At 63.0% G+C, this 56772-nt stretch carries 58 protein-coding genes and 1 pseudogene (1 of these 59 only partly in view); 27 read left to right on the plus strand and 32 right to left on the minus strand.

Annotated elements, in window-relative coordinates; all coding sequences use genetic code 11:
* The 5 genes and pseudogenes from CH42_RS14355 to CH42_RS14375 form a co-directional block, all read right to left on the minus strand.
* A pseudogene (locus tag CH42_RS14355) lies at positions 1-279 on the minus strand (M23 family metallopeptidase); the annotation flags it as partial.
* Positions 280-1149, minus strand: coding sequence for a hypothetical protein (locus CH42_RS14360; RefSeq protein WP_053353894.1), 870 nt, complete (start codon positions 1147-1149; stop codon positions 280-282).
* Positions 1146-1625 carry a hypothetical protein gene (locus CH42_RS14365; protein ID WP_239684071.1) on the minus strand — a complete coding sequence of 160 codons (480 nt, stop codon included), beginning with the start codon at positions 1623-1625 and terminating at the stop codon, positions 1146-1148. The genes CH42_RS14360 and CH42_RS14365 overlap by 4 nt, the downstream gene beginning before the upstream one ends.
* Positions 1626-1683: 58 nt before the next feature.
* Entirely contained in the window at positions 1684-2262 is a 579-nt protein-coding gene (locus CH42_RS14370) for a hypothetical protein (RefSeq protein WP_053353896.1), read from the minus strand.
* Positions 2259-2612, minus strand: coding sequence for a hypothetical protein (locus tag CH42_RS14375; RefSeq protein ID WP_156322593.1), 354 nt, complete (start codon positions 2610-2612; stop codon positions 2259-2261). Before CH42_RS14375 ends, CH42_RS14370 begins: the two co-directional genes overlap by 4 nt.
* A gap of 114 nt (positions 2613-2726) precedes the next feature.
* On the opposite strand from CH42_RS14375, the gene CH42_RS14380 reads away from it, so the two are divergent.
* The 3 genes from CH42_RS14380 (at position 2727) to CH42_RS14390 (ending at position 4013) form a co-directional block, all read left to right on the plus strand.
* Positions 2727-2975, plus strand: coding sequence for a hypothetical protein (locus tag CH42_RS14380; protein WP_053353898.1), 249 nt, complete (start codon positions 2727-2729; stop codon positions 2973-2975).
* A gap of 280 nt (positions 2976-3255) precedes the next feature.
* On the plus strand, positions 3256-3657 hold the full coding sequence (locus CH42_RS14385; protein ID WP_053353899.1) for a hypothetical protein: 402 nt from the start codon (positions 3256-3258) through the stop codon (positions 3655-3657).
* A 164-nt stretch (positions 3658-3821) separates the two neighbouring features.
* On the plus strand, positions 3822-4013 hold the full coding sequence (locus tag CH42_RS14390; protein WP_053353900.1) for a hypothetical protein: 192 nt from the start codon (positions 3822-3824) through the stop codon (positions 4011-4013).
* A 72-nt stretch (positions 4014-4085) separates the two neighbouring features.
* Here CH42_RS14390 and CH42_RS14395 read toward each other — a convergent pair whose 3' ends face one another.
* The 7 genes from CH42_RS14395 to CH42_RS14425 all read right to left on the minus strand — a co-directional run bounded on the left by CH42_RS14395 (position 4086) and on the right by CH42_RS14425 (position 13265).
* Positions 4086-7412 carry a hypothetical protein gene (locus tag CH42_RS14395; RefSeq protein ID WP_053353901.1) on the minus strand — a complete coding sequence of 1109 codons (3327 nt, stop codon included), beginning with the start codon at positions 7410-7412 and terminating at the stop codon, positions 4086-4088.
* A 130-nt stretch (positions 7413-7542) separates the two neighbouring features.
* Positions 7543-8925, minus strand: coding sequence for a hypothetical protein (locus CH42_RS14400; protein WP_053353902.1), 1383 nt, complete (start codon positions 8923-8925; stop codon positions 7543-7545).
* A gap of 77 nt (positions 8926-9002) precedes the next feature.
* Entirely contained in the window at positions 9003-9833 is an 831-nt protein-coding gene (locus tag CH42_RS14405; RefSeq protein WP_053353903.1) for a DUF2637 domain-containing protein, read from the minus strand.
* Positions 9833-10042, minus strand: coding sequence for a hypothetical protein (locus CH42_RS14410; RefSeq protein ID WP_053353904.1), 210 nt, complete (start codon positions 10040-10042; stop codon positions 9833-9835). Before CH42_RS14410 ends, CH42_RS14405 begins: the two co-directional genes overlap by 1 nt.
* Positions 10042-10815: a hypothetical protein gene (locus CH42_RS14415; RefSeq protein WP_053353905.1), complete on the minus strand. Its 774-nt coding sequence runs from the start codon at positions 10813-10815 to the stop codon at positions 10042-10044. Before CH42_RS14415 ends, CH42_RS14410 begins: the two co-directional genes overlap by 1 nt.
* Positions 10808-11845 (minus strand): hypothetical protein, encoded by a 1038-nt coding sequence (locus CH42_RS14420; RefSeq protein ID WP_053353906.1) that lies wholly within the window; start codon positions 11843-11845, stop codon positions 10808-10810. The genes CH42_RS14415 and CH42_RS14420 overlap by 8 nt, the downstream gene beginning before the upstream one ends.
* Positions 11846-12182: 337 nt before the next feature.
* Positions 12183-13265, minus strand: coding sequence for a hypothetical protein (locus CH42_RS14425; protein ID WP_156322594.1), 1083 nt, complete (start codon positions 13263-13265; stop codon positions 12183-12185).
* Positions 13266-13647: 382 nt separating this feature from the next.
* Here CH42_RS14425 and CH42_RS16100 point away from each other — a divergent pair, with 382 nt between their 5' ends.
* Entirely contained in the window at positions 13648-14772 is a 1125-nt protein-coding gene (locus tag CH42_RS16100) for an alpha/beta hydrolase family protein (protein ID WP_239684074.1), read from the plus strand.
* On the opposite strand, the gene CH42_RS14430 is transcribed toward CH42_RS16100, so the two are convergent.
* Genes CH42_RS14430 through CH42_RS14435 form a run of 3 tightly spaced genes read right to left on the minus strand, consistent with a single transcriptional unit; the run spans position 14747 to position 16750 of the window.
* Positions 14747-15838 carry a hypothetical protein gene (locus CH42_RS14430; protein ID WP_156322595.1) on the minus strand — a complete coding sequence of 364 codons (1092 nt, stop codon included), beginning with the start codon at positions 15836-15838 and terminating at the stop codon, positions 14747-14749. The two genes, CH42_RS16100 and CH42_RS14430, sit on opposite strands and share 26 nt — an antisense overlap.
* Positions 15838-16293 (minus strand): hypothetical protein, encoded by a 456-nt coding sequence (locus CH42_RS16430; RefSeq protein ID WP_156322596.1) that lies wholly within the window; start codon positions 16291-16293, stop codon positions 15838-15840. Before CH42_RS16430 ends, CH42_RS14430 begins: the two co-directional genes overlap by 1 nt.
* On the minus strand, positions 16271-16750 hold the full coding sequence (locus CH42_RS14435; RefSeq protein WP_053353909.1) for a hypothetical protein: 480 nt from the start codon (positions 16748-16750) through the stop codon (positions 16271-16273). Before CH42_RS14435 ends, CH42_RS16430 begins: the two co-directional genes overlap by 23 nt.
* A 391-nt stretch (positions 16751-17141) precedes the next feature.
* Between CH42_RS14435 and CH42_RS14440 the strand changes: the two genes are divergently transcribed.
* The 4 genes from CH42_RS14440 (at position 17142) to CH42_RS16440 (ending at position 21209) form a co-directional block, all read left to right on the plus strand.
* Positions 17142-17375, plus strand: coding sequence for a hypothetical protein (locus CH42_RS14440; protein WP_053353910.1), 234 nt, complete (start codon positions 17142-17144; stop codon positions 17373-17375).
* Positions 17376-17434: 59 nt separating this feature from the next.
* Positions 17435-19654, plus strand: a complete 2220-nt coding sequence (locus CH42_RS16435; protein ID WP_156322597.1) for a hypothetical protein — start codon at positions 17435-17437, stop codon at positions 19652-19654.
* 191 nt (positions 19655-19845) lie between these two features.
* Entirely contained in the window at positions 19846-20760 is a 915-nt protein-coding gene (locus tag CH42_RS14460; protein ID WP_162231098.1) for a ParA family protein, read from the plus strand.
* 2 nt (positions 20761-20762) lie between these two features.
* A complete protein-coding gene (locus tag CH42_RS16440) occupies positions 20763-21209 on the plus strand; it encodes a hypothetical protein (protein ID WP_156322598.1) in 447 nt (148 codons plus the stop codon).
* 1 nt (position 21210) lies between these two features.
* Here the strand turns inward: CH42_RS16440 and CH42_RS14470 are convergent, their stop codons facing one another.
* Together CH42_RS14470 and CH42_RS14475 are read right to left on the minus strand one after the other, a co-directional pair.
* A complete protein-coding gene (locus CH42_RS14470; RefSeq protein ID WP_239684072.1) occupies positions 21211-22497 on the minus strand; it encodes a Y-family DNA polymerase in 1287 nt (428 codons plus the stop codon).
* The gene (locus CH42_RS14475) at positions 22478-22858 is read right to left on the minus strand and encodes a LexA family protein (protein WP_239684073.1); all 381 of its coding nucleotides are present in this window, start codon (positions 22856-22858) and stop codon (positions 22478-22480) included. Before CH42_RS14475 ends, CH42_RS14470 begins: the two co-directional genes overlap by 20 nt.
* A 488-nt stretch (positions 22859-23346) precedes the next feature.
* Here CH42_RS14475 and nrdH point away from each other — a divergent pair, with 488 nt between their 5' ends.
* The 9 genes from nrdH (at position 23347) to CH42_RS14535 (ending at position 27944) form a co-directional block, all read left to right on the plus strand.
* Positions 23347-23577, plus strand: coding sequence for a glutaredoxin-like protein NrdH (nrdH, locus tag CH42_RS14480; protein WP_053353956.1), 231 nt, complete (start codon positions 23347-23349; stop codon positions 23575-23577).
* Positions 23578-23586: 9 nt separating this feature from the next.
* Positions 23587-23895: a hypothetical protein gene (locus tag CH42_RS16445; protein ID WP_053353917.1), complete on the plus strand. Its 309-nt coding sequence runs from the start codon at positions 23587-23589 to the stop codon at positions 23893-23895.
* Positions 23892-24407: a thermonuclease family protein gene (locus CH42_RS14490; RefSeq protein WP_053353918.1), complete on the plus strand. Its 516-nt coding sequence runs from the start codon at positions 23892-23894 to the stop codon at positions 24405-24407. Before CH42_RS16445 ends, CH42_RS14490 begins: the two co-directional genes overlap by 4 nt.
* Before the next feature lie 602 nt (positions 24408-25009).
* Positions 25010-25435 (plus strand): hypothetical protein, encoded by a 426-nt coding sequence (locus CH42_RS14505; protein WP_053353921.1) that lies wholly within the window; start codon positions 25010-25012, stop codon positions 25433-25435.
* 44 nt (positions 25436-25479) lie between these two features.
* A complete protein-coding gene (locus tag CH42_RS14510) occupies positions 25480-25743 on the plus strand; it encodes a type II toxin-antitoxin system Phd/YefM family antitoxin (RefSeq protein ID WP_053353922.1) in 264 nt (87 codons plus the stop codon).
* Positions 25740-26000, plus strand: a complete 261-nt coding sequence (locus CH42_RS14515; RefSeq protein ID WP_053353923.1) for a type II toxin-antitoxin system RelE family toxin — start codon at positions 25740-25742, stop codon at positions 25998-26000. The genes CH42_RS14510 and CH42_RS14515 overlap by 4 nt, the downstream gene beginning before the upstream one ends.
* Before the next feature lie 27 nt (positions 26001-26027).
* Complete coding sequence (locus CH42_RS14520; protein ID WP_053353924.1) at positions 26028-26408, plus strand: hypothetical protein; 381 nt, start codon at positions 26028-26030, stop codon at positions 26406-26408.
* Positions 26409-26786: 378 nt separating this feature from the next.
* Positions 26787-27179: a hypothetical protein gene (locus CH42_RS16730; protein ID WP_053353925.1), complete on the plus strand. Its 393-nt coding sequence runs from the start codon at positions 26787-26789 to the stop codon at positions 27177-27179.
* A gap of 534 nt (positions 27180-27713) precedes the next feature.
* On the plus strand, positions 27714-27944 hold the full coding sequence (locus CH42_RS14535) for an antitoxin VbhA family protein (protein ID WP_204374556.1): 231 nt from the start codon (positions 27714-27716) through the stop codon (positions 27942-27944).
* A gap of 10 nt (positions 27945-27954) precedes the next feature.
* Here the strand turns inward: CH42_RS14535 and CH42_RS14540 are convergent, their stop codons facing one another.
* Positions 27955-28527, minus strand: coding sequence for a recombinase family protein (locus tag CH42_RS14540; protein ID WP_053353928.1), 573 nt, complete (start codon positions 28525-28527; stop codon positions 27955-27957).
* A gap of 213 nt (positions 28528-28740) precedes the next feature.
* Between CH42_RS14540 and CH42_RS14545 the strand changes: the two genes are divergently transcribed.
* The 5 genes from CH42_RS14545 to CH42_RS14565 all read left to right on the plus strand — a co-directional run bounded on the left by CH42_RS14545 (position 28741) and on the right by CH42_RS14565 (position 32878).
* The gene (locus CH42_RS14545; protein ID WP_156322599.1) at positions 28741-29409 is read left to right on the plus strand and encodes a hypothetical protein; all 669 of its coding nucleotides are present in this window, start codon (positions 28741-28743) and stop codon (positions 29407-29409) included.
* 392 nt (positions 29410-29801) lie between these two features.
* Positions 29802-30452: a hypothetical protein gene (locus CH42_RS14550; protein WP_075205416.1), complete on the plus strand. Its 651-nt coding sequence runs from the start codon at positions 29802-29804 to the stop codon at positions 30450-30452.
* A 118-nt stretch (positions 30453-30570) separates the two neighbouring features.
* Positions 30571-30927: a hypothetical protein gene (locus CH42_RS14555; RefSeq protein ID WP_053353931.1), complete on the plus strand. Its 357-nt coding sequence runs from the start codon at positions 30571-30573 to the stop codon at positions 30925-30927.
* 72 nt (positions 30928-30999) lie between these two features.
* Positions 31000-31188: a hypothetical protein gene (locus CH42_RS14560; protein ID WP_075205417.1), complete on the plus strand. Its 189-nt coding sequence runs from the start codon at positions 31000-31002 to the stop codon at positions 31186-31188.
* 343 nt (positions 31189-31531) lie between these two features.
* Positions 31532-32878, plus strand: coding sequence for a ParB/RepB/Spo0J family partition protein (locus CH42_RS14565; RefSeq protein WP_053353933.1), 1347 nt, complete (start codon positions 31532-31534; stop codon positions 32876-32878).
* A gap of 148 nt (positions 32879-33026) precedes the next feature.
* Here CH42_RS14565 and CH42_RS14570 read toward each other — a convergent pair whose 3' ends face one another.
* The 4 genes from CH42_RS14570 to CH42_RS14585 form a co-directional block, all read right to left on the minus strand.
* Entirely contained in the window at positions 33027-33707 is a 681-nt protein-coding gene (locus CH42_RS14570; RefSeq protein WP_053353934.1) for an SOS response-associated peptidase, read from the minus strand.
* 154 nt (positions 33708-33861) lie between these two features.
* Positions 33862-34359, minus strand: a complete 498-nt coding sequence (locus tag CH42_RS14575; protein WP_053353935.1) for a hypothetical protein — start codon at positions 34357-34359, stop codon at positions 33862-33864.
* A complete protein-coding gene (locus tag CH42_RS16735; RefSeq protein ID WP_053353936.1) occupies positions 34356-35081 on the minus strand; it encodes a hypothetical protein in 726 nt (241 codons plus the stop codon). The genes CH42_RS14575 and CH42_RS16735 overlap by 4 nt, the downstream gene beginning before the upstream one ends.
* Before the next feature lie 86 nt (positions 35082-35167).
* The gene (locus tag CH42_RS14585; RefSeq protein ID WP_156322600.1) at positions 35168-36841 is read right to left on the minus strand and encodes a hypothetical protein; all 1674 of its coding nucleotides are present in this window, start codon (positions 36839-36841) and stop codon (positions 35168-35170) included.
* Positions 36842-37160: 319 nt separating this feature from the next.
* Here CH42_RS14585 and CH42_RS14590 point away from each other — a divergent pair, with 319 nt between their 5' ends.
* The 4 genes from CH42_RS14590 (at position 37161) to CH42_RS14600 (ending at position 42983) form a co-directional block, all read left to right on the plus strand.
* Positions 37161-37793 carry a hypothetical protein gene (locus CH42_RS14590; RefSeq protein ID WP_053353938.1) on the plus strand — a complete coding sequence of 211 codons (633 nt, stop codon included), beginning with the start codon at positions 37161-37163 and terminating at the stop codon, positions 37791-37793.
* Positions 37794-37954: 161 nt separating this feature from the next.
* On the plus strand, positions 37955-38323 hold the full coding sequence (locus tag CH42_RS17190) for a CGNR zinc finger domain-containing protein (protein WP_075205409.1): 369 nt from the start codon (positions 37955-37957) through the stop codon (positions 38321-38323).
* A complete protein-coding gene (gene mobF, locus CH42_RS14595) occupies positions 38320-42312 on the plus strand; it encodes a MobF family relaxase (RefSeq protein WP_053353939.1) in 3993 nt (1330 codons plus the stop codon). The genes CH42_RS17190 and mobF overlap by 4 nt, the downstream gene beginning before the upstream one ends.
* Positions 42313-42329: 17 nt before the next feature.
* Positions 42330-42983 carry a GntR family transcriptional regulator gene (locus tag CH42_RS14600; RefSeq protein ID WP_053353940.1) on the plus strand — a complete coding sequence of 218 codons (654 nt, stop codon included), beginning with the start codon at positions 42330-42332 and terminating at the stop codon, positions 42981-42983.
* Between the two features lie 71 nt (positions 42984-43054).
* Here the strand turns inward: CH42_RS14600 and CH42_RS14605 are convergent, their stop codons facing one another.
* Positions 43055-43891 (minus strand): hypothetical protein, encoded by an 837-nt coding sequence (locus CH42_RS14605; protein ID WP_156322601.1) that lies wholly within the window; start codon positions 43889-43891, stop codon positions 43055-43057.
* A 92-nt stretch (positions 43892-43983) separates the two neighbouring features.
* Positions 43984-44631: a hypothetical protein gene (locus tag CH42_RS14610; RefSeq protein WP_156322602.1), complete on the minus strand. Its 648-nt coding sequence runs from the start codon at positions 44629-44631 to the stop codon at positions 43984-43986.
* A 40-nt stretch (positions 44632-44671) separates the two neighbouring features.
* On the opposite strand from CH42_RS14610, the gene CH42_RS14615 reads away from it, so the two are divergent.
* A complete protein-coding gene (locus CH42_RS14615; RefSeq protein ID WP_053353943.1) occupies positions 44672-45115 on the plus strand; it encodes a hypothetical protein in 444 nt (147 codons plus the stop codon).
* 78 nt (positions 45116-45193) lie between these two features.
* Here CH42_RS14615 and CH42_RS16240 read toward each other — a convergent pair whose 3' ends face one another.
* The 8 genes from CH42_RS16240 to CH42_RS14655 form a co-directional block, all read right to left on the minus strand.
* A complete protein-coding gene (locus CH42_RS16240) occupies positions 45194-50107 on the minus strand; it encodes a DEAD/DEAH box helicase family protein (protein ID WP_162231099.1) in 4914 nt (1637 codons plus the stop codon).
* The gene (locus tag CH42_RS16650) at positions 50047-50652 is read right to left on the minus strand and encodes a hypothetical protein (RefSeq protein WP_053353945.1); all 606 of its coding nucleotides are present in this window, start codon (positions 50650-50652) and stop codon (positions 50047-50049) included. The genes CH42_RS16240 and CH42_RS16650 overlap by 61 nt, the downstream gene beginning before the upstream one ends.
* A 213-nt stretch (positions 50653-50865) precedes the next feature.
* Positions 50866-51717, minus strand: a complete 852-nt coding sequence (locus CH42_RS16245; RefSeq protein WP_053353946.1) for a hypothetical protein — start codon at positions 51715-51717, stop codon at positions 50866-50868.
* A 111-nt stretch (positions 51718-51828) separates the two neighbouring features.
* Positions 51829-52617, minus strand: a complete 789-nt coding sequence (locus CH42_RS14635; protein WP_053353947.1) for a single-stranded DNA-binding protein — start codon at positions 52615-52617, stop codon at positions 51829-51831.
* 129 nt (positions 52618-52746) lie between these two features.
* Positions 52747-53157, minus strand: a complete 411-nt coding sequence (locus tag CH42_RS14640) for a hypothetical protein (RefSeq protein ID WP_053353948.1) — start codon at positions 53155-53157, stop codon at positions 52747-52749.
* Positions 53150-54982: a TraM recognition domain-containing protein gene (locus tag CH42_RS14645; RefSeq protein WP_053353949.1), complete on the minus strand. Its 1833-nt coding sequence runs from the start codon at positions 54980-54982 to the stop codon at positions 53150-53152. The genes CH42_RS14640 and CH42_RS14645 overlap by 8 nt, the downstream gene beginning before the upstream one ends.
* A 31-nt stretch (positions 54983-55013) precedes the next feature.
* The gene (locus CH42_RS14650) at positions 55014-55493 is read right to left on the minus strand and encodes a hypothetical protein (protein ID WP_053353950.1); all 480 of its coding nucleotides are present in this window, start codon (positions 55491-55493) and stop codon (positions 55014-55016) included.
* A 3-nt stretch (positions 55494-55496) separates the two neighbouring features.
* A protein-coding gene (locus CH42_RS14655; protein ID WP_053353951.1) for a hypothetical protein crosses the window boundary here: on the minus strand, positions 55497-56772 show its 3' portion. Its footprint extends 209 nt past the window's final position; the window shows 1276 of its 1485 coding nt (coding positions 210-1485); the start codon falls outside the window, past its right edge — the gene reads right to left on this strand; it ends in the stop codon at positions 55497-55499.

The raw sequence follows: 56772 nt of genomic DNA on the forward strand, positions 1-56772 counted from the left end.
CACCCCGCCCGCGGGCACCTTAAGGTCGGTAGCGGCCTGCTGGATGGCCTGTGCGTTGGCGAGCTGCGCACTCGAGTACTTATCGGTCGCAGTGGGCGCCGTGCACGTGCCGCTCCCGCCGGTGCCTGCGGCCGCGATCGTCATGACCGCACCGCCGACGATCATGACGGGCATGAGGACGATGGCGAGTACCAGCGCCAGTACGCCCGCAATGAGGCGTCGCCCAGTCTTGGACTGGGCGACGTTCACAGCGACTTTTGCCGCGACCGGTGCAGCCACTTAGTAGTCCGTCTTCCAAGCGTCGGGATACCGCGTCATAAGCCCGATCACGCCACATGTCCCACCATCTGAGGGCGCATCACAGTAGATGGCCAACGCGACCGGGTTCCGCACCGTCGACTGATCCCCACCAGTCGTCGTGGTGGTCTCCACACGCACCCAGTACAGTCCGAATGACGCTTCGGGGTCGATGTCGACCGTGATCCCGTCAGCCGGTTTCGTCCAATACGGATCACCCGCGTACGCATCCATTTCGGCCTTGTCGTACACGTCGACCGCGCGAGAAAGGATGGTCGCACCATACGAGGTGTACCCGCCGAAGCTCGCGGCATCGCCGAGCATCCACCACCAGCCAGACGGCGAGTAGTCCATGTCGGCGAGAAGCTGCGGAGCTCGCGCAATGTACTCGTCGCCCGTGATCGTGTCGCCACCAAACTGCTTGACGGAGAACCCTGCTCCCGGCCCCACATAGTCAGGGGAGGGGCGCATGACCCGTGCGAGTGATTCTTCACGGAAGTCGTCTACCCACTGCACCTTCGTGGTGTCCACCGACATCAACACCTGCGCTGCGGACGCTGCCGCAACTCGGGGATCGGTCGTGACCTCCATCGGGACCAGGCCGTCAGCGTCGAACTCGGGCGCCGGAGCCTCCGTTTCGGACGTATCGGCTGCGGTATCGGGCTTCTCCGTGCCCGGATCTGCAGGCGTGGTTGAACTCTGCGACGGTTTCGCTGCTGTCTTGTCGTCGTCGGTGCCTGGCCCGACGATGACGGCGATCGTCACCGCGAGCAGTGCGATCACGAACCCGGCGGCGCCGGCCGCGACCAGGCGCGGCCGCCATTTCTTCCAGTTGCTCTGCAATCGGTTCATTCGAGTGCTCCGTTCTCAATCGTGTGAAGAGGGGTCGTAGGGGAAGGGAAGGCCAGAAGTTCGTGGCAGTGCTCGTCGAGGCCGACACCCCAGGTCGCTGACTCGACGTGGTTCGGGTCGGCCCACTCCTGCACGATGTGCGGGTTGTGCTGCGTCTCGTTGCACCGAGACGCACCGGCCCACTCCCGCATCCGTGAGCGCCACAACCAGAACTGGTACTGAAAATCGAGCCCTGCTGACGCCGGCCCTGGCATCTCCTCGAAGAACTGCTGCTGCTGCCGGTACTGGTACAGCGCCAGCAGTTCGTGAATCATTGGGGGATGCCGGTACCAGCACGGCGGTACGACCTGAGCATTCAGGCCGAACTCACGCACCATCCGGGGCACCCACACCCCGAGCACGTTCTGTAAAATCTCGACCCGCTCATCAGTATCGAGCGCCATCCAGTCGATCGGGAGAGCGGGTTTTGCCCGCATTTCCTCCGCCGCGAAATCGGAGACCGGGGCCTCTGGCTCGGACGGGCGACCACCGCGCTCACGCACCACGGCGCACCGCGTTCATGAAGCGATCCCAGAACGACGGCGCAACATCCACCGTCGCCCCTTGCAGCGCGCTCAGCTCGCGGAACAGATGATTCCGCCGCGCTTCAGGCCGGACAGTTTCAACCCATGCGGTGAGCTCAGCCACCATCGGGTCACCCGCAGCGAGAACCGAAGACACTCGAGCGGGCCGCTCTGTCATGAACTGGCGGATCCAAACGCACCCGAAACTCAGCAGCATCGCCGCGAACAAGAGCATCAGCACAGGCTGCGAGAAACCGCTGACCAGGACGAGCGAGTACCCTCCGCCCAGCAGACAGAACACGCCCGTCGAGAGCAACTGCCAACGCCGCGCGGTGGCCGTGATGCTCAAAAGTTCATTGGTGAGCGCCATCCGGTAACCGCCTACACGCCGCAGCTTCTCATGGAGGTATTCGAGCTCGCGACGTTGCTGCGCGTGCATCAGGATCAACTGATCCTGCTCGGCCTGCTCTGCTACAGACAGTGGAGCCTGCGCGGCCCTGCGCCGGCATGCACGAACGATTCGGGTGTGGGTAAGGTTCAAGTGGGTCATGCCTTGCGCCCCATCCCGAATACCCGGCCGAGAATCGACGGGTCACGAGTGACACTCGCACCCTTGACCCAGCGCAACACCCCAGCGAGGTAGCGGCGACGGTCACCGACGCTCTTCTTGACGTCGACGGCCGCCAACCGCTCCACATAGCGGTCGCCAGGAGTCACCACCGCGCGAACACGCATCGGACGGCGCAAGAGCGTGAACAGAAAGAAGATCGCCTTGACCGCTGCGACAAGAAATCCGACCCAGCCCAGGCCCCAGACCACCATAAGCAGGAAGATGAGCCCCACACCCTCGACCGGGTGAGGGGGCAGTGTGCCGTCGCCGATGATGAGCGGTGGGAGCACGTACACACCCACCCATGAAGCGCCTCCGTATAGCGCCGCGGTGGCTGCGTGGGTCCAGAAGCGTGGGTCCGCGTCGTGCACCTCAACGGTTAGGCGATCATCTTCAAACGAGACGTGATCGCAGGAACCATCGGAAGTGAGCAGCGTACTCAATGCCTGAAGACGTTGCTGGGCGCGGTGCTGATCATCAAGGTCTTGCTGAACGGCTGCGGCTTGCGTGGCTGCTGCATCGCGTTGTGCGAGGACGTCAGTTCTGTGTGCGGCTGCGCGGTCAACACGTGCGTGGGTCAGGTTCAAGTGGGTCATACCTTCACGAACCCGTCACGCGCGCACATGCCGCTGCGCGGGAATGAGCACCCCTGACGGGCTGCTCCTGGTCGACGCCGGCAAGCCGGCCCCTCCCTTCTGGGGCTTCGCCCCGTTTTCTTGCCGCGAAGCCTTCGGCAGCATACGGACGTTCCGCTCTCCAGGCGCACGGTCGCAGAACCGCTTACGCGCCCCTGCTTGTCGCGTCCCTCTCGCATGTCTGACGCCATGCGGGAGCCCCGCTGCGTACCCCTTCCGAGCTGCACGTCCTGCAGGCACATTCGTGCCTTCACGGCAAGAAAACGTGAGGGGAGGGATGAGAGAAAGGGCACACACCATGACCACCGACTACACGATCAAGCTCGCCGCACTCGGAGCACACATCATGTGCCTCTGGGGGTTCGACACCGACCGCTCCGGAGCTGACACGGTTGCTGCCGTCAACGATGCGATCTACTCGGCCGGCCTCGACTACACCGACCTCGCCCAGGTGCGAGCGATCGCCCGTCAGCACGACCTCAACGCGGGAGCGTTCGGCGACACCGCACCGACGCTCGTGGCCACCGAGGAGCGCCCCGACGTCGACCTTGATCGACTCCAGGAACTCTGCGCTGAGCACTCAGACGCCGCGCACGGGGACTCGAACGACCGCGAGCTCGCGGCCGCGCACAACCTCATCACCGAACTGCTGCGCATCGCCGGGTTCAAGCTCGTCGACCACGACGGGAACGCACGATGACCCCCGACGAGATCGGCACCACGTCAGCGATCATCCTGATCCCGCTCGTGTGGGGTGCCGCGATCTACCGGACCTGGGTGCTTCCCGCCCTCGCGAAGCCCACCACCCACCACTAGGACCACCAGGTGCGGGGCCACAGCGCCCCGCACCCTTGGAGGTACACCATGCGTCGCCTACTCATCCCGCGCTCGTTCTTCGGCTTCGTGATCCGCATCGCCGTGCTCAACGCTCTGCTCGGTGCCGGCACTTACGCCACGGCGCTCCTCATCGCCGGCGCACGGATCGCTCTCGCCCTGCAGATCATCGAATTCACCCGCCTGGTCGACGCCGTGAACCGCTTCGTCCCGATCTCGTAAGCCTGGAAACACGACAGTGCCCCTGCCCGGGCGAAAACCCGGACAGGGGCACTGTCGTGTTCAGGGAACGAGTTAGCCGATCACCTCCGCACCCTCGTTCGCGGCTGCGAGCTTGCGGCGACGCTGGAGCAGTACCATCGCGGCACCACCAGCGAGCAGCAGCGCGCCCGCGACTCCCGCAGCGAGTGCGCCAGGGCCACCGGTAAGTGCGAGGGCCGGCTTCGGCTTGATCTCGAAGTTCTCCTTCGTCTCACCGCACTTACCGACGTGCACCACGGTCTCCTTGCCGTCCTCGACACGAATCAGGGTCTCGACGTACCCGCCCAGGCCCACGTGCTCCTCACGGGTGACGACCTTGTTCGAGTCGTAGCGGCCGGGCTTGTCGACCTTCACACCTGTCGCGTCCTCGAAATCAGCGATCTCGTTCTCGGTCGAGCACACCATCTGCTCGTCAGCCGAGCGCGTGTACGCCTTGAACGTGACCTTGTACTCAACCTCGGGGCGATCCGACAGGGGCCCTTCAACGATTGCGGTGTCGAACATCTCGTCACCGACGTTCACGGTGCCCGCCGACTCGGTGTGGACCGTGGGCTCCTTGACCTTGGTGGTCTCGTTCGGGAGACCGCACTTGCCGCGGTGCAGCGACACGGGCGGCTCGTCGCCGTCCACAACCTTCAGATCCTCGACCCAGTAGGTGGTGCCCTCGGAGTTCGCAACGACGTCAGGTGAGGTCACCTTGCCGGGGCCAGTCACCTTGACCGGCTTCGTCTGCGCGACGGGCTGCGCCTCGCACACCGCGTCCGGGTTCGAGACTTCAGCCTTGGTCCACAGGACCGGGTTGCCGTCGGCGTCCATGATCGGTTCCCAGTTTTCGTCGTACTTCGGCTGGCCGGCCTCGGGCTTCAGGTACAGCGTGAAATCGACCTCGTACTTCACCTCGGGGCGATCCGACAGCGGCCCCTCGACGTCAGCGACATCGTGAATGTTGCCGCGCACGGCACCCTCTTCGATCGCCTGGGTGGTGACCTTCGGGTTTTCCACCATCGTGGTCTCGTTCGGGAGGCCGCACTTGCCGGTGTGCAGGACGAGCTCGTCGCCGCCACCCTTCGGCGTGGCGGTCAGTTCCTCCACCCAGTACACGGTGCCGGCGGTCTCAGCCTTTACCTTGGGCGACTTCACTTCACCGATCTTCGTCACAGCGACGTTCTCGGTGTGAGCGACCGGCTGTGCAGCACAGACCGCAGCAGGGTCGTTCAGTTCGGCCTCGGTCCACACCGCGGTGACGCCGGCTTCGTCGACGATCGGCTTCCAGTTCTCGTCGTACTTGGGCTGGCCGGCCTCGGGCTTGAGGTACGCGGTGAAGTCGACTGCGAGATCCCACTGGTTGGTCGACGGCAGTGCGCCGGTGATCTTCGCGACGTCCTGGATGTCGCCCTTCACAGCGCCGGTCTCCTGCGCCTGCGTGGTGACCTCGGGGCGGAGCACCTTCGCGGTCTCCGACGGCACGCCGTAATCGTCACAGGCGTCGAGGAACTTGCCCTTCGCGGCACCGGTCTGATCCTCGTCAAGCACGCACCACTGCACCGTGAGGTAGTTGTACTGTGCGTCGATCGGGACCGAGAGCACGTCCGACGTGCGCTTCTGGCCCGGGGTGTCAGCGGTCATCGTGGTCGTCTGCAGCACAACAGCATCCTTCGGAGCGGTCTTCTGCTGCTCCGGCTTCGTCTCAGAGCCGTACACGGTGCCGCGGAGCGTTGCGGGGGTGCGCTTGCCACCGGTCTGGAGCCAACCGCCGCCACCGGCGAGCTTCACCTCGACCTCATCGGTGTAGTCGTTCCCGATACCGATTTCATCAGCCGAGAGCTTGGTCTTGAACTCGAGCTCGGTGGGGGTCCACTGCGACTCGTTCTTCTGCCCGTACCCATCCGTGAAGTGATACTTCTCCGGCAGCGACGAGGAAGCCGTTCCCGCAATCGGCTTTGGGTTGACGATCGCGTCAAGCTGATCCTTGTAGTCGATCTCCCACACCCACGTGATGTAGCCGGTCTCTTTCGCGACCTCCTTCGACTCCACCGTGTACGTGGTGTTCGGGCCGTCATCGGTCGACGTCGTGATCTCGGCGGTTGCCGCAATGGGGGCGTTCTTCGGCGGCGTGCCCGAAGGGTTTTCAGCAGGGTCCTGCAGGAACGGGCCGTATGCCGTGCCCTTGGCGGTGATCGGTGCATATCGCTTCTTGCCGTTTGCGCCGAACTGCCAGCGCCAGATACCCGATCCCACGGTCGGGTCGGCTGCGAAGTCGAGGGTGTCGGAGTACTTCTCGCCCTTCTTGACCTGCTTCGTGACTGTGTTCGAGGTCAGCGTCGGAGCCCAGAAGGTATCCGGGTCGACGTACTGTGCGCTGAAATCGCCAGTGCGGGTTTCGGATGTGGCGGGGCGGCCGATGCCGATCTTCTGGTTGAGGCCGCCCTGGTCGGACACGACGAGCTCGCCGGCAGTCGAGACGGTGTACGAGTAGCTGCCGTTGAACGTGACGCGGTAGTAGCGACCGAACTCGTACCCCTCGGGTGGCACGCCCTCCCACTGGAGCTGGTGTGCTGCGCCATCGGTGATGGTCGCGGTCTTGCCGTCTGCGGAGACGTCGACGCCGGCCTGCGCGATGTACTTGCCGTTGTCGATCGTCATCGTCGAGGTGCCCGCCTCAGCGGCCACGTAGCCCGCATACGCGCCAGTCGGGGTGATGACGGGAGCGTTCGGCTGCACGGCCGGGCCGCTGCCGCCTCCCGGGTTCGCAGCGTACGCGCGACCCTCGGTGATCATCGCGGCCGCGTAGTCGACGACGCTCTGGTAGCCCTTGGATGCCAGCGATGCCTTCACCTGGGCGATGGTGCTCTGGTAGCCGGCGTCGCCCTGCGCGCTGCGCAGATCCCACACCGCCAGCTGCACCGCGGCAGCCTGGCTGTTATCGGTCGTGGTGCCGTAGTTCCCGAGAATGTACGTCAGCGCCTGCGTGTCAGACGCGGTGAGGTCGCCTGCGGAACCGGATGCGCCATTGAGGCCCAGGTAGCCGTTGAACCAGCCCTGGAACGTGTACCCCTCAACGCCTGCGACGGGGACCAGGGGTGCGTCGGTGCCGGACGGCACGATCTGCCCCATTTCGAGGCAGTACACGATGGTGCCGTCGGTGTGGACGAGTGCGCCGATACCGACGCCGGTGCCGTCGTAGAGGCCGGCGCCGGGGGTGGCAGCGAGAGCTACCTGTGCGGGGATCACCACGGTGCCGATCCCGACACCGGTTGCAGCGATCAAGCCAGTGAGCACGAGTGCGCTGGCACGACGGGCAGTGCCCTGTCGTTTGCGGCGCTCACGACGTGTGAACGCTCCCTTTTCAGTCGATGACATGAAAGGCCTTTCCAGTCAGAATCGCAGACGGAATGCCGCCTACAGCCCATAGATGAAAGACCGCGCGCACCAACGACAAAGCGGGGCGCAACACCGAAGTGTCACGCCCCGCTTCTACGGGTGAATCAGTTCACCAGCCTTCATCCGTGCCGTTCGCCAAGCAGTGGACGCCAGTGATGTTGTCCCATGACCCGGTTGGGTAGGTTCCGGGCGGGCAGCTCGTGGCGGGCGTCGTACCGCCCCCACCGCCGCCTCCGCCGCTCGAGGAACCGCCGCCGTTACCGGTGTCAGCAGGAGGCGTCCACGTCTCTCCACCACCGCCACCGTTGCCGGTGTCGACCGGCGGGGTCCAGGTCTGGTCACCGCCGCCGTTGTTGTTCCAACCGGTGTCGTAGCTTCCGCCACCGTTCCCGCCGCCGCTATTCCAGCCCGCGTCATACCCGGCACCCGTGCCAGCGTCCTGCCCGTTCCAGGCAGCTTCCGCGCCACCATCCCACGCTGCACCGCTCTCAGCAGCTGCCGCTGCAGCGGCCTCGGCCGCGACCTGATCGGTCTGCGTCTTCTGAGCACTCTTCGCCGCACTCACGTACTCGGAGAGCTTCCGCTGCAGGCTGAGCGCGGTCACCGCGTCATCGTCTGCGAGTACCTTCACGGACTTCGCTGACGCCGTAACGACCTTCCCCTCGGCTGCCGCCTTCGGGGCGCCCGCGACCACGGACTTCGCCTGCTTCGGCGCCTGATCCGACACCTTCACGAGCGCCGGCAGACTCCCCGCCACCGCATCCGTGTACCTGGTCGACAAGCCAGCTTCCGACTTCACCGCGGCCCGCACCTCTTTCAGGACGGACTTCGCCTTACGGAGCGCCTTCTCCGCTGCGTTCAGATCCTCGTCACTGATGTGCTCGGGCTTCTTCGGAAGATCGACATTGGCGTCTTTCGTGTCCGCGATCAGATCACGCACGTCGTCGCCGGAAAGCGCAAGGTACGAGCCGGGCGCGGTCGTTTTCGGGGCGTCCTTCTTCGCCTTCTTGGCCTTGGTCGCTGCGGCCTTGTCAGCCTCGCGGAGCTGCTTCACCTCCGCCTCAACTGTTTTCACCGCCGCGGTGCGCTGATCGGACTTCTCCGGGGCATCACCGAGCGCTTTTTGTGCGGTGTCGGCGGTCTGGGAGAGGCTCTTCGCCTGATCCTTCGTGAAGATCGGATCGGCAGCCTTCCCGAGCTCGCGCACGTTCTTCACGAACGTCGACGCTTCGGTGTACTGCAGGCTGCTCAGCGCGAGCGCCGCCTCGAGGTCGCCCTCGGCACCCACGGTCTTGCCGAGCGTCGATTTCAGGTCCGCGCGCAGCGACTGCCACTGGTTGTCGCGCTGCTGCTGCAGCAGGAACGGTGTGGCGATCGCACCGCCCACGGCAAGGGCCGCGACGACGCCGGCAGCGATCCAGGTATTGCGCTTCTTCGTCGAGCGCTTCGGAGCGACAGCGTCACTCTCAGCGTTTATCACTTCGTTGTTCATGTTGTCCTGTTCCCCAAGGTAACCATTGCGTATCTAAGATACACACAGGCATAGATGATTCATAGTTTTCTTTTTGCTTACGGCGCGGCGAGCAGCTCCGGCACGGTATCGAAGTCGCCCTCGTCCTCCATCTTTTTGAGGAACCGCTGCCCGGTTTTTGGCGTCTTTCCGCCCAACCATTCGCCGACGAGCTTGCCCGTGGGGCGCTTCTGCTCGGCGTCGACGAACTCGAGCACGCGATCGCGAACCACTGCCTCCGGGATCTCACCGGTATCGTCGCTCACGATCCGCAGCGGCACCGGCACCGTGTCCTCAAGGTGCGTATCCGCCGGCACGGTGTGCGCGGCCATCACGACCGGCCGCTGCGGCACGGACACCGCCGACGCCGTGACGCCCAGCGCCGGCGCCGGTCGCCCGGCGTCGACGGCCGGAGCCTCGGGCATGCGCTTCACCGCTGCAGCGTCGAGACGTTCGCGTGCGGCACGGATCCGTGCGCGTTCTTTTTCGTCCGGGACCGTCATCATCACCTGGTGCGTGACCGACAGCATCACAAACGGCGGCACCGCGGCGATCAAGGCCGCAATCCATGGGCTCGTGAGCGCGAGGTCTGCCGCACGGCCGGCATGCGATGCGTTCGCCATGATCGACACCACCGAGAGCAGGAAGAACGTCGTGTGAGACAGCCAGCGCCCCCTGGTGCCCTCGTTCTTCGACCTGGCCGCCGCGACCATGCACGAGATCGAACCGACGTCGATGATGACCGGGAACAACTCCGGCAGCGGCAGCCCGTTCACCGCAGCGACGTCAATCAGCGTCGCGTAGGAGACGGCCATTGCTGCGACGCCGACGACCGCGAGCGGGATCCCGAGCGTGAGCACGTGTGCCCAGGTGCGCGTCTTCTTTGCCATCAGTACGCCTCATCCTCTTCACGTGCCGCTTCAAGGGTTTCCTCGAACTGGGTGAGTGCGTCGGAAGCATTCGCCTGGAGCACGACCATCACGATCCACACGATCGTGAACACCACAGCGAAAGGCACCAGCACCAGCAGGAACTGCACGATCACTTCCAAGCTAGACATGCCGGTTGCGAGCATCACTGCCTCATTCCACATCGTCATCACGCCACCCAATCTCGGAGATCGCGGGAACCGTTCACGCCAGCACGGAACCGGTTCTTGAAGTGAGTCACTGCGCGCATGTGCGAGCACGACCGGGATACCTGGAACTGGTCATCGAGGAGGAACTGCCCCATCAGGCTCGTTTCCTCGACGTTCGGGCGAGAGCCGCGTGCGATCTTCATCACCGCGATCACTTGCTCGATCGAGAGCTCCGGGCAATGCCGGTGAGCAGCGATGCGATCATCAAGCTCATACGAGAGCCGCTGCGGAGGGTTCGCAGCCAACCAGCCGAGCAGATTCCGCACGGGCGCGTGGTACTTCGCCTCGGTAACCTGAGCCACCACGGCGAACGTGAGATCCACGACGTCCTCCAGAGGCGTCATCGACACCTCATCCGGCGCGGGGCTGGGAAGGAACTCAGCGTGCTCAAGCGCAACACCGCGCGTACCGCGCATTTCATGCCCCCACCGCACCGTGCACGCCCACAGGTACGCCCAGGGATCTTCCGACGTCGCCGCGTACCGCACCGGGCACCGTTCCGTCTCGGAGAGCGTTGAGAGGAGACGTTCAATGATCATGTTCACGACGTCATCGTTCTCGCAGTGGTAACCCCAGCTCATCGCGATCCCAACCATGCTCGGAGCGAAGAACTCATGCAACTGCTCGATGAACGCCATACCCTCGGCCGTCTTCAGCGCATTGCACCCCTCGTCCGCGAATCTCGTCAGGAACGCGCGCTGACGCCACGTATCGAACTTCACCACATCACGCATGAGTGGCCTCCAACCCGAGCTTCTTCACGGACAACTCTGAGAGCAGCTTCGTAACCTCGGTGCCGATCTGACGCAGGTTTGCAGCAGGGTCGCCTTCGATCTCGCATTCAAGAATCACGACAGCCGACAGCGCGTGTGTGAGGGCAACGCGCACCCCACGCAGCTGCTCGCGCCCCATAGCGTTCTTGTTCGCGGCCATCGTGAGTACTTCGCCCAGATCGCCATCGAGTTTCTCTTGCAACAGCGTGGTCTCAATCACGACCTCATCGAGACGCTTCTCTGCAGCCTGCAACTTGGCGACCTCCGGGTCGAGCTGGCGGAGCTCGACGGCTTCTTTGTGCTTCATGACTGCCTTGAAAATTGGGTCTGGACTCGTCCCGACTTTCTGGAGCTTGTCGAATCCGCGCTGCGCCACTTCGCGAACCTCTGGAGGCTGCGTCTCGTCCTCTGCGATGTCTCTCACGGCGGCCGTTTTGCGCAGGTAGTCGAGTCCCTTGCCGGTGCGTTCTTTGGCGTATTCATCCTTCGACATCGACATCGACATCGACATCGGCGCCGGCGCCGTCTCCCCGTTCCCGGTATTACCGGGAACGGGGTCTTCGGTTCCTCGCTTGAGCCCCGCGAGCTGGTTCTGCCGCGCCCGGAACTCGTAGAGCGGAGCCTCGAAAGTCTCATATGCCCAGAGAAGCTCGGCAGCAGACAGGTTCTTCCGCGTGCTGTTGGCGACGTGCTGAAGCAGCTGCTCCTGTTCAAGGGTGAGGCCACGGTAGACCTCTGCGCGGATCGTCGACCGGCCGCTGTCACCGGCTTCCACGAGGCGATGGGCGCCGTCAATGAGCACGAGGGTCCCGTTGCTCCGTTCCGAGACGACGATGGGAACCAGTTGATAGCCCAGTTCAGCAACTGAGGCTCGAATGAATGCGACATGCTCGGGGTCAACCTTGCGTTGGCGCTCAAGCATGATGATCGAGGCCACTTCGAGCTCGGCGGCACGGATGGTGACGTTCTCGGGGAGGAGAGTTTGATTCATGATGCGACCTTCAAAAACGTAGAAACTTCGAATGGAATGTGGGACGAATCCCAGAGCAACGCGGCACCCTCAGGGCCGTGTACGGGGCAGAGATTCACGCGATTGCGGTGCCTCCTGCAGGAACACTGAGCCGCGCGTTGCGCGTGATCCGGGCAATACGACCTGAGTTGAGCGTTGAGCACAATCGCCCACCCCTCGCCGACAAAGTCATCAAGCTGCCCGACATGGTCATGCCAGGTTGAATCACTCGACCCCGAAGAAGTGAACGGCTTGCGAGCACGGCACGAACGCACTTCGCAGCGAACGGCAACGACTTCACGGCGCCACTCGAGCCCCATCAGCGGTCACCCCCGCTCTCGAGCTCCTGAGATTCCAAAGCAGCAAACGAGGGATCGACCTGCCGTCTCGGGAGGTCGCACTTCACGCAATGCGCCCGCTCGAGCTCGGGAATCCCTTCGTGCCCCCACCAGTGATCTCCCGATTCGCAATCTCTGGCTTGCATCGCGTCTGCCGCGGGCATCGCGGAGTTTGGGTCGAACGGTTGCGATGGGCCGACGCCGATCGCCCAGCTCCCGGGATTCCGCACGATGGCCATCGCCGCGTACAGCGCAGGGTTTTCCACCCGCGAGCCGCGCGCGGCCGCTCGAATCACGGTGTCACGAACTGCCTGCACCACGTCGATGCCGTCGAGGACAACCCGGTCGTTTACCTCGCGTCGAATCTGCGCGAGCGTGATCGACAGGTCGGGATGCAGCGCGTCGAGCTCGGCGTTGATCGCGGCCTCGCGCGCGTGGTCGGTCTGGTTGGTGGTCTGGTTTTCCGAAAGAGAACCAACCAACCAACTAGGTTTAGTTTTCTCTTCCTTAAAGGACTGCGGATTTTCCTTCGACTGCGGATTATCCGCAGTCGGGGTTTCAGCCACTGCGGATTTTCCGTAGCCCGCGTGATCTGGGGTTTCAGCGGCCACTGCGGATTTTCCGCACTGGAGTTCCTGCACTGCTGCGAGGTACTCTTCGTACGGCTCGTTGACCTCAATCACGGACTCGGCAGGGTCCGAAACTGCACCCTCGACAGGGTCAGCCAGAATCAGCCGGAAGCGTTTCTGCCCGCCTCGAGGCTTGCCCTCGCCATCGACGTAATTGCTTGGGTATCGGTCTCGGACCTCCATCATGAAGCCGGCGTCGAGGAGCCGGCGCTTTGCCGACTGCCAAGCTGATACGCCCAAGCCGAGATCTTGCTGCGCTTGGGTTTGGGTGGGCATCATCGACTCTTGATGTGAGAGCAAGTAGAGGTAGATGCTGAGCGGGTTCCCGCAGATGCGGGGGTCGCGGACCCACCAGTTACGGTGCTGACCGAACTCACGTTCGAACGCAAGTCGCGGGCGGATAATCTGGGCGCCCATGCCCATTGCGGCGTTCAATGGTGATCCTCTGATGAATCAGAACCACGCATGAAAGAATGAACGGGCTCGCAAGCAGTTGAACAGTTTCCAGCTTTTACAACTGCGCGTGAGTCCGTGTCTTGTAATAGCGACACGAATTGATGTTCCTTCCGGGATATCGACGGGCCTCAGAGGTGCAACTCTGGGGCCCCGTTTTTTAAGCGGACGGGGTTGTGGCCGGGAGGCCCTCCTTCCTGGAATCCATACATCCTTACATGTAAGGATGCTCGTAACACTGACCCTACATGTAAGGTGTGAAATTTTCTACTTCAGGGTTTCAGTGCCCTACATCCTCCAGATATGCTCTGCCTGAACCTGCCACCATCACCGAGTTCTGGCCAAGGAGAGCGCATTGGTTTTCATGCCTGTAGTTGTAATCGTCACGATTTTCACATTGGCGATCGCGGTCGGATTCTTTGTCACGCTTCGATACTTTGCCCGCCGCATAGTGGCACTCACATTGCCGCCGGTTTTCAAACCGGTGCTGGACTGGCGGCCCCAAGAGAACACAATCCGACTCCCCCTTGATGCCCAAACGCGCAGACCTGGTGAATACGGGCTGTGGTGGGACGACCGAACACACCACGCGCGTGTCGGCCAAATCCTTCACATCGATGAATCCGCGATGACCATCGAACGAGAACTCTTGACTCCATATGACGCGGTTCAACCCAGCAGAGTTGAATGGACCGGGCAAGTTTTCAAAACACCCGTCGACCTCGGCTACCCCTTCGTCGAACCGACGCTTACAACAGTGCACGGGAGCTTTCCCGCCTGGCACTTCCAGGGGGACGGCTCAAATTGGGTCATTCATGTTCACGGTCTCCGTGCTACACGACTAAGCCCGCTTCGGGGGGTTCCCGCATTCCAGGAACTCGGATACCACTCCTTAGTCGTTTCATATCGTGGAGATTCAGTCGACGGGCATCCATCGCCTTATACGAGCAGCACGCTTGGCATGCAGGAGCTGTCCATTCTGGACGAGGCGATCACGTATGCACGCTCTCACGGAGCGAAACGAATTCTCCTCATGGGTTGGTCGATGGGAGGAGGAATGGCACTCCTCGCCAGTGAACGTGGGGTGTTGAAAGGAGCAATTGACGGGCTCGTTCTCGTCGCCCCGACGTCGGATTGGGGGCAAACCATCCTGCACGGTGCACAACAAGCCAGAGTCCCTGCCTGGGTCGCAGAAACGGTGATGTTCGCGCTGAGTCATCCGCGCCTTTGTCGAGCTCTGGGCGCCGATGCTCCGATAGATTTCTCCGTGCTCGACTGGACAGTTCCGGCCGGCAGGGTCGTTGTACCTACTCTCGTTCTCCATTCACCGGGCGACGCTGAGGTCCCCATTGGTCAGAGTCGACAACTTGCGGTGCGGAACGAGAGGGTCATTGTCCGTGAGATTGCCGACGCAGATCACACTTTGGAATGGAACCGATCTCCTGATGAGGTAGAAACTGCAATTAAGCGATGGGTGGCAGAGCTTTAGATTCGTCCGAGGTGAGAATGGGTCCTACCCCGGGGAACGTGCTCTCAACGCGCTCCAGGAGTGAGGACTCTTCGCTGCTCAGCTCAATGTTGTGAACCGTTAGGAAGTTTCGAATCTGAATCACTAGCCGGTACGCCGTCTCATGCGCATCAGCTCCCACCAGATCCATCATGACCGATGAGAGAGGCGTGATTCCGAGGACACGTATGGCCGAGATGGTCTGTGCTGAGTAGGGCACTCTCGCAGATGTTGGTCGGCAGTCCCGCACCTCCTCTCTCAGGCGCAGCAACAATAGAGCGAGCTGGAAAGAGAGGGCGCGTAGTCGGATGCGTGCCAGGTATTCGCGTTCTGTCCACAAGATCAATAGCCACCCGGCAGCGACAACCAGAATGCCCCCGAAGAAGAGCACGAAGAAACTGGCCTCAAGAAATGTGCTGTGATCGGTCACTTCGAAATGCGCAGTGATGTAATACACGACCTGGTCGACCGTGGAGAGTAGAACTAATGAGAGGCCGAGGGTGAACAGTAGATTCACCGGCTGGACCCACTTCTTCAATGCCCAGATCATGTCGGCAACGATCCACGCCAGGGTTGCAAAGTAGACGAAGTTATAAGCGACAGCGGCAACTTGATCTACGTGCATGGCCATGAACCGGGTGGATGTGGGTGCACGATCGGTGATCAGGAAGAACGGTATTGCGAATGCGGTAATGCAACCGAGTAGCACCCACTTGGGCCGGCGTTTTTTGTCGGGACGTACTATTTCCCACACCGCATCACGGAAGTACCAAAAGGCCAGCACTGCAAGCGTTGATTGGAGCAGGTTGGTGACGTTGACCCCGCCAAGCAAACGGTCTAGCGCAGCGAGCGGTATCACCAAGCCCATAGCGATGATCGCCAAAAACCCATAGACGGAAGCTGCCCATGATGGGAAAGCAGCACGGTACCGTTCCCGATCTCGCTGCCATAGCGCGATGAGAGCTCGCAACCGCACGGCTGATAAGAGCCCAAGAACGGTCAGCACGACGCTCGCGAGTGCGATAGTTAACGGGGATTGCATCAGCACTACGCCAGCACCACCCCAGCGCGCGAGTGAGCCCAACTTCGCGATCTAAGTCGCTGAACTAGTGCATATGCGAACTCTTCGACCTCGCGTTCTGCATCAGTATTACGGAGATCGCGCGCCTGCATCCGGATTGTGCCGGCAGACACACCGACCTTTGTTGCCAGCGACGAATCAATCATTCGCGAACAGTCTGTATCCATGACCAAATGCCCAAGCTCATGGCACACGCATTGAAGCCGGTACTGAGGTGAATCCTGTAGTCGGAAGAACACCGTCACATGATCGGGTCCTTCATCAAGAAACGCGGTCAAGGACCCCCAGTCGCCAGAGGGAAGGGCTTCTAGATAGATCGGTTTTCCATATTGGGTACTGATGGCCGCAACAATTTCGTCGAGTGTGTTTGCTCGGCGGATACCCAGAGTGCTTAGCGCCTCACGCACTGCCTTGAGTTTCATCCCGCTCCTTAGTGCGTTTCTCTCGAGAACTTCGAATTGCAGAAAGGACTTCGTTCAACGTTTCAGGCGAGACTCCAGACAGCGCCCGTGCAGCAAATCGCTCGACCTGCGCCTCTCTTAAGCCTTTCAAGAACTCGAGCTTCGCGACGATCGTTGGCGGGATCTCGCTCTGCAGATCAACCAGAAAGTCGCTGCTTGTACCAAAAAAATCGGAGATTGCAGTCAGAACAGCTTCTTCGGAGACAAGGTGCCCGGTACCGTTGAGCAGGTAGGACCATCGGGGACGTGAAAGTGGCAACCCACGCGACTCCATGAAGTCTGCAAGCTGGGGGTAGGTGAACTGTTTATTGGACTCCAGCTCCCACAAATCAACCAGCATGCGCACCCGGTTGCTAAGCACCTGCTTGTCATTGTCTGCAGACGAGCTCTCTTGGCTCGGTCTTTCCAACTTGGTCACACACACCTCCTAGTCTTGCTGGAATCTGATATATATCATACCTGGCAAGGAAATTCTGTGCCAGGATCATTCACAGCATCAGTGACCATCGGCGCCACGGCTGTGGCGCCGATTCAGCTAGGTCATGGCGTTGATAACCCTGGGCAGGGCCGCATAACGGCGACTGTCGCCCACAAAGGCCTCGCGCTCGAGCTTGAATGTGCTGCCGGAACAGTGCGTTTAACCCCTCGCCCTGTGAAGCGATGGGCACGAACGCCCCCGATAGAAGCACTCAGAGAATGCTGACCTCGAGTAAGCACCCCCCGAAGTCGGCGCCATGTTTTGCGAGAAAAGAATGGGCGGCGCGGTGTGTCTTTCCATTTCTGAAATGAACCTGCGCCAACATAGCGACATGGCATCGAAAACGGGTCGACCGAGCAAGGGCAATCGTGGCGCCATCATGACGCGTCCCTCCGCAGAGTTTGCAGCGATTCTGAAGCGCAATGCTGACGAGCAAGGAATGTACTACGGGGATTACCTTGTAGCACTCGCGGCTCAGGCATTGAACATGCCCCAGTACTCCCCCGTGCGGGTCCCGGAGAACCAGCTCGACATTCCTGAGGAGGCACATCCGAGAGCCGCATAAACGAGGAAACCCCCCGCCTTGCCGGGCGGAGGGTTTCAGAAGCTAAGGCTTGATCTCGAATGTTTGGCGACGGAGAGATCAAGCGAGGTAAGGAACCGGTTGGCGCCGGGGCCTTGGTGTATTCAATTGATGAAAGCGAGTTCATCATAACACGCTCATTTCACGTTGTCCCGGAAGCGAGGGACGTTTCGTCGGCGAACCCTCAGCCCGAGCTGACGACGCTCGAAGCGTGGGAACTCTCACGGGCGATCAGCCCACGGTCTACGGTGCGCGTCGCGACCGTTGAAAACGGCGCCATTCTCAACCAGTACGGGGAAGTATCCCCTCTCACGGCTGAAGCTACCGAGCTCCCGTGGGCGATCTACCTCACCGACAGGCGCCACCAGTTCCGGCTCATCTGTCTCGACCTCGACGGGAAAACCCCCGAGGCTGCTGCAGCAGCGGAAGCCGATGCGGCCGGGCTGCTTCCTGTGCTCACTGATGCCGGACTCTCCCCCGTCGTCTGCCAGTCCGGCCCCGAAGGCGGTCTGCACATCTGGATCGCGCTGAGGGAGGGCGTCGACGCCGGCCTGGTACGTCGTCTTGCTGAAGACGCCAAAGTTTTGTACACCACTCTCGACCTCTCCCCAGTTACCAACAAGGGCTACGGATGTGCGCGGCCGCCAGGCGCCCCACACCGCCACGGCGGCAGATCGATGATCCTCACGGGCTCGTTGAACGATCTCACACACCCCACGGGCACTGTCACCCAGGTCACCGCGGTCGCTGAGCACATTGCGCCCCTGGCGGCCGCTCTGATCGCTCAACGCCTTGAGGATGCCGACGCCACAGATACCGCCCAGGACGACGGCAAGCACCCGTACATTCCCGGCGCCCGTCAGCACCTCTCGCTCGCTGCTGAGGCCGCGCTGCGCACGAACGTGGCAGGCGAAGACGCCAGCGCGATCATGTGGCGCATCCTGACGTCAGCAGCTGCAGCGCACTGGCATCACGTGGACATCGCACGCCTGGTGAAGACCGCTCCCGGCCTCGAACACATCCGTACCTTCAACGACCACGGCCGCCGCGTCCCCCGCAGCCCGAAGCAGCGCGCCGAAATTCTGCGGCGCCAGTGGGCTCGTGCAGTCGCCTACATCGCGAGCGGGCGCCGTGCAGTTGGCCGCGACGTCACGTTCGACGATCGCGCCCAAGCGATCGCCCAGCACGTGAGCGCGGTGCAGCAGCGTGCAGACGTCTCCCCCGGCCGCTGGAGCTCAGGCGGCGGCCCAGCCGATCGCCGCGTACTCGACGCCCTCAGTTTCCTAGCTCTCAGCGCCCTGAAAGCCGACATCGAGGCCGATACCCGCCGCCTGGCTCTCATGTGCGGCATCGGCCGCGAAACCGCCCGTACGGCACTCCTACGCCTTGCAGAAGACAACTGGATCATTCGTACTCGCGCAGCCGATGGCCCCCACGGAGCGCACTGGAAGATCGGCCCTGGAGTTGTTATCCACAAGGAACCTGACAAGGGTCGGTCACAAACGCCCTCCGCCCCCCGGGAAGCTGGATCAGCAATTCGTAACGCCCTGCTTCTCAAACTTCAAACACGCATTGACGCTGCTGCTCACGATCTCTTCACACGTGGTGGTCTAGGAATTCACGCTGGCAACGTCTACTCACGTTGCTCACAAACACCGCTCTCTCTTGGAGCCATAGTTATGCTCTCAGGCACTGACGCGGGCATGACCGTTCAGACACTCACGCAACTCACTGAGGTTGGAGTACTGCGACTCACACAGCACGGCTGGAACCAGACCGAACTCGATATACGTGATCGTGCTGCTGCAGCTCGTGGTGTGTCGGGAAAACTGGCTGAACGGGCTCAGCGCTACGCACTCGAGCGCGAGCTTTGGGGATGGTGGCAAGCCGAACTCGAATGGATGAGCACTCCCCCAGTCGAACGCGATCGACGCCAAGCTCCTGGCCAATCAGCGCTCATGCCCGATCTTGAACCCCAACGGCACCCAATCCATCCGCGAAAATACGGTAACCGCGCAGATTACCGAATGGCTCGTCGCATCTTGACTGGAACAGTCCAAACCGAGCGACCCAGGCCCGTTCCCGTATCTGAAGGCGAACGGCTCATCATTGAGATCCTCGGTGGAACACCGATAGACACTATCCCTGTCAGGCCAGCCGAGCCGGAACGACCAGCCATGAGCGTCAGCGGCGGGCGTAATCAGCTCTTCCAGTCTTCTAGACCTGAATCGGGGCGAGTGCGCTTTACCCAAGTCAGTTAAGCTAGCCCAACTTTTTAATCTGCCTTTAGATACTTAACCAGACGAAGAAGCTAAACTAGTTAATGTTGTTAAGGTTGAAAAGCTGGCTTGGTTAACTGATCTAGTTCAGCAAATTCGGTATTCTTAAATAGTTAAGGAAGCCCAGTAAGTAACACTGGTTGTACTACTTGGGATTGTTGGAAAGGTATGTCGTGGCTTCGATTCAGGTTGACCGAGAAGCGTTAGACCGGGTGATTGTGTTCATTAACGGTAAGGGGGGAGTCGGGAAAACGACTCTCTGCACCAATATGGGCGGCATCCTCGCAAGGAGCGGGCAACGCGTTCTTGTCGTAGACATCGACCCGCAGGGGAACGTTGGCCTCGATCTGGGCTACGCGGACACTGACCGAGATGATTCTGGCCGAAGCCTCTCCGCCGCACTTCAGGGGCTTACTGACAGCGTTCAGATCGTGAAAGAAGTCCGTGAGAACTTGGACGTGATCGTGGGCGGATCAGAACTGCACGGCGCTGCGGCTGCGCTCGCTGTACCTCGCCGAGGGTTTGACATGCGTGACGCATTGGCGCGAGTGCTTACGCCCATCGCTGAAGAGTACGACGTCATCATGGTCGACTGTCCACCAGGTAACGAGTCCCTGCAGTCGGCTGCGATGGGTGCAGCGCGGTGGGTTATCGCTCCCTGCCGCCCTGACGAAGGGACCGGACGAGGGCTTTCCGAACTCGCTGATCGACTCAGTGAAGTGGTACAAGTCAATCCGTCTGTAGAGATTCTTGGGATCGCACTCTTCGCTATTGCGAAGGCTGAAACGAGGGTTGAGGCCGAAGCGCGGAAGATGGTGGTGGACATCGTGGGAAACGATGAGCTCCTGTTTGAAACGGCTATCCGTCACTCAAACTCAGTCGCCCAACAATCGCGACGCTTCGGGAAACTTGCGCACGAGCTGGATGAGTACGCTCAGTCGCAGCCTGCTTGGTGGCAGCTTCGTAGGGGAGATGCTGATGCGGAGGAACGGGTGACGCGGACAGCATCGAACGTCGCTGACGACCTCCATGCACTCGCCGTAGAAATGCTGAATCGTCTGAATGCACGTGAGGAAATGGTGGCTTAAAGATGGATACCGACCGGCAGATTCCTGGCCTTATGCCTCGCACCCGTCGACGTGCCAACCTGGCGCCCCTTGGAACGACGGAACCCGTGGTCGAGGAAAGGGGCACAGATGCAGAGCCTTCGGAGGCCAGCTCGGCGCTGAGCAATCCGACGGTGGACCCTGGAATCGACGTCAACGCCTCAAGACAGCGCAACAGGACCTCCGAAACTCCCTTTGAAGCTACTGGGGATAAGAAAGTTCAGCTTGGTGTGAAAGTGAGCGCCAATCTGAAGGGCCGCGCTCGAGCCGCGTTCAAAGAGGTCGCCTACTTTGAAGATGTCTCCACATTTGAACAGTTCTGTTCGATGGCGCTTGAAGCCGCGATCAAGGAAGTCGAAGCGAAATACAACGACGGCAAAGAACTCGCGCCCAGGGAGCAGAACCTGCGGAGAGGCCGTCCCGCAGTGTGACCTAGGCCCTTGCTTCGCAGAGTTCGGACCAATGAGTCGTTGCGCGGCGTGACAGCATCTCGCGCTTCATCGTCCACACAGGCGCACCTTGCATCCCGCCGCGGCCGATGCCAATTGCGCGAGGGCCGAGTTTCTGCGTGATTAAGTCGAGGGTTTCACCAATCCGCCGACCCTCGTACTCGGGTTCAAAGAGGGCCAGCGGTGCGACGTCGAGCTTCTTGCGGAGTCCGGTGAGTACGACGCCGGCACGTACGTAGTCCGAGCCCGGTCGGATGCGGGGGAGCGCCGTAAACGCAGCTTTCGCGATGCCCACGGGGTCATCAGTCTCAGTCGGCATCCCGACTGCAATGTGAGCCGTATGGAATTCACCCTCACGAAATCGACTCGTCGACGCCCACGCCGATACGATGCCCGTCACCAGGCCGCGCTCTCGGAGCCGACTGCTCGCGCGTTGTGCGTAGATCGAGAACACCTGCTGCATCCCCTCGCGCGTCGACACAGGGGCTGAGAACGAGCGGGAGAAGATCAGCTGCTCCTTGTTCGGCGGCTGCTCCTCGAGCGGGATGCACGGGATGCCGCGAAGTTCGTACACGGTGCGCTCCATCACCACGGAGAACTTCTTCCTGATCCACTTCGCGTCTGCGTCGCGGAGATCTTTCGCGGTGAAGATGCTCATCCCGGCCAGACGCTTCCCGGTACGACCGGCAATGCCCCAGAGGTCGGTGGTTTGAGTGCCGGCCATGATGCGGTCTAACCAGTCGGAATCGTAAGCGCCAAGGTGGCAGACACCACCCAATGACAAGTCGGCCTTCGCCCCGCGGGAGGCGAGCTTCGCCTGCGTCTTCGACTTTCCGATGCCGACCCTGACGGGGATGCCGGTGCAGCGCAGTACTTCGGCGCGGATCTGATGCCCGATTTCGGTGACGGCCTCCACGCTGCCCCGGAGTTCGATGAACGATTCATCGATCGAATACACCTCTTGCCATGCGGAATAATGCCCGATCAGCGTCATCACGCGCTCCGACATTGACCCGTACAACTCGTAATTGCTGGAGCGTGCGATGACGCCGGCGGTCGCTGCCCATTCTTTGATCTTGAACCACGGCGCTCCCATCTCCACCTGCAGCGCCTTCGCTTCGCGCGACATCGCGACCACGCACCCGTCGTTATTGGAGAGCACCACGACGGGCCGCCCGTACAGTGCGGGGTCGAACACCCGCTCGCAGCTCGCGTAGAACGATTCGCAGTCCACGAGAGCGATCCACCGTTCACCCCCGGAGGACATCATGCACCGCCTTGGAGACCACGCCCCAGATGTGGAGCTCGGAGAGTTCGGGGACCACGATGTCGGGGTGGTCGCGGTTTTCGGCCGCGAGCGTCGCGCCGGCCGCGGTGCGACGCAGACGTTTCACGGTCATCTCGCCGTCGAGGACCGCGACGACGACGTGGCCGTCGTCGGGAATGATCGAGCGGTCGACAATGAGGAGGTCGCCGTCGAAGATCCGGGCCCGTGTCATGCTGTTTCCTCGCGCGCGGATCAGGTACGTGGCCACGCGGTTGGGCATTAGGTGCTCATTGAGGTCGATCTCGTTCGTTTCGTAGTCCTGGGCGGGGGAGGGGAACCCGCACGCGGCCTCGATCACCGCCATCGGAACGAGCGCGGGCGCAGCGTCGCGGGTGAGTGCCCAGACCCTTTCGACTCGCATTTCGCCTCCCAATACTCGAACATATGTTCGATGAACCAGTATGCGCCCCGCTTCCGACAATGCGCCAGTTCGCGCGCGCTCCGCGCGCCGTCCGCTGCGCGGGGGAGTGAGTGGCCGTGCCGGCCACTCCTGGTCGACGCCGGCAAAGCCGGCCTCTATTTGTGGGGGCTTCGCCCCGTTTTCTTGCCGTGAAGCCTTCGGCAGCGTACGGCCGCTGCGCTCTCCACGGGCACGGTCGCTCACCCGCTGCGCGGCCGAGCTTGTCGCATCGCTCTCGCGTGTCTGCGCCACGCGGGAGCGACGCTGCGTACCCCCTCCGAACTCCGCGCCCTGCAGGCACATACGTGCCTTCACGGCAAAAAAACGTGAGGGAGGGATTGGAACAGCGCGGGCTGGCGCATCTAGTAAGCAGGAGGTTCATCATGAGCAAGATCACCGTCACCGTCTACAGCCGCCCCGGCTGTGTGCAGTGCACCATGACGTACCGGGAACTCGACAAGAATGGAGTCACGTATGACGTCGTTGACCTGGCAGCGGATGCGAGCGCGTACGGCGCGATCGAGCACTTGAAGTACCAGCAGGCACCAGTCGTGTTCGTGGACGACGACACGCACTGGTCGGGGTTTCGGCCCGACAAGATCGCCGGACTCCGCGCACGATAATCCCAGACCATGTGGCACAAAGACACCATGAACCCCGAATACCCCAGCAACCCGTTATCCGTGGACGACCTCATTGCCCGGGCTCCTGCCGAGTATGAAGAGCTTGTGGTGGATATCACGCCCTACCCTGAGCCGTTCGGAATCGACGTGCACCTGGTCGGTGGCACGATCGTGCAGATGCTCCCTGACGGCAGCCGTCGCACCATCCTCACCCCAGAAGTGGGCGTGGGTTACCGCATCCCGTGGACCCTGCGATTGCGCGCTGCACTGCTCCGCGCCTCACTTCGACGGCTCGCTCGCAAAAAGGGTCAACTGTGACCCGGGCAGCGCTTCGAGCGATCGCGACGCTCGCACTCAGCATCGCCACCGTCACGACATTCCAGAGCTGCACGGGTACCCCCGCGCCTGCCAGCGACGCCGCAACGGAACTCGGGGAGGTCATCGCCGTCGTCGACGGCGACACCATCGACATCCGCACCGACCAAGGGGAATCGCGTGTACGCCTCATCGGCCTCGATACGCCCGAGATCAACCGATCAGGCGGCAACGACGAATGCTACGCCCAGGAAGCCCGCACAGAACTCGACACCATGCTCTACGGCCGCACCGTCGAACTCACCACAGACCCCTCGCAGGGCGACACCGACCGATACGGACGGCTCCTGCGCCACGTCACCATCGATGGGCAGAACGCCGCGCTCACGCTCATCGAATCCGGTGCGGCACACGAGTACACCTATGACACTCCCTACCTCGGGCAAGCCGAGTACCAGGAGGCCGAAGCGGAGGCACGCACAGACGCCCTCGGGCTCTGGAGTCAGTGCTCGTAACCAGAACTCACCAGAACGGAATTGAAGTGACAATGATTTCTACCCTGAACGGGACCGACATCACATTGGTGGTCCTCGCGGTTTCGGCCCTCGTTGGCGGGGTGACTCTCGTTATCGGCGTCATGACGCCTGGCCAGAGCGGGACGAATCTTCAAGCAGCCGGATGGGTTCTCGCATTAGCGGCCCTTGCAGTTCTCGCATTGGTCATCATCGTTCAGGCACTCATCCCTGATCCCGTCGCGGTGAAAGTCCCATCGGCATTGCCAATTTAAGGTGACCGCGCCGAACGAGCGCTCACTCACCAAATCAAGAATGAAGGAGAATTTTCATGTGGTCTTACGGTACGGGCCTACTGGTCGGCACGATTGTGCTCGTTGTCGGCATCTTCATAATTTATGTCTGCTTGTCAGCGACGTGTCGAGATGACGAAGTGAAAGAGATCTTCGCGGAACTAATGCCCGGAGTGCTCATAGTTTCGATTGTTTTGTTCGTACTCTGGAGCCTCCTGAGTGCCCTTGTGTTTGTGAGCACGATGCCACTGTTCTGACCCGACGGGGTGCTTCCCTCAATATCTGCAAGACCGCACACACAAAGGATTCGAAATGACGTTCACGACCATCAGCGGGTTGATCCTCATCGCCTGCATGACGCCGGCAATCGTCTCAATCATGAGAATGCGAAGGCTGCCTGGACGGGTTCCACAATGGACTATTTACCTCGCCATGTCAGGCGCGATCATTGTGACCGGGATCGGAGCAGTACAAGGCGTGCTGGAAGGCAACTATTGGCTCCTGCTCCCGTGGGTCTTCCTGGTAGCGCTCGCAATCACCTGCTTTAGCGTCTTGCGCATTCTCCGTACTGCCACGCTCGATGAAGCCACTGCGGATGAGGCTGCTGCGGTTGCCCGTACGAGGCTAATCATGATCCACCTGCGTCTGATGCTCTCGTTTGGTGTTTCGGCGGCCGCGAGTGGATTGGTCTTCCTGGTGGTAATCCCCATGCTCGAGGCCCAAGTCGCGCTTCACTAGAAACTATGTGTGTACACAGTTTGCAAAGCTGCTACCATTGACACATGGCTACCGTATCGAATGAAGTGTCCACGCGAGAACTGCGCAACCAGCTCTCCGACGTCCTCGGACGCGCAATGTACGCGGGGGAGCGTATCGGCGTGACCCGAAACGGGAAACTCGCTGCCGTGGTGGTCAGCGTGGCAGATCTCGAAGCGCTCGAAGCGTTCGAGATGGCACAGGACGTCGCCGCATACCGTGACGCAAAGGCAGAGGATGATGGCGAGCGCGTATCGCTGAGTGAGCTGCGCGCTGAGCTCGCGTCGTGACCTACCGCGTCGAATTCACCACGGCCGCAGCCAGGCAGATCAAGAAGCTCCCCAAGCCGGCGCGAGACCGCATCCTGGAAGCCATCACCGGCCTGGGCGCAGACCCCCGGCCGCACGGCGTCAAGAAACTCACGGGTGAGCAGACAGCCTGGCGGATCCGTATCGGCGAGTACCGCGTGATCTACGACGTCTACGACACCGAGCTCATCGTCACCGTCGTGCGAGCCGGACACCGCCGCGACATCTACGAACGCTGAATAGCAACGAACGAGGACAACGAGAACATGACTGAAAACGTGAGCCAGGATCACCAGGGCATGGTGGAGCGAATCGAAGACGAGCTGCGTGCCACTTTCGACCGTGAACCGTTCGCCGACGAGATCGCGGAACGGTACATCGCGGAACGGCTCGCCGCCGTTGGTGGTGAAGATGCCTTGCGGGTTGCGTCGGAGGTGATGGCGATGGTCGAGCGGCTGGACATCTCTGACCTCGTGGCGCGGATGGACCACGATTCGTCTGGTAATCCGATAGTGAATACGCCTGAACAGCGCCGTGCGCAGGCGGTCTGGTCGGTGGGAAATGAGCTTACGCAGCGGGCCGCAACCTGGCAGCGGATCTTCGCGCGAGCGGTGTCGACAAGTTCACGACCAACAAATGAGTCGTAGCGATTTCGCTACATTTTTCTCATGAGGTTCGCTATCGCAGATCCGCCGTACTTGGGTCGGGCGAGACGTTGGTATGGAGATGGCCGGGGGCATTCAGGAGGGCTTGGCCGCGCCGATGAGCATCCCAACGCGTCAGTGTGGGATGAGCCCGAAACGCACGAGCAGCTCGTCAGTCGGTTGGAATCTGAATATGACGGCTGGGCTATTGCGATGGCGCCAGACTCTCTCGGCACTTACCTGCGCGTGGCTACAAGCGCTGCACAGGTGGCAAGTTGGACTCGCGGGAATGCAATCCCGTCGGGATCTCGCGTTCGATCACTCTGGGAGCCCGTGCTCGTGCGCGTGCCCGATGAGCGACGAGCTCATGGGTCCGGGCCGATGGTGGATAACGTGCTCACGGCAGGCATCACCCCTGGAGGGTTCTCGGGACGGAAGCCTGAAGCCTGGACGCATTGGGTGCTGACGATGCTCGGCTACGACCCCGCCGTCGACGACCTGACCGACATCTTTCCTGGGAGCGGTGCCGTAACTGCTGCGGCCGCGACGTACGTTGTCCCTGAGGGTGCTGGGCGGCGGCGCATCGCGCCACCAATGCAGGCTCAGCAGGTCCGTCGCACCGCACGGGCAAGCTCTGCCCGCAAGTCCGCGGTCATCGCTGCACTTCGTGCCGGTGGATCCGTGCGATCCGTTGCATCTGACGCGCGCCTATCCACGAACACGGTTCAGCGGTGGAAACGTGAGGCCGGCCTCAGTCCGCTGGATGTCTCGTAAGAGAGGTGACCCGGCAGTTGGGTCGGACGAATGATGACCAAATCTGATTCAAAGGGGGCACTGCCTTGGGGATCTATCCTTTCCGTGGTTGGTGGGCAGAAGATCACCGCATAGCGGGGCGACCACTCTCGATTCTTCTGTACGCGATTTCACGCGAATCTGGCGAAGAGATCACCCAGTCCAAAGCGCGGGCCGAATTGGGCATCGGCGAGAGAGCATGGGTCTCAGCGAAGCAAAAGCTTGCCGAAGCGGGATTCCTGGTCGAGGTGTGGGACCGATACCCCAAGCGAGATAGGCGTCGCAGGATGGACCCTGACGCGCGACCCCTACAGAAGCGGTTCCGGCTTTTTCTTCGTGATGCGCCACCCGGCACTTACTATTCGCAAGAGAACACGCGATTTCAGCTCGACGTGGCGACTGAAGATCTCACTCCTGAAGAGTGGCCCAAGGGTCTGCTTGTTCCGGGGAGCTGGCAGAACCAGAGCTCGATCTACCTCGATGAGCCCTCATGGCGAGAATTCAAGGGATTCGGCAGTGCGTCGTAACGGATCGCCAGCGGAGCTGGTCAAGCGGCGCCGCGTGATGCAGGAAGCGATTCATAGCATGGAGATGGCCGGCGCATTAGTCGATGCCGAGACTCGGGATGACGCTGAGCTGTACGTCCAGGGCAAAATCAGTTCGACCGAACTCGTGGAGCGAACCCGAGCGCGCTTCGGGCTTGCGGCATCACATGGCGAGCACGATCACCGTGGCGTAGTCGAGTGATTCTTAAGCGTTAGGGTTCGTCGGACTGTGACTCTGTCAGGGTTTTGTGGACGACGCCGATGGATACCCCGATGCCGGTGGCAATCGTTCGGATCGATTCACCGCGCGCACGTCGGGCGTGAATCGCTGCGCGTTTGTCGTCGTCGATGACGGTCGGACGCCCACCAACGCGCCCAGCGCGGCGCGCGGCTTCGAGTCCGTTGCGTGTCTTTGCCACGATGTCGCGGCGCCGGTCTTCGGCGAGGGCAAGGGCGAGGTCCAATATGAGCGACCGTTCAGCGTGCTCGCCGGCGGCGATCCCCTCGAGCACCTTCACCGCGACCCCACGAGTGAAGAGGTCATTGAGGACGATGAGCCCCTCGAGCAGGTTGCGGCCCAGGCGGTCGACTTCTTGCACGCACAGCATGTCTTCCCCAGTGCGAAGCTCGTTGAGCGCTGCCTGGAGCTCGGGGCGGTCGACGGTGGCGAGCTTGCCGGATACCTTTTCTTCGAACACACGCCAGCAGATCGGGTCGAGTGCGTCGTGCTGTCTGCGAGTGTTCTGCTTGTCGGTCGAGACTCGGACCAAGCCGATGAGCGCCATCTGTACATTCCTTTGTTCGCAAAACGTGCTTATCGCAGTATGTGAATAATATCAGTAAATGAACGGGATGATGAACGCTCCGTGGGGGAATATGCGCTGGAATTGCACTTGCTGGCGGGGTGTTCATGAAACGACCGTTATGTGAACGCGTGATCAGTCGCCCCCGACGTGGAATGATCGGTCGCCGACTGCACCTCACAGGTAAGGTGAATTGTGCCGTTCGACCACAAAGACCAGAGACTGGCAAGGCTGTACGACCGTGAGCCGTCGCGAGTCGCATATGTAGATGAAGCCTTCAGAATGGATGGCCGTGGCGATCCGTTTTATATCTTCGGTGCCGTTGTTGTTGATTTTGATGCCCTTGATGATTTGCGTGACGACCTGCTCGACATTGTCGAGGGCGACTACTGGCATACGACTAAAGCGTTCAATGACGAACCCACGAAGCAGAAGCTGCGCGAGCTCACGCAGTATCTAGCTGACGAGGGGTCAATTTCGCTGTGCACGATCGACACAGATCCGACTCACTTCGGGGACAAAGCCGATGTTCGAGCGTACTCATTCTTCTCACTCGCTCGAGTTGTGGCAGAGCAATACGGTGCAGAGCTTCTTGTTTATGAGCGCCGGCGAGAGGGTGAAGAGGAAGACGCCGATCATAGGTCAGAGCGACAGATCAATGCGGCCGAACAGACGCGAGATCTTCGTTTGCATGCGGGAACGCCGTGGAGTGAACCGTTGCTATGGGTGCCTGACATTATCGCTTCAACGCTGCGCCGGAGTCTCGCGTTTCAGGATGACGAGTGGTTCGAGCCGCTCCGAGAAAAGACAACGATCTATCGTGCTGGAAGCTTTGAGACAGTGCGACTTGTGGCCCAAAAATGAAACAACCCCCGAGGGCCGCAGCAAAACTCAGGGGGTCCGACTGACTGGAGGGGATGTACCCGACGCGCCAGTCGTTGTTTCAATCAATATTGTAGGCGCAATGTATGGCGGAGTCAACGCACTTAGGAGTGCACGATCGATAGCGACGGCGCTGCGCGCCTTTTCAAACAGCAGGGCTGGGTGACGTCGGAGCAGCCATCCGCGTTACTCCAGGTCGGGGAGAGTGCCCGGCCCGTCATTTTCGGCGAGATGGGGTGCGCCAGGCAGGACTTCTAGAGGGCAGGACCGGGGTTTCGTGCGTGCATGCGTGCGGGGAGTTCGGTTCGGGTTCCTCGAGCTCTGGAGCATCTGCGCCGCAGATCGGTGAGAGGGACCGTGACTCGGAGGTCATCTTGCCCACACCACTGAACCCCTACGACACCGGCTACCGCCTGGAACCAAAACCGTGGCCGGTCGGATCAGACATCCCCGCCGATGACTTCGGTCGCGTCGACTTCGAGAACGACGAGGGCGCCACGGTGTTCACCGTGCGGATCCAGAAGACCGAGGCCGGCTACATCGCCCGTATCGACGAGCACAGCGACGTCCAGCTCACCATCGAAACCTCGGCCCAACGCCAGGATCGAGAGGAAGCGATGCAGTTCCTCGATCAGCAGCTCAACGCGATCTCGCAGAAGTACTTCGACAGCCCGCTCGAGTACGAAGACCCTGACGCGTTCGGTGCGGGCAATTTCGTCATCTACAACGAGGGCGGCGATCGCCGGATCTCAATCGAAGAGCAGTTTGTCGGTACCGACTCATCCGACATCGAGCGCCTCCCCGACAGTTGGGAACTCACCATCGGAACCCACGACCGCCGCGAGGGCTGGAAGTGGGGAGAGATGAGGGAGTACGGGCCGGGCGAGGTGCAGCAGCTCGTCGACCGCGTGGACTCGTGGGCGCAAGACCAGGTGCGGGAACAGAACACCCGTGCGGCACTGCACGCTCAGAACCGGCAGCAGATGCATCAGATGCAGCCGCCGGCGCCGGGGATCACGATGTAGTAGCCCGGGGGAACGGTCTGCAGGGTGGGTGCAAGCACGAGCTCGCACCCACCCTCTCGCCATCGCCCCTCACCACGCAGCTTCACGAATCACCCACAGAGTAAGGTCACCACTCCTCATGAATATGCCACCCCCAGACACCACGAACGCGCCTCCGAAAGGTGCGAATGGAGACCTTGTATGGTTCTGGGGACTCACGATCCCGCTCGTCGCCGTCGTGCTCGTCACCTCATTCATTGGCCGGTTCGCGGGCTACGGGCTCCTCGAGTCCACCATCCCCTCTCAGCTCGCAGAAGCTCTGATGTGGATGCTGGTCTACGGTCCATTCCTCATCGCGGCCGTCGTGCTCATTGGTGGTGCGATGCTGCGCGAACACCGGGGCATCCAAATCTGGTACTTCCCACTCCTTGCGATCGCGCTCGTCCTGGCCGCCTGGGTAGGTGGGTACGCCGTCATCTTCGCGTATCGCAACTGAACACAGCGACAAGGGTGGGTGTGAGCATGAGCTCGCACCCACCCTTTCGTGTACCCGACGTATCCTGGCTTCATGCGAGCAGCCGCCATGATCTACCGAGACGCCGGCGCCGTACCCGACGATGAGAAACACCTCCGCCTCCACGGGCAGTACGAGAGCGAAATCATCGAGGGCCCCGACCGTGCAACGTGGGTCGAAGCGAAAGCGGCGTGCGAGATCCCCGAGGGTGCGATGCTGCTGAGCTGGGACCGGATCGAGTAACCCGTGCCGCCGGGGCGGCGCCACGGGGCTGAGAGCGCGCCCAGCGCGCGCCCTCAGCAGCGGACACCCGCATTCGCGGGCGGCTCAGCAGGCTTCGCCTGCATTCATTTGCCGGGAAGCAAGCGACAGGGTAGCGACACTCCGCTTCCACGCCAGGTGGCCGGCGCCATCCTGCGCTGCGCTTCGGATGACTCCGGCCGTCACGGCCTCGCTCGTCGCAGCTACCGCTGCGCCGTGCGGGGCCGTTCCTCCACCTGGCGCTCCAGCTCCGTGACGCTGTCGGCGATTCTCGCCTCCCCGGCAAAAGAAATGAGGGGGAGGGAACGACGATCAGGAGGACACCATGACCGAGACCCAAACCGCACCACAGGGCACCCTCGAGTACCTCGACCCCAATCTGCTCATCATCGAGGACAACGTGCGCAGTGAGGTCAAACTCAGTGACGAGTTCGTGGAATCGATCCGCCAGCACGGCGTACTCACCCCGATCTCGGGATTCCGGGGCCAAGACGGTGCAGTTCTGGTTCGGGCGGGTCAGCGCCGCACTTTGGGTGCACGTAAGGCAGAGCAGGCCACGGTGCCGGTGTTTGTGGTCGACGCGGCCACCACGGTGACGGCGCGCATCGTGGATCAGATCATCGAGAACGATCAGCGCCAGGAGCTCACCGAAGCGGAACGCATTGTCGCGTGGAAGCAACTTTCGTTTGAGGGAATGAGCGACACGAAGATCGCCGCCGTCACCGGTGCGAAGCGTGACCGCGTGAAGACCGGTGTGCGCGTCGCCAAGGCCGAGCGCGGCACCGAGATCGTCGCCCAGGGCGTCACCCTGGATCAGGCGGCCGACATGCTCGAATTCGCCGACGACCCTGCAGCCGTCGACCACCTCACCAAGGTTGCGACCGAGTCCCCGTTCAACTTCCGCCACGCGCTGGAGCGCGAACGCCAGCGCCGGGACCAGCGAGAGGCATGCGCTCCGATGGTCGAGGCGGCCGAGAACGCGGGCTTCGAGGCGGTCACGACGTATGCGGACGCGAACGACGGCTACCCACTCCACGAACTGCGCACCGAAGCGGGGAAGCGTCCCACCGTCGAAGATCTGCGCGGCAAAGACGGGGTGCTGGCGTTCGTGCAGTACGCCTACGAGGGACCCCGCACGAGCTACTACGTCAGCGACCCCGAAGCGCTCGGCTTCACTATCGACGCCCCCACTGCCCAGCAGTCACAGTCGGGTCCGATGACGGACGAGCAGAAGTCGGCACGCAAAGAACTGATCGCCAACAACAAGGACTGGGATGCAGCCGAGATCGTGCGCCGCGAATGGCTCACCGAACTCGTCAACCGCAAGATCCTCCCGAAAGACGCACCGCTCGTCATCGCTGAAGCGATCGCGCACGGTCACTGGCAACTCAGCGCAACGATGGGGCGCGGGAGCAGCCTCGCGAAGAAGATGCTCGGCATCGAAGCCACCAACCGTGAGGGCATGGCCATGTACCTCGTGAACCACCCCAACCGTGCACAGAACGTCACCCTCGCCGTGATCCTTGGCGGCATCGAGGAGACCACCAGCCGTGAGACGTGGCGCCACCCGCGTGACGAGTACGCTCGCTACCTGCAGGCGCTCGCATCCTGGGGATACCACCTCAGCGACGTCGAGAAGATCGCCGCGAAGCAGGGCGGTGACCAGAGCTAACCGGTGAGGGGGACCGGGCCACCAAAATGGGGTAAAGGGTGGCCCGGCGCTCCCGCAAACACCGCGTGGAGCTACCCCCGCGGCAAGGTCAGGTGCGGGGGTGCCTTGACCCTATGCGAAACGGTGCTTCGTGCCTAGTAAATTTTGCTCACGCTGCCGGTTCAATCAGTTCAGGCCCGTCACCGCGCAGCGGCCGAACTTCCCACTCGTGCAGCTGCTCCGAGATCCCGACTGCGCCCTCGGAGGCGGCTGCGAGCAGCAGCTCGTCGCCCACCGTTTCCGGGTCGAGCCAATCGGTGATTAGCTCGTCGGCGAGGAACACGGGCATGCGGTCGTGCAGCGGTTCCATGACGCCGGTGGAAGCGCGCGTGATGATCGTGGCCGTCAGAACCCATTCCTCCTCCGGTGATTTCCACCACCGGTAGAGGCCGGCCATCGGGAGGATGGCCTGCGGCCCGAAGATCGCGTGCGGGATGCGCTTGGACTTCGGACCCGTCCACTCATAGAACCCGGACACGGGCACGACGCAGCGTTGCGCTTTCATGCTCGGCTTGAACGTCGGCTTCTCCAGCAGTGTCTCCGAGCGGGCGTTGAAGGTGAACTTCGGTTTCCCGTCCTTGTTCCACGGCGGGATGATGCCCCAGTGCGCGAGGTCGAAATGTCGCTCGCCGTCCTTGTCGGAGGTCAGCGCGATCGGGAGCCCCTGTGTCGGTTTCAGATTCCACGATGGCTCGTACCCCTCGGGGCGCTGCAGCATCCACGCTTTCAGCTCGGTGCCGTTGGCGACATCCATGTTCTCGTCGTAGTCGACGATGACTCTTCCGCACATGCGCCCAGGCTACGCGCCAGACGCGACATCGAACAGCGACACCGACGGCGATGTCGCTGAGCGTGACGTCGCGAGATGTCGCCCCCTGGGTACGCGAAAGGCCCCGGCGGTGTCGCCGGGGCCTCGGGTGTCGCATGTCGCGGTGTCGTGTCGCCTAGAACGGGTTCTCGGTGCCGATGTTCTGCGCGCCGGGATCTTCGAGATCCTCGAGCAGTACCTCGGTCGATGACTCCTTGTGATCGAGCCAGAACCGTGCCCGGTTGATACGGCGTGCGAGCACGACCACCTTCTCCTCGTACTCGTCCTCCGTCATCTGCCCCGACTGCACGAGCTCGTCGTACAGCTCGGTGAGGATCTTGTACCGCACCTCCGTCGCGAACCCGACCTGCTTGTCAGTGCCCTGGAGAGGAGAGAGCCCCTGACGTTCGGCATCGTCGAACGCTTCTTGTTTGCGTGCCTCGAGCTTGGCTTTGAACTCTGCCGACATCGGGCGCGAACGCTTCCACTCTTCGGTGCTGCAGGCGCGGCATTTCTGCGTCGCCCACCAGTCACGCTTCTCGGCACGCTGCGACTTCGCGGTGTCGGAGAGATCCCGCACCTGCGAGTGCCCGCAGGCGTGCGTCACGATCGGTTTCAACGTGGCATCACTCATGCTGCAGCCCCCGTCTCAGGCGCTGCGGCCGACGCTGCCTTCTTCCGCAGGCGCTGACGAGCGTAGATCGCGCCGAGACCACCACCGATCAGGGCGATGCTGTACTTCACGATGTCGCTCACGGGCATGCCGCCCGTGGTCGCGAGCGTGCGCGGCTGCGCCGCGACCTGCTGCAGCGCGGGCGAGGCCACGTAGGGCGACTGCACCCAATCCGCGATCGGCACCCACTGGTCGATGGGCTGCTCCGGCACGACGCCGGGATCGACGATGCCCGGGTCGACCGGAACCACGGGCGGGTCGACTGGGTCCACGGGATCGACCGGGTCCACGGGGTCAACTGGGTCCACGGGATCAACCGGGTCGACAGGGTCGACGGGATCGACCGGGTCTACGGGGTCAACGGGGTCGATGGGATCTTCGAGCGCGGGGGTTTCGGCGGTGTCGCAGTCGACGTCGACAATCGGAGGCGCGTCCTCGGCGTCGGCTGCTGCGGAGCCAGCCAGATCTTCGGGAACGATTTCGGCCTCAGCGTCAGCATCGAGGACGTCGACGCTGCAGTCGGCGGTCACGTCGACGGCCGGCTCCGGGGAGGTTTTCGGCTTCTCAGCGTGCGGCGCCGTGGACTGGGTGGTGTCGGGGGTGGTGTCGTCCGCCATTGCTGCGGTCGGGGCGAGGACGAGGCCGGCGGCGACGGCCGCGGTGATGAATGCTCGGGTTTTCACTGGTGCTCCATATCGGGTGCGGGGTGGGTTGGGATGAGTTGCCTCGAGCGGGGGACCGCGCTCGCTGGGCGACTCCAGGGTGAAGATCACTTCTCGCGCGCACCTTCCGACTTCGCGGGCGCCAGTGAGGCGAGGGCGTCGCCGGTATCGACCACGAGATTCCCGTCAGGGGTGAGCGCAACCGGTGTCACGCTGTCGCCGGTGAGTTCAGTCGCGCCGCCTTTCGGGTTCACGAGCGCGTCGGGATCGGTGGCGTAGAACTTGTCGCCGACCGCGCTCTGGATGTCGCGACTGGTTTCGGTGGTGGCACCTGTCGTCGCGTCGATGAGCAGACCGGCGTACGCGACATGCGCCCCGTCCCGGGTCGATGTCGCTGCCTGATCCCGGTCAGCTCGGAGGGGGTGGGAAGAGATGATGTCGCCGGTCTTCATCGAGTGAACGGCGACCGTGTCGGTGTCGCCGTCCGTCCAGACGACATAGACGTGCTTCGGGTCGCCGCCGATCCACCGCGACACTGTCGCCGTGTCGCTGGGAGCCGCGAGCGTGATGTCGCGACTGTTTTTGCCGTCGCGATCGGTGACGTAGGCGACACCCTTGTTCGTGCCCCACGTGATCGTGTCGCCGGACGCTGCGACAGGGACCGCACCTTCGGTGGGGACAGCGACAGTGTCGCGTGTCGCGTCAGCGTTGATCGCATCGTATGTCGCGCCGACCTTGGCGACAGCGAACACCATGTCGCCGCGCAGCGCGAGCGACGTGTCTCCCAACTCGGCCGACGACCATGTCGCGGTGTCGCCGTCCTGCTTCGCCGCGGTGTCGCGGCGCTCCTTCGTGTCGCGCTTACTGGTGTCGCTCGTCCAGAGGTGGAGGGTGTCGCCGTCGACCACGAGCGCGGTGTCGCCTGCCCAGTACGCGAATGGTGTCGCCTTGCCGGTGAGCTTCTGCGTCGCGACGATGTCGCCTGTCTCGGTGTCGATGATGCGTGCAGTGTCGCTGCTCGCGGTGATGAGTGTCGCCCCGTCGTGGCTCTCGGCGGTCGCGTCCATGTCGTCGTCGAGCACCCACTCGGGTGTCGCGTTCCACCCCGACAGAGTGATCTGTGTCGCTGGCTTCTCGGGTGTCTCCTCCGACGTCGCGCTCGCGTTGGGTGCGGACACGATGACGCCGGTCGCGACAGTCGCACCCAAGACCAGCACCCCGAACGCGCTCGCGATCACCCACGGAGCTCGCGACGATCGGCGCCCACCACCCTGCTTCGGGGGACGCGACATCGTAGGTCGCGTATCCGCGTTCGATCGCTGAGGTTTCAGAGCCGGAGCGTCACGGAGATGAATGGAGAGTTCTGCTGCCGCCGGCGTCGTCTCGTCGCGTTCCTCTAGTGCGCCGCCGAGCAGCAACGCGATCGGATCAGTGTCCACGGCCTGCTCGTTGAACGCTGGGGGTGCCACGACCACGACCGCCTCAGCTGGGCCGGGTTCGCCCCCACCCGCTGCAGCGGCCGCCACGGTGTCGGGCGTCTTGCGGCCGCCCGCTTTCGACTTCGCCTTCCGTTTCTTGCGAGTAGCGTCCGACGCCGTGGTGACCGGCTCGGGCGCCGCCTCGGGTGCGGGTTTCATCTCTGGGAAGAACCGACCGAGTTCGAGACCGCAATCGAGACAGATCGGGTCGTTGACGTTGACCGTGTTTCGGAAGTAGCAGAACGGGCACTGCACTTCGCGCGTTTCAGGGGGTGCGGAACTCTCCGCCGTCGTATCGCTCATGCCCTACGAAGGGGAGCGGCGCGCAGTTGGGGGTGAGTGAATCCTCGCCCTTACATCCACGCGAACCCTCCGGCTTTCACCCGCAGCAAGCTGCAGCTCTGCTGCACCACCGCCACAGCTATCACCACCAGCGCATGCTGCTTTGCCGACCTCTTCAGCAGTTCCACTGCTGAAACCCCGGCTGCATTGCATTTCGCCGGACTTTCTCCTTACACCACTGGCATTCGAGGGGGACCGCGTCCCGCGTTCCGTTCCATCAACTGCGCGAGGGTGCACTTCTTCACCGTGAAAGCCCACCTCATCACTGAAGGAGAACCCGATGAATTTGTTCAAAAGACGTCAGCTGCAGCGCTCGCTCGAGTGGCTGAAGAGCGTCGCCGGCCTCGATGACGCCTACCTGCAGAAGTGGACGCTCGCCGAGTGGTCAGCGTGGAAAGCGTCGATGGATGCTGGCCCCGACGCGGATAACCCGAGCGTGCCCGCGTGGATGCGGCCGCTCATCCGGGGGATGTGGCACAACGACTTCTCGTACCCGTTCCCGCAGGTCGCGCAGCTCATCACCGCGCACCCCTGGTTCATGGAAGCGATGCGCCACGATGACTTCTCGCTGCGCGTCATCGAACCCGAGACGGGGCGACACGCGACCCTCGCCCAGATCGAACGCGCTGAGTTCGAAGCCGCCGATCGTGGCTGGGAAACGCTCGTGTCCATGTTCATCGAACCGACATCGACGCCGGGCGTCGTGGTCGGCGCGATCGAAGCGTTCTACGTCATCGCCCCGGCGGTCGCCTCTGAGGATGTGTGCGACGTGCTGGAAGACATCGACCTCCCGAACCCCACACAAACGTTGTGCGGCCGCGCCCAATCCCTTGGCGCGCTCCTCAAAGCTGCTCGCCGGATCGCCCCGCACGGTGAGCAAGTCGTGTGGGCGTCGGAGTGGATGTACGAGTGAACCCGCATCAGCGCCCGCAGTGACGCTGCAGCGTGAAGACTCCAGCTCAGCGCGCGTTCGAAGCGAAACTTCGCCGCTCACGCGGTCTCGCACATCCGGCAGCACCCACCACGGGTGCGGCCGGATGGCGGACCAAATGCGAGCGCCCCGGATGTGATGCCATGTTCCTCAGCCCGACCAGGCAGCGCCGCTACTGCAGCACGAAGTGCCGGCGTCAGGTCGAGGCTGACCGTGCAGAGCGGCGCGTGCAGCTCGCCACGGTCCTGCTGTTCACGTGCGCGGCGCCGCGGTGCCAGAACGTGTTCCTCCCGCACCCCCGAAACCCGCACCAGGTCTACTGCTCCGAAGCGTGCCGGAAGCGGGCGCACCGTGCCGCATCTGACCTCTCCGCGCCACGCTGCGCGAACCCCGAATGCCTGAAACCGCTCCCCGAGACCAAGACCCGCCGCCGCCTGTATTGCGGCCCCGCCTGCCGCAAAACGGCTTGGCGGATCGCACAGCACTCAGCAGAAACGAGAACTGACGCATGATCACTGTCACCCTCATTGGTGCTTCCCGTGACGCCTGGGGCTACCTTATGAACACCGTCGCCACCGAGCACACCATTGACCGTGCTGAAGGGAAAGCCGCCTACTACATGGCAAATGGCACCCCTCCCGGTAACTGGGCCGGCGCCGGGATCGCGGCCCTTGGTTTGAACCCGCGCGACCAGGTGGAGGAGCGTGAGCTCGTCGCCCTGTTCGGCGCCGGGGAGCACCCCGTCACCGGGGCGAAGCTTGGCCGGAAGTATCACACGCCGCTCCCGCTCGAGCAGCGCATCCAGCAGAAGATTCAGGCGGCCGCCGCCGACCCCGCGAACCGTGACCTCACACCCGCTGAGTTCGATGAACTGGGCGATCGCATTCGGAAGGAAGTGGCGGAGGAGAAAGTGCCGCAGTCAGTCGCCGGGTTTGAGTTCGTGTTCTCCCCGCCCAAGAGCGTGAGCTCGTGGTGGGCACTCGCCGATCCGGAACTGAAAGACCAGATCCGCCAAGCGCATCAGTCAGCGATTCAGGCCACGATCGAGAAGCTCGAAACCGACATCGTGCGCACCCGCACCGGTGCTGACGGTGTCGCCCAATCCCACGTCCTCGGGATCTCCGCTGCACTGTTCGACCATTGGGATTCTCGCGAGGGCGACCCGCAGCTCCACACGCACATGCTCGTCTCCAACCGCGTCCAGGGCGAAGACGGGCGGTGGCGCACGATCGACTCCCGGTACTCCCTGATGCCGGCAGTTGCGACTGCCAGTGCCTATTACGACTCCGTGCTGATGGATGAACTTTCTGCCCGGTTCGGGGTCGAGTGGACCGTGGAAGACGTGCTGCAAGACCCCGAGCAGTACCGGAAGTGGCTCACGGCGGAGGGGCGCCCGGATACGCCGGCGGCCAGGCAGCAGTTCGCGATCGATCTGGGCACGAACCCGGGATCGGTGAAGTGGCAGATCGACGGAGTACCGCAAGCACTCGTTGACGAGTACTCGACCCGCGCGAAGCAGGTGAACAGGCGTGTCGACCAGGTGATCGCGAAGTACGTCAAAGAGCACGGCAGGCGGCCGTCTGATCGCACCATCATTCAGATGCGACAGCAGGCCACCCTCACCACGAGACGCGCAAAAGGAAAGCGGTCGCTGCGCGACCTGACCCAGAACTGGCGACACCGGGCAACCCCACACGTGGGGGACTCGTTCCTGTTCGCAGACCGCCTTCATGAGGCCGGCGCCGAACGGCAAGACACGTACCCGTTGTGGTCGTTCCGGCACGACGACGTTGACGATGACGCCATCCGCGACGCCGCAGAGTTCGCCCTGCACTTGCTCGCGACGCAGCGGTCGACGTGGGGGAAACGCAACGCCGAGACCGCTGCCTTGCGTGCGATCGCGGGCTGGCGCTTCCGGTCCGCGAACGACCGCGACCAGACCGCACGCCGCATCGTTGACGTCGTCTTGTCGCAGGCGATCCCACTGACCCCGAAGAACCCGCTGCGCACCCCGAACCGATTCCGCACCGCTGACGGGGAAGACATGTTCCATCCGGAAGCGCGCGATCTGTACACCGCACCGGAGGTGTGGGATGCCGAGGAGCGCCTGCTCAATTCTGGGATGAATACGAGTGCGGGGATACGCACAGAGCAGGCGCTCGTCGATGAGCATATATCGCAGCCCACAGGAAGTGAACAGCGCATCCTTTCAAGCGACCAAGCCGCCGCCGTCGAAAACCTCCTGACCTCCGGCCGGCAAGTCGACGTCCTCGTCGGGCCCGCCGGCGCCGGGAAGACCACGAGCCTCGAAAAGCTCCGTGAGATCTGGGAGCGACAGTTCGGTGCCGGGAGCGTGCGGGGGCTCGCCCCGACCGCTCGCGCTGCGGAAGTGCTCGCTGAATCGCTCGAGATCATCACAGAGAACACGGCGAAGTGGCTGCACGAAACCGCACGCGGCACCACCACGAAAGACGGCTTCAGCTACGAGCTCCATGCCGGGGATCTCATGATCGTCGACGAAGCTTCCATCGCGGGCACCATCGCGCTCGACCAGCTCCGCGCACAGGCCGATGCGGCCGGGGCGAAGCTGCTGCTCGTGGGGGATTGGGCACAGCTCGCCTCCGTCGACGCCGGTGGCGCGTTCGGGCTTCTCGCCTCTGACCGCCCAGATGTCGCCGAACTCATCAACCTGCACCGTTTCAAAGCCGAATGGGAAGCTGACGCGTCGAAGCTGCTGCGCCTGGGAAAGACCAGCGGCCTCGACCCCTACATCGACAACGGCCGCATCACGGCCGGGCTCGATGAAACGATCGTCGCCGAAGCTGTGGACGCATGGAAGCAGGATGAAGCGACACCGAACGCTACAGGCGACGCCGGCCTCGTGTCGCTCCTGATCGCCCCCACCAACGAGGTCGTCGAACGACTCAACGACATCGCCCGTGACTGGCGCATCCAGCAAGGACACGTCGACCCCACCCAGGAAGCCACTATCAAGTCCGGTGTCGCCTCTCCTGGCGATCGCATCGTGACCCGGCAGAACGCCCGGACCCTGCGCACCGACCACGACCGGTGGGTGAAAAACAACGACGAATGGGTGGTCGCCGGCATCAACCCCGACACTGGCGACATTGTCGCGACAGCGGGGGAGGAATGGGTGACGCTCCCCGCCGACTACTGCCGCGACCACGTGCAGCTCGCCTACGCGACCACCGCACACCGCTCCCAGGGCCGCACCGTGGACACCGCGCACACGATCGTTGATTCGTCGGCGACACGGGAGACGTTCTATGTCGCCATGACCCGCGGCCAACTCTCGAACCGGGCCTACGTCGTCGCGGATGAGAACGGCGACATGGGCGACCCCTCCGCGTTTGGGATGTCGCGCACCTGGCGGGAAACCCTCGAACACGTCGTCACGAAGAAGGGCGGCGACGTCTCCGCGCACGAGTCACTGCAAGAGGAAGCCGACCGTATCGGGTCGATCCGGCAGCTCGCGGCCGAGTACCAGACCCTCATCGCTGACCAGCTCGAACGCGAATACATTCCCGTGCTCGCGGGCCTCGACCTCGTCGACCCGCAGAACCCGGAATCGCCCTACCTCGGGCCGGTGCTCGCGAACCTTCGCCGACTCGAAACTCGGGGCAAGAACGTGCCCGAGACCGTGACGGCGCTGCTGGCGCAGAAAGACCTCGGGGATGCCCGCGACGTGCTCGCGGTCCTTCACTACCGACTGAACACGCACCTGGAGGATCTGCGCGAGCACGACACCTACGACCACTACGCGCCGCTCTATCGCTCATTCGGCCTCGACCCAACGGGTAGTCGTTCTGAATTGTTCCTCGGCCGCACGCTCGCCGCACTCGAAGCGACCGGTGAGGTCGTGCTCGAGGATGCATTACGCAGCGCGCGCGAACAAGTGCTGCTGGAAGAAGCTGCCCGCAAGGCGCGAAACAATGGTGAACAGGTGGAGACCCGTGATGTCCCCGCGCGCATCACCCAGCTCCTGCGCAAGGCTTACGGCGTCGTTGACCTCGATGTCCCGGATGAGGTGCGCGCGCTGCGCGCCGACGCCCACGTTGCCGGCCTCATCGAGCGCGCTCCCGACTTCGGCGAGCCGGACTTCACCGCGGCGCTCACCGACCGTGAGCTCGCGATCCAGCTCCGCGCCGAGTACGTCGTAGACCAGGCCATCCAAGACGAAGCTCCCTGGCTGCGGGAACTCGGTGAGATGCTGCCAGGGGGAGAGTCCGAGTGGCGCCGCCGCGCGGTCACCGTCGCCTGCTACCGCGACCTGTACGGCGTTGACACGGATGAAGCGCTCGGCCGCGAGCATGCGCACGCGAGAAACCGTGAACGCGACCGGCAGATTGCCGCTGCAGCACTCCACGTGCGCGCGACACCCGTTCGTGAGGTACCGCTTATCCACAGCCAGGCCGCACCGCACGCGGAGCAGCAACGCACTGTGGCAGCATCCACACAGATCACCACACCCACGTACTGAGCAGAAAGCAGCACCTCATGCCTGTCCCCACCAGCAACGGCGCCACCCTCAAGCGCTCCACCCTCCGCGACAACGCCTACGAAGCGATCAAGAACGCCATCCTCGACGGCACCCTGCAGCCCGGGGAACAACTCGACGATCGCGACCTCGTCGACTGGCTCGGCGTCTCACGCACCCCGATCCGTGAAGCAATCGTGCTCCTGAGCGCGGAAGGCTTCATCGACACCGCCGCCCAGCGCCACACCCGTGTAGCTGTGCCCGATCCCGCACAGGCTCTGGAAGAAGTCATCGCGATCGGTGCACTCATGAGCAGCGTCATCCACCAGGCCGTCCCCGCGCTCGATGACGCCGGCGCTGCAGCACTCATCGCTCGCGTCGACCAGGTCGCTGCGGCCGCACACGACCAAGACGCCGAGAAGGGCGTGAGCGCGCTCGTGAGCCTGCACGAAGCGATCCTTAACGCCTGCCCGAACTCGGTCCTCGTGAGGATCGTGAGCGACGCGTTCACCGTGCTCGCGTTCCACCTGCGCATCACCACGACTGCAGACGCCTTCCAATGGGCAACGCTCGTCGCCAACACCGAGGCGCTGAGCGACGCGATCCGGCGGCGCGACGCTGCGGCCGCGCGAGCCGTGCTCGCCGCGATCCACTACGCCGCCCCCGCTCCGTAAATCACTTGCGCCTGAACGCCGTGTGCCCCCGCCCGTCACTATGACGAGCGGAGGCACACGGCGTTCAGGCGTCACATCCCGATACCCGGGGTGACTGCCCCATGATCATGCGGGCCATGCCCAGGCCTGGCTGCCGTCCCCGTTGAGCTCGGCGCCGAAAGGGCCCTTGCTCCGGTGCCGCGCTGATCGAGAGCAATGTTCGAACTGGTTGCGGTGACTTCTACGGCGCCGAGTCGCACGGCGATAGAGTGACGGACCTGGCTCGCGTGCGCGCGACGCGCGCTCTGCGATCGCGCATCAAGATCGTCCGGGAACCACGTGCGGAGCTCGCTCACGAACTCTTCCTTTTGCAGCTTCGCAATCGCGTTGCCGACCCGCTGCTTCTCCAAGCGGGTATACGGCGCCTCAGCCCGGATATCCGCCGGCTCAATCAGCGGCGCCACGGTGAGAATGTCGGCCAGGTGCCGGACCCTGAACGGATCACTGACGATCTCCTGAAACCCAGCGGCCTTGGCAATCACCACACCAAGGATTGAGGGTGTTCGAATCTCTGCAGACTTGCTGCCGAGCGTGACCTTTACAACCTCTGTGCGATTGAGCAGGTGCTGCGCCCCGGGGGCCGCGATCGTTTCGAGACCGTCATGGGACAGCCGAGACTCCGCGCGCTGACCGAGATAGCGCGGCTGCAGCACGTCGATCTGCGCTGCGCCGCGCTGCCACCGATGCATGCGCCCGTTCGCATCGCGCCGTGTCGCCTCGAACCCCACCGCACGCAAAGTGTCCACAATGCGCCGCGCTGCACCACCATCCGCGCGCACGTCGATAACCAGGTCAGCATCTGAGCTTGGGCGCCGCGGTGCGACACCGCGCAGCGCCGCCTGCACATAAACCGACTGGCCGCCGGCCAACGCCCACCCGGTCGGGCAGGACTGTGCGAGGTCGAGAATGCCCTCCCACGCGGCTTCCGCTTCGTGATCGAGATGAGTGAGATCGAGATGTTTCATCGCAGCTCCTGCAATAGTTCGTTGACGAGCCGATTCGCTTCACGCACTTCGCGTGCCATACCCCAATCGGCAAGGTCGGCCGCCAGCGCTGCCTTCCCCACTCGACGAACCTCAGCCACGCGCAGTCGCACGTTCCCACCGCGGCGATCAACAAGGAGATAGTCGATCTCCAAATCCTCCACGCTGCGCCCGTCGACATACCCCTCAACGACGTCGCCCGCGACCATGCCCGACGACGGCGCACCGACGCCTGAGAGCCGCACGCGGGGATCGTTGCGCAGCTCGTGCGCGCTGCCAGCGTTGGTCGAGTACTCCTTGAGCGCAGCGCGCGCGGCCACCTTCCCGGCCAGGGTCTCAGCCGGCGATTCCGATTCCGCGATCGCTGCCACATGCTTCTTTAGTCGTGCCCGCTCAGCGTCCCGCAGACCTGCAGGCGGGTCACCGTCGAGTGTGTCGAGCAACGCCCACGCCATCCCGGACGAGAGCGGGCGACCCTTGCGTGGCTTCCACGACATCGCCGCGTCCTCGAGAACGATGCTCCCATCGGCCAACTCGTGCGCCGGCAATTCACCAGCATGGACGAGCTGATACACCCGGCCCCGACTGATGCCCTTGGCTTTCGCGAACTCTCCCACACGCCTCATAACACAAGGGTACACGAATGTTTAGAGTAGTGTTAGGTGCATGAGTAACCACCAAACCATTGATGTGAAGCAGGAGCCGCTATCGGGGAACATGCGATGGGGGACCAGATTCAGCTTCATCGTCGCCGCGAGCACTTTCGTGCTAATCATTTTTCTCGGAATCGCAGGTGACCTCCACGACTTCGGTGATGCTTCTCTCGGAGAGCGCTTGACTCTTACCGGCATCGGCGGATTGGTCGTAGGTTCGGTGTGCTTTTGGGCGCCCCTCATCACCGACACTCGAGAGGGGTACGACGCTGCCGTCAAGCGGGAAGGGGCGATAGTGCTCGTCCTCCTGTTTTCGGCTGGCGCATCGAGCACGCTATCTCCGATTGCGGCTGGGAGCGCGCTCGAGCTTGGGTTTGGGCTGCTCGGTAGTCTGGCGGTCTCGGGCACGTGGATGGTCATGATGAGCGCAGTTAAAGACCGCGAAGCAGTCAAGTAAGCCACCGCGCTGCCAGCAGAAAGGCGTGTGCCCCAGGCACCTCAACGGTTCCCGGGGCACACGCCTTTCACCTGCTCACTACAGTGAGGGGCCCTTCGCCGTCTCAGGCACCGGGGAGGGGTGTTGTGTCTGCTGAGAGGGGTCCGGGGTCTGGGCTTCGCGTTCGAGCTCACGCACCAACTCTTCGAGCCGGTACTGCTTCTGCTTCAGTTCGGCCTCGCGCGGCCACGGCTCCTTTTCGAGCAGCGTGAGTTCCGACACTTCGGCACGGACCTCGAGTAACTGTGACTCCTGACGACGCACATCATCATCGAGCCTTCGAGCATTTTGCTCGAACAACTGCGACATCATGCCGAGCTCACCCTCCTGGGATCGCGACCAAAGCCACTGGATCTTCATCGCACTGATCGTGTGACCGGCTTGAAACACGATGAGGGGATCGTGCTGATCTTGCGAGTTCCACTTCAACTGGGCATCCCACTCCAGCCCACCGACCGACACCTTCAGGTGCAGTGGCGCCGGATAGTTCGAGTTGTTGGCACCGAAGTAGCGCACCTGCTCGCGGGCCCGCACGAGCGCGGTTCTGAGGGACTGTCCGAAATCTTTCCGATCACGCTGCAGCGGTGCATCCGCCCAACTCGTCGGCTTCACCCGCCCCGTGAATAGGTCACCACGTGTATCAACTACGCGGGGTGCGAGCTCCTGCATCACTTTCAGATCTCGCTCGAGCACATTTGCCTGCTGCTGCAGCATCATGCGGCGTGCCTGCACCGACCCGATCTTGCGGTGATGACCACGCTGCGCTCGGGAGAGCTTCTGCGTCTCGTTGCGCAGATTCGCGATTTCCAGGATGCGCATGTCACCGGCAGTGATGGCCTGCATCTCGGCGAACTGCAACGCCATCTCGGTCGAGTTATCTACCTCGCGCACATCCAGGCGCCCGGTAAGTACCTGCTCGATAAACGCGGCTTTTCGGGCGAGCGTCGACCACATGTACGAGTCGAACGACCCCTCAGTGCCGTACCGGAAGAGATGCACCTCGGCGTTCTGGTTGCCCTGCCTGATCTCGCGGCCCTCGCGCTGTGTGACGTCGGCTGGACGCCACGGCGCATCAATGTGATGCAACGCAATGCAGCGCGCCTGCACGTTCGTACCGACGCCCATCTTCTCCGTCGACCCGACGAGCACCTGCACGCGGCCGTCGCGGCACTGCTGAAACAGTTCCGCTTTCGCCTGATCATTGCTCGCCTCATGGATGAACCGCACCTGGGATGCCGGCATACCGCGCGCGACCAATTGCCGGCGCAGCTCCGTGTACGCATCCCAACGCCCGTCAGCAGCCGGGGTGCCCAGGTCCGCAAACACAATCTGGAACGCGCCCGGAGTAGGGGAGACTTCGCCCCACTCATCGAGGTACTCACGTTCCCGGTTCGCTTCCCAGATGGTGAACACCTGCTTCGCAACAACGTCGACTTTCGACATCTCGTGTGACTGCGGGCCAGGCTCACCCATCAGGCGAGCGTCGAGTGCGAGTGCGCGCCCGTTCGAGGTGATTTTCAGCATGTTGTCGTCGGCAGGATCAACACTGCCGCCACGCACCCGTTCGCCACGCTCAATGAGGTCAGCCATGCCGGCCTGCTGCGCCTCTGTTGCTGGGACGACCACCATCTCCGGGGACCGATTCCCCTCACTGTTGACGACCAGCTTCGGGACGGGAAGGTTCAGATCGGCCTGCGTCTTCACGTCGCCCGGCACATGCCACATCTGCAGCAGCTCGGGCACGTTTCGGAACTTCGTGGTGCGCGTCTTCACCTGATAGCTGCCGCCCTCGAGCGCCGCCTCCACCGACGTCACCTGCTCAGTGAACTGGCGCGCCCAGTCGTCGGCCGCGTACACCTGTGCCTCACGCAGCAGGTCCGGCCGCATGTAGCGCATCATGACGTACATTTCGATCATCGAGTTCGGCAACGGCGTCGCCGTCGCGAGCGTCACCACACGAGACTGCTTCAGATGCTCACGGTGATACCAGAGCTTCATGTCGAGATCCGTGGCACGGTTCGCGCCCTTACTCACGCCAAGGTCGGGCACCTTCGTGATGACGGTGAGGTTCTTGTACTTGTGCGCCTCATCGACGCACAAGTAGTCGATGCCGGTTTCCTCCCACGACACTCCCTCGTCATGGCTGATGTCCATCATCTGCTTCAAACGCTCCTGCGCTTTCGCAAGCTCGCTCTCCAACCCCTTGACCGACTTCTCCGACAGCGACGAACTGAGCTTCTGATCGAGCAGCTCCGCCATCTCGTCCAGACGCTCCTGCGCATACAACTCCCGCGCCTTGCCGAGACCAATCTTCTCGAACGAGGAATGCGTCAGAATCACCGCATCCCAGTCGCCCGTCTGCGCCCGGGCCACAAACAGTTTGCGCCCGTTCTTCGTCCCCGTGGAGGCAAGATCCTGACTGCCGGCAGCCAGCACCTTCGCACGCGGATAGATCTGCTTGAACTCGCGCGTGAACTGCTCAAGCATCTGGTTCGGAACGAGAATTGCCGGCTTCTTCACCATCCCCAGGCGCTTCAGCTCCATCACGCCGAGCACCATCTCAGCCGTCTTGCCCGCACCGACCTCGTGGAAGAGCCCCGTGGCGGGCTCTGCGAGCATGCGTGCGACAGCGGCGTGCTGGTGCGGTCGCGGCGTAAACGTCGCCGCCTTCCCCGGGAACGACAGTTCGGTGCCGTCGTAGGAGCGCAACACGATCCCGTTGTAGAGGTCGTTGTACCGCTCCTGCAGCCGCTGGGTGCGCTCCGCATCAGACCACAACCAGTCCTGGAACACCTCATGCAGTTCACCCACACGCTCCTGCAGAGCTTCGGTTGCGACCTGGTCGATGACGTACCGGTTCTCGACCGGGTCAGGCCGGTACTTCACCTCCAACGACTTCCCGTTCAAGACGCGCTTGAACACGTCAAGGACCGTCAAATTCACGACGTCGCCTTCCACACCCCACTTCGCCTGAGCCGATTCTGCGGGGCGGCCCACGATAGAGAATTTCCATTCGCCATCGAGGCGCTCAATTTCTTTCACCTCCTTCTTCAGCTCGTGATGCAAGAACGTCTCCATATCGCCGACCGGCACCCATCCGGCGCCGAACTTCACGTCGATCTCCGCCGGCCCCACCTCTTCTGGAATGACCGCTTCAATCGCGTCCAGGTGGCGCTGCCATTTCGCATCTTCGGCCGCGAGCTCACGCAGCTCAGTGCGCTTCTTGCGGACCGCACCAGACAGGAATTCGCCCGCAGGAATGTACGTCTGGGCGTCACTCGGGTTCAAAAACACGAGATCGCCTAGGCACTCTGGCACTGAGGCTTCGTCGACGTCCAGCAGCTCTGCGACGAGCGGGACGTCGACGTGACCGACCCGGTCGAGCGAGACGCGGATCGCATCCTCGGGGGAGTCCACCCGGCTGACTTCCGTGATGGCGCCCACCACTCGTTCGGTGAAGATGGTCGCCTTTCGCGCTTCACCGGTGTCTTCGTTGTAGCGTTCGAGCGCGGCCACGGTCGCATAGTGCGGGTCCGATTTGAGAGCACGCATCGCGGCCGGGTAGCGACGAATGATGCTGGGATCATTCCCCGGACGTTCTTTCACGGTCACTGACACACGATTGATCGGCCCGAAACGGCCCACGTACTGCTCGTAGACACCATTCAGAGCCTGACGGAGCTCCGCAATCTGCGGGGTGTCATGCCGCGTCGACGCTTCGGCCTCCAACAGCTCCACGGCGGCGTCACGCAACTTCACGAGGTGCTGCAACTCGCGCACTGCGTTCTTGGGCACGTTCACCGGTTCTGGCCCGTCGAAACCCATCTGCAGCAGCAGCCCGGTATCCGGGTCGATACTGATGTGCCCGATGATCCGATCCGGGTCCTGCGTGATGCGCGCGACCGGTCGGTCTGTGACGATCCGGTCGACGGCCGCCCACTTCTGGCCGTTCAGTGTGGCCTCGCCGACAATCCACCCGAGCGCCCGATTCAACTGTGGTGCGATCGCTTCTGCTGACGAGTCCGCCGCGGTGATCGTAAGCTCAGGCCCGAACCTGCCCACCTTGGTACTTACGTCGCCCAGCACCATGTCAGGGTGATCCTCGAAGTACGAGTTCATCGCGGCCACGCCACCGACGCCGTCGACGTCGATCGTCTGCAACCAGGACGGTGGCAGAACCGGGGCATCGCCTGGGTGCCGGCGGAACACGAGCACGTCCACAATCGCATCGGTGCCGGCGATCTCGCCGTGCGCGCCGCGCGGCATCCTGACCGCGCCCAGCAGCTCGCCGTGCTTCGCGATCTCGCGCCGCGATCGCTCGGACTTTGCATCCATCGTCCATCGGGACGACATCACCATGACAATGCCGCCCGGCTTCGTCTGCCGGAGCGACTTCACGATGAAGTGGTTGTGGAGGCTGAGCTTCGCCTCGTTGTACGCCGGATCGTAAAGCCGTGTGTCCCCGAACGGCACGTTCCCGATCGTCAGATCGTAGCCGTCGTGATCGAGGAACGTGTCCCCGAACGATTCGTTCCGCACATTTGCTCCGGGATTGAGCAGGCGTGCGACCGCTGCGGTCGTGGGGTCGAGTTCAATACCGGTGACGCGCTGCTCAGGACGGGCTTGCCCGATGAAGTTGCCGGTGCCGCAGCCCGGCTCGAGCACGTGCGCATCTGCTGGGACGCCGAGGCGGTCGGCCATCAACCACATAGCTTTGACGTACTCGGGGTGCGTGTAATGCGCGTTCAGGACCGTGCGCCGGGCCGCACTCCACTCCGCATCGCCCCAGATTTCGGAGAGCGCTTCACGCTCCTCCTCGTACTTCGTCGATCTCGGGTCGAAGAGTTCCGGCGTCGCCCCCCACCCGGGGAAGCGGCGCAACTCGTCGAGTTCTACTGCTGTGGGCTCGCGGCCGTCTTGAAGAATTCGCTGGAGAGTGCGAACCGCAGACACTCCGCCGCCCACCCGGGAGACGGCTCCGCCTCCTGCTCCAAGAACCGCACCGTGTTCAGCAAGATCGCTGCCTGAGCGAGCGTCACCGTCGGCCCCTGATACTCGTGCCGAGTCGCCGTGTCCGTCGCCCACGACAGAAGTTTTTCTTGGAGCTCCGGTAGCGCCCACAGCGCCTGCTCGGTCGCCTGCGGCAACCCGAAGACCGGCCCGTCCAACACTTCCGGGGAGCTCTCGTACCCCTCCTGGTACTGCTGCGCGTGTTCCTCCTGAATCTCCCGGAAGCCCGGCACCGTCAGCGCTGTCGCGACGCTCATGCCCCGAAGGTGCAGATGCTGCAGCACGGTCACCGCGCTCGGAAGCTCCGTGAGATCCGTGATGCTCACTGCCAGGCGATCCAGCCACGTCAGTGATGCCTCGTACTGATCTCGCTCGGAGATCTCCCGAAGCACCTGTAGGTCGTTGTTCACCTGCCCCACCCGTGCCAGGTAGTCGTCCGTTTCCGGCCACGTCTGCTGCATCCGGGCGAGCATCTCCTGATCGGTCATGTGCCGGTCCTTCCTCTACTGCGGTCGTTTCAAATTCACCAAAGAGATCCCACGCCAACTGCGTGTCTGGAACTCGTTGTTTACGTCTTGCCATTGTGGGCAGCACCTCCTACATTCGTGCACCACACGAACCGGCACCACGCGCACCCGATATACAAACGAGGGGAGGGGCCACACCTCACGGTGCGACCCCTCCCCAATAGCTGTCGGCAGTTAGACGGCCATCTGCTGCGCCATCTGCTGCTGACGCTGCTGCTCGTGCTGCTGCGCAAACGCGACACCCGCACGCTGATCAGTGCCGTACGCGCGCGCCCACACCTGAGCCTCCTGCCACGAATCCGCACGCTGCCCCTCCGGGGTGTTCAGTGCCGAATCGAGGTAGCGGTGCTCGGCGCCCCCCATGAGCCGCGCCCCGGTGTAGTTCCACCGCGACTTGAACTCACGTAGATCGTCGGAGGCCGCAGCCATATCGAGCAGACCCACCACGGTCTCCCGGTCAATGCGCCGCTCCTGGTGCAGCTCATTCACCCGCCGAGAGAACCCGAGACGATCCAACTGCGACTCAACAGGAAGCGACTGGGCGGGGATCGCCGCCTGGCGCTCCTGCGCGGCCTGCACCCGCACCAGGTCGTGCTGCGCGATGACTGACTGCACCGCCTCCGCACCTCCCACATAGCCGAGCTCGAAGCTGCCCTGCGCACGAAGCTCGGACGCATCGAGGCCCGTGTTCAACATCACCTGGTCAGTGATGTACTGATTGACCTGGCGGCGAACCGCACCCTCATCAAACGGGTGCGCCTCCAGATCCGCGATGACGCCTGCGAGGACGTCGACCGGCGCCTCCAGATGCTTGTGTTCTGCGAGCGCTGTGTGTGCACGTGCCGTGGCAGCACGGCCAGCGTCGACGAACTCGGCCCGCTGCTGATCCGTGAGCGCGCTCGCTTGCTCGCGTACGACGTCGAGGTTTGCGGCCGCATTCACCCCCGCACGGCGCAGCTCACTCATCGCGCGCCCTGCGCCCTGCCGTGCGGCATCGAGGATGCGCTGCTCGTCCTGATTCGACATGATTTCCTCCGTTCAAGAGGAGCACCACGCCCCTCTGCTACACGAAGGAACAGGCCGCGCACACGAAAGCGGGGCCGCACCCGAAAGTGCGACCCCGCTCAGTACCGCCGGCTACATGCGTAGCCCCGCTGGTGCGGTGCTGTGCAGTTCGTTCCGGATCTGACTCACTGCCGGCCAAGGCGCCGGTGTGGCCTGCTGTGTCTGCTGGAGTTGCTGTGCCTGCTGCGCCTGGTGGAGCTCGTTCGCCGCGGCGACCGACTGCTGCCAGTCGAGCGCGACCCCGTTGCCGGCATACTGCTCCGCGACGCTCACCACGAACAGTCGAGCTTCTTTTGGCGCCTGATCGAGCACGAGCGTGTTCTCGAGCTCCTGCGCCAACGACGCCGGCTCCTCGCTTCCCGAGGTGAACGTGATCATGACGCGATCGGCAGCGTCGGGGGAGAGGACGCGCCCATCGACGAGCTGCCGCAGGCGATTCTTGATCTCTTCGCCTGCCGCCACCCGCTCAGCCGTCTGTGCCTGTTCCCGGACGGTTCCGGGTCTCGGCGTGCGGTCGATCGTGAACGTGTTGCGGTGAGGGTCGATACCGAACGAGTCGACGTAGAACTTCGTCGATTTGTGCTTGGTGCCGTCTGCTTTCTCGAAGACGTGGTGTTCTTTCGTGCCGATAAGGATCAGCGCATCGCCTTGCTCGAGCTGGTCGCGCACGATGTCAGCGTCTCTTCCCTGAAACTTTGCTTCGTACCACCGTGTGGGAAGATCCACCCACTGCTGCTGCTCCCGGTCGAACCGGCTCCGGTTCTCCGCGACGTCGACGTACAGTGCCTGCTTCTTATCGCCGGATGCGGGGAGATACTTCGGGGCCTTGCTGCCGATGTTCGCTCGGATCGTTTCTGCCATGATCTTGTTCCTTTCGTTGCAGCCCGGGCGGCCGCTCACCCCACGAACCACCCCACCGCGCACCTGGTTCGTAGGTATGCCGCGTGAACAAAAGGTGGGGCCGCACCATTCGGTGCAGCCCCACACGGGTCAGAGGTATTTGGTGAGGTCGCTCACCGGGGGCCGGCGGCCGCGCCCGGCAAGAACCGCGATCGCGAGCTGGTTGGCCTGCCTGCGGGGGAGTCGCCGCCACGACCGTGTCGACTCGATCATGCGGTGCAGCGCGGTGTGACACGTGCGGCACATCGCCCAGAGGTCGTCGTGCGCCTCATCGCCGAGTCTCCGGTAGCTGCAGTGATGCAGATCATCCCGGCCCGCCTGCCACTGATGCCCGCACCCGCCACGGCACTGGATCGGTGCAGGGGCGATGCGTGCGGCTTCTTCTGCCGCCCATCGTTCCCGGCGCCGAAACCAGGCCGGGGAGACGATGTACTGCGCATAGAACGCGCGGTGCTGATCGCGCCCCTGGGAGTGCTTCGCGCCGCGCCTGAGCTCACGCACGAGCGCCGTGGTGCGCGGTCACCTGTTCCGCATACCGGGAGGTCTTGCGGAACGCGGCGTCGATGTTCGCGGCATCACGCATGCACTCGTCGTACTGAGGATGCTCCGTGAACGGGCTCGTACGGGCGACCACGGGGGCGAGGCTGCGATAGAACACGAACGCGTAGTTGCCATCCATCTCGCGGATGTCTTTCTTTGAGAACGCGGCGCGCTGCTCCGTGCTGTACTGCGCTGACGGGTCGCCGGCGCCGACCGTGTGCGACTGCCGTTCCACCCACACATCCCCGATGAGACCCGACACCTCATCGAGTGCTTTCGTGTCGCCGCCACCAGGAAGGATGATCTTCGCGACTGCCGCATCCCAGAGCGTCGCCCCGGTGGAGTTGTCGCCGAACTGTTCGAGCTGATTCTTCGACTGGAACACGGCCAGCCCGACGCGGCCGTACCCGCCGCCGGCGGTGATGAGCTCGTACATGCCCTGGTATTCGATGTTGCCGGCCTCATCGAGAATGTACGTCACAGGCGGGTCGAGGCGTGACGACGGGGACGCGGCCGCGAGCCCCTTGGTGACGAAGTCGAATTCTCCGAGTAGGCCGTCGATCATACGCGTGTATTCGGGGGCAGCCATCTTGTCGCCCACGATGTAGACCGTGCCCCGTTGCAGGATGAAATCGACCAGGTCGATCGTCTCCCCATCATCGGGTTTCATCCACCACCGTGCAGCACCGGACGCCATGAACGCGAGCACCGTGGGAAGAACACCCCAGTTGCTCGCCAACTGCTCAGGCGGCATCCCGATCACGTACTCGAGGTGATCGGCATGCTCTTTCAACCCCTGGGGATGCTTCCGAATCAGAGAGACGGCATCGCGCGCTGCGACGGGGTTCATCACCCACCCCCACACGTCGTCGACGCCAAGCCCCCCGCAGGCAGCCGCGTGAAACAGGTGCGAGGCGAGCTGCTTGCCGAGGGTATCCCAGTGGCCGCCGTTCGACGTCGATCCACCGAACGCGCCAGACGGGATGAACGCATTGATACGGCGCACAAGGGTTTCTTCGTCTTCGCAGCCGGCGATCGGGTCGAGCTTCAACACGCGGCCGATCTCTTTGCCACCCTCCACTCCGGGAGCGAACACGAGCGTCGGAGATCCCGAACGTGCTCGGGCGCCCATCGTGATTTTCGCGTTGTCCAGGCGCACACTCGTGGTGATGACAGCGCCGGGTGCTTCCACGATCTGACGCAGCACGAACCGGAATCCCTTGCCGGAGCGGGAGGGGCCAATGAGGATGGTCGGGTCTTCGGCGCGCGTCCAAATGTCGCGGCCTTTGAACGTGCCGAGGAAGTAGCCGACGAAGCACGGCTCAATCTCACGGCCAGCAAGCGACGGTCGCAGTTTCGGTCCACGCTCTTCCACGAGCTGCTTGGTGCCGAGCTCACGCTCGACGTCTTTCTCGGAGGCGAGGCCGGGTCGCAGTTGCGGGTTCTTCTTGCGCTTGGACACCCCACGCATGATGAGGGCAGACACCGACCCGAGCAGGACGAGGATGAGGACCGAGATGATCCAGTGCATCACTTGCGAGTCGGGCATCCCGTACGCCGCTGCGGGGTTCGCGGTCCACCATTGCGCCACGTATTGCAGGATCGGGAGCACCTGGAAGTTGCGGTTGGCGTGCAGCACGAGCACGAATGCTTGCGTGATGGCCTGTGTCGCTCCGAGGAGCATGGCGGGGAACATCAGGAACACGATGACGCGTTGCCAGACGTTCATGAGGCGGACGGTGCGACCGAACTCGGTCGCCGGTGCGATGTGGTCAGGAGAACTCATCAGGCAGCCTTCCAGCGTGGGGAGTGAGGGGTTAGACGGCGGGGATGGTGCGGGTGAAGCTGTCGCGGTAGACGCTTCCCGCACGGACAGCGAGCTTCATCAGATCCGTCAACGGCAGCGCGTAGCGGCCGCCGGTGCGCTCGAGGTACGCCAGGTACGCGGCCGCGATGTGCGGGAGGGCAAGCAGCAACGCGCACACTTCGTCGATGCTGTCGGTGTTCTCCACAAACCGGCCTGCCGCTTTCAGGGGGCGCAGCGCGGTTGCCGGCACCCGGAACGGGGCGTCGCGGGTGATCCGGGAGACCCGGTCGAACTGTCCGAGATACAGTGCGACTTCGTCAGCGGCCTGCGTGAGCCCACCGAAGCGGGGCTCCATGAGTCGGGCGCCACTGAGCTGGGAGACATCCACGACCAACGCCCACGCCTCTTCGAGGGTGGGGTCCTGGGTGCTCGCGTCGCATTCCGCGAACAGGGTCACGGTTTCGGTGACGAGAGTGGTAACTGCGGTCATGGTTTAGTGCTGCCTTTCATGCTGTTGTTCACGGGCGCGCATGGCGCGATCCGTATCGAAAAGTTCCCGCTCCCACGCGGTCGACGTCGAGCGGCCGTCGATCACGAACGAGCGTTCGCCGGCCTGTAGCAGAGACAATCCCTGCACTTCCGCGAAGCTGGTCAGCATCGCGGCTTCACCGGGCGTGAGGTTGCCCTCTTTCACCGCACGCTGCAGCGTGCGGGAGCCCTGGTTGAACGTGAACGTCACCGCGTACTGGCGGAGCAGTTTCTGCGCGAGCTCGCGCTCCTTGGACCCAGCTCTCCCGACGGAGTCGAAGTCGCCGTCCTCGTGGACGGCCATCATGAGACTGATGCCGTACTCGCGGGAGAGCTTCAGCTGCAGCTCGTGCGCTTCGAGGCCCTGCAGCGTCTTCATGTCACGCCACCCCTCCTCACGGATGACCTGGATCATGCGTCCGGCGCCCTTGTTGGAGACGACATTCATCACCCACGAGTTCGTGATCGTTTGAGTGAGGGCGAGCGCGAGATCTCCACGCTTTTCCATCGCGAAGGTGTCGAATACGGTGTACGGCGAATTCGGGTCGAACCTGACCGTTCCTTCGTCTTCGAACATGCCGGCGAGATTTCCCGTCAGCATCGGATCGAACAAGAACCCCAAGCGTCGTTCCTCACCGGGCAGGAACCGGCCGCCACGAGCTTTTTTCAGTGCTTCGGCGTCGTCGATTTTCGCGACGAGCTTGCGAATCGTGGGATGGTCATTCGTCTCGCGGATCACCTCGTCCATCGCCCACGCGAGAATGGACTGCTCGATCGTGGTGAGGGAATCGTTCTCCCCGAGAAGGAGTCCGGCGAGCTGCTCGGCGACGAGCACTCGAGATGAGTAGATGCGCTGCTGGTGTTCCGTTTCGGATTCCCCGAAGTGGCGTTCGCCTTTCTCGAACGGGTTCACCCGGACGTCGGTGCCGAACGCGCCCACCCGGTACCACTGGCCGCCGAGCGCGTCGGCGACGATCCCGTGCTCGCCTTTCACATCACTCGTGTTGATCGAGATGACCCCGAACAAGGCGCCGAGGGTGACCAGGCGCTTCAGGAAGTAGCTCTTGCCGCGCCCAATCCCACCCTTGAACAGCACGTTCGGGGAGGGGATGACGCCGGCGTTGTACATGTTCCAGGGGTTGAACGTGAACGGTTGCCCGCCCGAAGTCAGCTCGAGTCCGATCACGGGGCCGTCGACCACCGGGACGTCAGAGAACGGGAACGGGTTCGCCGCCGCCCAC

This window comes from Leucobacter musarum subsp. musarum (genome assembly GCF_001273845.1).
In the GTDB taxonomy this organism is placed as follows: Bacteria; Actinomycetota; Actinomycetes; order Actinomycetales; family Microbacteriaceae; genus Leucobacter; species Leucobacter musarum.

What these genes read in the sequence shown, in the direction of transcription:
- CH42_RS14360 (WP_053353894.1), bottom strand. Translation starts at nt 1,149, where the DNA reads ATGAACCGATTGCAGAGCAACTGGAAGAAATGGCGGCCGCGCCTGGTC.
- CH42_RS14365 (WP_239684071.1), bottom strand. Translation starts at nt 1,625, where the DNA reads ATGCGGGCAAAACCCGCTCTCCCGATCGACTGGATGGCGCTCGATACT.
- CH42_RS14370 (WP_053353896.1), bottom strand. Translation starts at nt 2,262, where the DNA reads ATGACCCACTTGAACCTTACCCACACCCGAATCGTTCGTGCATGCCGG.
- CH42_RS14385 (WP_053353899.1), top strand. Translation starts at nt 3,256, where the DNA reads ATGACCACCGACTACACGATCAAGCTCGCCGCACTCGGAGCACACATC.
- CH42_RS14390 (WP_053353900.1), top strand. Translation starts at nt 3,822, where the DNA reads ATGCGTCGCCTACTCATCCCGCGCTCGTTCTTCGGCTTCGTGATCCGC.
- CH42_RS14395 (WP_053353901.1), bottom strand. Translation starts at nt 7,412, where the DNA reads ATGTCATCGACTGAAAAGGGAGCGTTCACACGTCGTGAGCGCCGCAAA.
- CH42_RS14400 (WP_053353902.1), bottom strand. Translation starts at nt 8,925, where the DNA reads ATGAACAACGAAGTGATAAACGCTGAGAGTGACGCTGTCGCTCCGAAG.
- CH42_RS14405 (WP_053353903.1), bottom strand. Translation starts at nt 9,833, where the DNA reads ATGGCAAAGAAGACGCGCACCTGGGCACACGTGCTCACGCTCGGGATC.
- CH42_RS14410 (WP_053353904.1), bottom strand. Translation starts at nt 10,042, where the DNA reads ATGACGATGTGGAATGAGGCAGTGATGCTCGCAACCGGCATGTCTAGC.
- CH42_RS14415 (WP_053353905.1), bottom strand. Translation starts at nt 10,815, where the DNA reads ATGCGTGATGTGGTGAAGTTCGATACGTGGCGTCAGCGCGCGTTCCTG.
- CH42_RS14420 (WP_053353906.1), bottom strand. Translation starts at nt 11,845, where the DNA reads ATGAATCAAACTCTCCTCCCCGAGAACGTCACCATCCGTGCCGCCGAG.
- CH42_RS16100 (WP_239684074.1), top strand. Translation starts at nt 13,648, where the DNA reads ATGCCTGTAGTTGTAATCGTCACGATTTTCACATTGGCGATCGCGGTC.
- CH42_RS16430 (WP_156322596.1), bottom strand. Translation starts at nt 16,293, where the DNA reads ATGAAACTCAAGGCAGTGCGTGAGGCGCTAAGCACTCTGGGTATCCGC.
- CH42_RS14440 (WP_053353910.1), top strand. Translation starts at nt 17,142, where the DNA reads ATGGCATCGAAAACGGGTCGACCGAGCAAGGGCAATCGTGGCGCCATC.
- CH42_RS16435 (WP_156322597.1), top strand. Translation starts at nt 17,435, where the DNA reads ATGTTTGGCGACGGAGAGATCAAGCGAGGTAAGGAACCGGTTGGCGCC.
- CH42_RS16440 (WP_156322598.1), top strand. Translation starts at nt 20,763, where the DNA reads ATGGATACCGACCGGCAGATTCCTGGCCTTATGCCTCGCACCCGTCGA.
- CH42_RS14470 (WP_239684072.1), bottom strand. Translation starts at nt 22,497, where the DNA reads ATGATGTCCTCCGGGGGTGAACGGTGGATCGCTCTCGTGGACTGCGAA.
- CH42_RS14475 (WP_239684073.1), bottom strand. Translation starts at nt 22,858, where the DNA reads ATGGCGGTGATCGAGGCCGCGTGCGGGTTCCCCTCCCCCGCCCAGGAC.
- CH42_RS16445 (WP_053353917.1), top strand. Translation starts at nt 23,587, where the DNA reads ATGTGGCACAAAGACACCATGAACCCCGAATACCCCAGCAACCCGTTA.
- CH42_RS14505 (WP_053353921.1), top strand. Translation starts at nt 25,010, where the DNA reads ATGACGTTCACGACCATCAGCGGGTTGATCCTCATCGCCTGCATGACG.
- CH42_RS14510 (WP_053353922.1), top strand. Translation starts at nt 25,480, where the DNA reads ATGGCTACCGTATCGAATGAAGTGTCCACGCGAGAACTGCGCAACCAG.
- CH42_RS14520 (WP_053353924.1), top strand. Translation starts at nt 26,028, where the DNA reads ATGACTGAAAACGTGAGCCAGGATCACCAGGGCATGGTGGAGCGAATC.
- CH42_RS16730 (WP_053353925.1), top strand. Translation starts at nt 26,787, where the DNA reads ATGGTGGATAACGTGCTCACGGCAGGCATCACCCCTGGAGGGTTCTCG.
- CH42_RS14540 (WP_053353928.1), bottom strand. Translation starts at nt 28,527, where the DNA reads ATGGCGCTCATCGGCTTGGTCCGAGTCTCGACCGACAAGCAGAACACT.
- CH42_RS14555 (WP_053353931.1), top strand. Translation starts at nt 30,571, where the DNA reads ATGAATATGCCACCCCCAGACACCACGAACGCGCCTCCGAAAGGTGCG.
- CH42_RS14560 (WP_075205417.1), top strand. Translation starts at nt 31,000, where the DNA reads ATGCGAGCAGCCGCCATGATCTACCGAGACGCCGGCGCCGTACCCGAC.
- CH42_RS14565 (WP_053353933.1), top strand. Translation starts at nt 31,532, where the DNA reads ATGACCGAGACCCAAACCGCACCACAGGGCACCCTCGAGTACCTCGAC.
- CH42_RS14570 (WP_053353934.1), bottom strand. Translation starts at nt 33,707, where the DNA reads ATGTGCGGAAGAGTCATCGTCGACTACGACGAGAACATGGATGTCGCC.
- CH42_RS14575 (WP_053353935.1), bottom strand. Translation starts at nt 34,359, where the DNA reads ATGAGTGATGCCACGTTGAAACCGATCGTGACGCACGCCTGCGGGCAC.
- CH42_RS14585 (WP_156322600.1), bottom strand. Translation starts at nt 36,841, where the DNA reads ATGAGCGATACGACGGCGGAGAGTTCCGCACCCCCTGAAACGCGCGAA.
- CH42_RS14590 (WP_053353938.1), top strand. Translation starts at nt 37,161, where the DNA reads ATGAATTTGTTCAAAAGACGTCAGCTGCAGCGCTCGCTCGAGTGGCTG.
- CH42_RS17190 (WP_075205409.1), top strand. Translation starts at nt 37,955, where the DNA reads ATGTTCCTCAGCCCGACCAGGCAGCGCCGCTACTGCAGCACGAAGTGC.
- mobF (WP_053353939.1), top strand. Translation starts at nt 38,320, where the DNA reads ATGATCACTGTCACCCTCATTGGTGCTTCCCGTGACGCCTGGGGCTAC.
- CH42_RS14600 (WP_053353940.1), top strand. Translation starts at nt 42,330, where the DNA reads ATGCCTGTCCCCACCAGCAACGGCGCCACCCTCAAGCGCTCCACCCTC.
- CH42_RS14610 (WP_156322602.1), bottom strand. Translation starts at nt 44,631, where the DNA reads ATGAGGCGTGTGGGAGAGTTCGCGAAAGCCAAGGGCATCAGTCGGGGC.
- CH42_RS14615 (WP_053353943.1), top strand. Translation starts at nt 44,672, where the DNA reads ATGAGTAACCACCAAACCATTGATGTGAAGCAGGAGCCGCTATCGGGG.
- CH42_RS16650 (WP_053353945.1), bottom strand. Translation starts at nt 50,652, where the DNA reads ATGACCGATCAGGAGATGCTCGCCCGGATGCAGCAGACGTGGCCGGAA.
- CH42_RS16245 (WP_053353946.1), bottom strand. Translation starts at nt 51,717, where the DNA reads ATGTCGAATCAGGACGAGCAGCGCATCCTCGATGCCGCACGGCAGGGC.
- CH42_RS14635 (WP_053353947.1), bottom strand. Translation starts at nt 52,617, where the DNA reads ATGGCAGAAACGATCCGAGCGAACATCGGCAGCAAGGCCCCGAAGTAT.
- CH42_RS14645 (WP_053353949.1), bottom strand. Translation starts at nt 54,982, where the DNA reads ATGAGTTCTCCTGACCACATCGCACCGGCGACCGAGTTCGGTCGCACC.
- CH42_RS14650 (WP_053353950.1), bottom strand. Translation starts at nt 55,493, where the DNA reads ATGACCGCAGTTACCACTCTCGTCACCGAAACCGTGACCCTGTTCGCG.